The 57,671-nt window shown below is 70.3% G+C and carries 49 protein-coding genes (2 of these 49 running past the window's edge); 25 read left to right on the top strand and 24 right to left on the bottom strand.

Annotation, left to right across the window (positions count from 1 at the left end; all coding sequences use genetic code 11):
* On the bottom strand, positions 1-2,759 hold the 5' portion of the coding sequence (locus AB0H82_RS09020; protein ID WP_362990395.1) for an NACHT domain-containing protein. Its footprint begins 316 nt before the window's first position; only the first 2,759 of its 3,075 coding nucleotides appear in the window; the start codon lies at positions 2,757-2,759; its stop codon lies off the left edge, out of view.
* A 178-nt stretch (positions 2,760-2,937) separates the two neighbouring features.
* Positions 2,938-4,359, bottom strand: coding sequence for a cation:dicarboxylase symporter family transporter (locus AB0H82_RS09015; RefSeq protein WP_362990394.1), 1,422 nt, complete (start codon positions 4,357-4,359; stop codon positions 2,938-2,940).
* A 245-nt stretch (positions 4,360-4,604) separates the two neighbouring features.
* Between AB0H82_RS09015 and AB0H82_RS09010 the strand changes: the two genes are divergently transcribed.
* The 11 genes from AB0H82_RS09010 to AB0H82_RS08960 all read left to right on the top strand — a co-directional run bounded on the left by AB0H82_RS09010 (position 4,605) and on the right by AB0H82_RS08960 (position 19,296).
* On the top strand, positions 4,605-6,494 hold the full coding sequence (locus AB0H82_RS09010; protein ID WP_362990392.1) for a sensor histidine kinase: 1,890 nt from the start codon (positions 4,605-4,607) through the stop codon (positions 6,492-6,494).
* Entirely contained in the window at positions 6,491-7,174 is a 684-nt protein-coding gene (locus AB0H82_RS09005; protein WP_362990390.1) for a response regulator, read from the top strand. Before AB0H82_RS09010 ends, AB0H82_RS09005 begins: the two co-directional genes overlap by 4 nt.
* A 174-nt stretch (positions 7,175-7,348) precedes the next feature.
* Positions 7,349-8,719, top strand: a complete 1,371-nt coding sequence (locus AB0H82_RS09000) for an extracellular solute-binding protein (RefSeq protein WP_362990388.1) — start codon at positions 7,349-7,351, stop codon at positions 8,717-8,719.
* 109 nt (positions 8,720-8,828) lie between these two features.
* A complete protein-coding gene (locus tag AB0H82_RS08995; RefSeq protein ID WP_362990386.1) occupies positions 8,829-9,812 on the top strand; it encodes a sugar ABC transporter permease in 984 nt (327 codons plus the stop codon).
* Positions 9,813-10,667 carry a carbohydrate ABC transporter permease gene (locus AB0H82_RS08990; protein ID WP_362990384.1) on the top strand — a complete coding sequence of 285 codons (855 nt, stop codon included), beginning with the start codon at positions 9,813-9,815 and terminating at the stop codon, positions 10,665-10,667.
* A 163-nt stretch (positions 10,668-10,830) separates the two neighbouring features.
* Complete coding sequence (locus AB0H82_RS08985; protein WP_362990382.1) at positions 10,831-11,487, top strand: hypothetical protein; 657 nt, start codon at positions 10,831-10,833, stop codon at positions 11,485-11,487.
* Positions 11,475-12,512 carry a hypothetical protein gene (locus AB0H82_RS08980; RefSeq protein WP_362990380.1) on the top strand — a complete coding sequence of 346 codons (1,038 nt, stop codon included), beginning with the start codon at positions 11,475-11,477 and terminating at the stop codon, positions 12,510-12,512. Before AB0H82_RS08985 ends, AB0H82_RS08980 begins: the two co-directional genes overlap by 13 nt.
* A 43-nt stretch (positions 12,513-12,555) precedes the next feature.
* Positions 12,556-13,008, top strand: a complete 453-nt coding sequence (locus tag AB0H82_RS08975; protein WP_362990378.1) for a hypothetical protein — start codon at positions 12,556-12,558, stop codon at positions 13,006-13,008.
* A gap of 334 nt (positions 13,009-13,342) precedes the next feature.
* On the top strand, positions 13,343-17,866 hold the full coding sequence (locus AB0H82_RS08970; RefSeq protein ID WP_362990376.1) for a DUF6531 domain-containing protein: 4,524 nt from the start codon (positions 13,343-13,345) through the stop codon (positions 17,864-17,866).
* The gene (locus AB0H82_RS08965; protein WP_362990374.1) at positions 17,838-18,383 is read left to right on the top strand and encodes a hypothetical protein; all 546 of its coding nucleotides are present in this window, start codon (positions 17,838-17,840) and stop codon (positions 18,381-18,383) included. Before AB0H82_RS08970 ends, AB0H82_RS08965 begins: the two co-directional genes overlap by 29 nt.
* 280 nt (positions 18,384-18,663) lie before the next feature.
* Positions 18,664-19,296: a helix-turn-helix transcriptional regulator gene (locus AB0H82_RS08960; protein ID WP_362990441.1), complete on the top strand. Its 633-nt coding sequence runs from the start codon at positions 18,664-18,666 to the stop codon at positions 19,294-19,296.
* A 45-nt stretch (positions 19,297-19,341) separates the two neighbouring features.
* On the opposite strand, the gene AB0H82_RS08955 is transcribed toward AB0H82_RS08960, so the two are convergent.
* Entirely contained in the window at positions 19,342-20,367 is a 1,026-nt protein-coding gene (locus AB0H82_RS08955; RefSeq protein ID WP_362990372.1) for a 6-phosphofructokinase, read from the bottom strand.
* A 320-nt stretch (positions 20,368-20,687) separates the two neighbouring features.
* Here AB0H82_RS08955 and pta point away from each other — a divergent pair, with 320 nt between their 5' ends.
* The 3 genes from pta to pyk all read left to right on the top strand — a co-directional run bounded on the left by pta (position 20,688) and on the right by pyk (position 25,514).
* Positions 20,688-22,769: a phosphate acetyltransferase gene (gene pta / locus AB0H82_RS08950; RefSeq protein WP_362990370.1), complete on the top strand. Its 2,082-nt coding sequence runs from the start codon at positions 20,688-20,690 to the stop codon at positions 22,767-22,769.
* A 23-nt stretch (positions 22,770-22,792) separates the two neighbouring features.
* On the top strand, positions 22,793-24,010 hold the full coding sequence (locus tag AB0H82_RS08945) for an acetate kinase (RefSeq protein ID WP_362990368.1): 1,218 nt from the start codon (positions 22,793-22,795) through the stop codon (positions 24,008-24,010).
* Between the two features lie 73 nt (positions 24,011-24,083).
* Positions 24,084-25,514, top strand: coding sequence for a pyruvate kinase (gene pyk / locus AB0H82_RS08940; RefSeq protein ID WP_362990366.1), 1,431 nt, complete (start codon positions 24,084-24,086; stop codon positions 25,512-25,514).
* Between the two features lie 91 nt (positions 25,515-25,605).
* Here pyk and AB0H82_RS08935 read toward each other — a convergent pair whose 3' ends face one another.
* The 4 genes from AB0H82_RS08935 to AB0H82_RS08920 all read right to left on the bottom strand — a co-directional run bounded on the left by AB0H82_RS08935 (position 25,606) and on the right by AB0H82_RS08920 (position 29,955).
* Complete coding sequence (locus AB0H82_RS08935) at positions 25,606-26,970, bottom strand: hypothetical protein (RefSeq protein ID WP_362990364.1); 1,365 nt, start codon at positions 26,968-26,970, stop codon at positions 25,606-25,608.
* Positions 26,960-27,511, bottom strand: coding sequence for a DUF6114 domain-containing protein (locus AB0H82_RS08930; RefSeq protein WP_362990362.1), 552 nt, complete (start codon positions 27,509-27,511; stop codon positions 26,960-26,962). The genes AB0H82_RS08935 and AB0H82_RS08930 overlap by 11 nt, the downstream gene beginning before the upstream one ends.
* 159 nt (positions 27,512-27,670) lie before the next feature.
* Entirely contained in the window at positions 27,671-28,303 is a 633-nt protein-coding gene (locus tag AB0H82_RS08925) for a DUF6230 family protein (protein WP_362990360.1), read from the bottom strand.
* A 668-nt stretch (positions 28,304-28,971) separates the two neighbouring features.
* Positions 28,972-29,955: a tetratricopeptide repeat protein gene (locus tag AB0H82_RS08920; RefSeq protein ID WP_362990358.1), complete on the bottom strand. Its 984-nt coding sequence runs from the start codon at positions 29,953-29,955 to the stop codon at positions 28,972-28,974.
* Positions 29,956-30,242: 287 nt separating this feature from the next.
* On the opposite strand from AB0H82_RS08920, the gene AB0H82_RS08915 reads away from it, so the two are divergent.
* Positions 30,243-30,881 (top strand): TetR/AcrR family transcriptional regulator, encoded by a 639-nt coding sequence (locus AB0H82_RS08915; protein WP_362990356.1) that lies wholly within the window; start codon positions 30,243-30,245, stop codon positions 30,879-30,881.
* 76 nt (positions 30,882-30,957) lie between these two features.
* On the opposite strand, the gene AB0H82_RS08910 is transcribed toward AB0H82_RS08915, so the two are convergent.
* Positions 30,958-31,956: an SDR family NAD(P)-dependent oxidoreductase gene (locus tag AB0H82_RS08910; protein WP_362990354.1), complete on the bottom strand. Its 999-nt coding sequence runs from the start codon at positions 31,954-31,956 to the stop codon at positions 30,958-30,960.
* Positions 31,953-33,098 (bottom strand): UDP-N-acetylglucosamine--N-acetylmuramyl-(pentapeptide) pyrophosphoryl-undecaprenol N-acetylglucosamine transferase, encoded by a 1,146-nt coding sequence (locus AB0H82_RS08905; RefSeq protein WP_362990352.1) that lies wholly within the window; start codon positions 33,096-33,098, stop codon positions 31,953-31,955. The genes AB0H82_RS08910 and AB0H82_RS08905 overlap by 4 nt, the downstream gene beginning before the upstream one ends.
* A gap of 64 nt (positions 33,099-33,162) precedes the next feature.
* On the opposite strand from AB0H82_RS08905, the gene AB0H82_RS08900 reads away from it, so the two are divergent.
* Both AB0H82_RS08900 and AB0H82_RS08895 read left to right on the top strand, forming a co-directional pair.
* Positions 33,163-33,906, top strand: coding sequence for a response regulator transcription factor (locus AB0H82_RS08900; RefSeq protein WP_362990350.1), 744 nt, complete (start codon positions 33,163-33,165; stop codon positions 33,904-33,906).
* On the top strand, positions 33,903-35,318 hold the full coding sequence (locus AB0H82_RS08895; RefSeq protein ID WP_362990348.1) for a HAMP domain-containing sensor histidine kinase: 1,416 nt from the start codon (positions 33,903-33,905) through the stop codon (positions 35,316-35,318). The genes AB0H82_RS08900 and AB0H82_RS08895 overlap by 4 nt, the downstream gene beginning before the upstream one ends.
* Before the next feature lie 12 nt (positions 35,319-35,330).
* Here AB0H82_RS08895 and AB0H82_RS08890 read toward each other — a convergent pair whose 3' ends face one another.
* The 4 genes from AB0H82_RS08890 to AB0H82_RS08875 all read right to left on the bottom strand — a co-directional run bounded on the left by AB0H82_RS08890 (position 35,331) and on the right by AB0H82_RS08875 (position 39,519).
* Positions 35,331-36,422 (bottom strand): alpha/beta hydrolase, encoded by a 1,092-nt coding sequence (locus AB0H82_RS08890; protein WP_362990346.1) that lies wholly within the window; start codon positions 36,420-36,422, stop codon positions 35,331-35,333.
* Between the two features lie 411 nt (positions 36,423-36,833).
* Positions 36,834-38,534 (bottom strand): methylmalonyl-CoA mutase family protein, encoded by a 1,701-nt coding sequence (locus AB0H82_RS08885; RefSeq protein ID WP_362990344.1) that lies wholly within the window; start codon positions 38,532-38,534, stop codon positions 36,834-36,836.
* A gap of 74 nt (positions 38,535-38,608) precedes the next feature.
* Positions 38,609-38,941: a DUF3817 domain-containing protein gene (locus tag AB0H82_RS08880; protein ID WP_362990342.1), complete on the bottom strand. Its 333-nt coding sequence runs from the start codon at positions 38,939-38,941 to the stop codon at positions 38,609-38,611.
* Positions 38,942-39,009: 68 nt separating this feature from the next.
* On the bottom strand, positions 39,010-39,519 hold the full coding sequence (locus AB0H82_RS08875) for a MarR family transcriptional regulator (protein WP_362990340.1): 510 nt from the start codon (positions 39,517-39,519) through the stop codon (positions 39,010-39,012).
* A 211-nt stretch (positions 39,520-39,730) separates the two neighbouring features.
* On the opposite strand from AB0H82_RS08875, the gene AB0H82_RS08870 reads away from it, so the two are divergent.
* Entirely contained in the window at positions 39,731-40,762 is a 1,032-nt protein-coding gene (locus AB0H82_RS08870) for a glycoside hydrolase family 6 protein (RefSeq protein WP_362990338.1), read from the top strand.
* Here the strand turns inward: AB0H82_RS08870 and AB0H82_RS08865 are convergent, their stop codons facing one another.
* The 7 genes from AB0H82_RS08865 to AB0H82_RS08835 form a co-directional block, all read right to left on the bottom strand.
* Positions 40,763-42,748 carry a kelch motif-containing protein gene (locus AB0H82_RS08865; RefSeq protein WP_362990336.1) on the bottom strand — a complete coding sequence of 662 codons (1,986 nt, stop codon included), beginning with the start codon at positions 42,746-42,748 and terminating at the stop codon, positions 40,763-40,765.
* A 3-nt stretch (positions 42,749-42,751) separates the two neighbouring features.
* Positions 42,752-44,620 carry a cellulose synthase catalytic subunit gene (locus AB0H82_RS08860; RefSeq protein WP_362990334.1) on the bottom strand — a complete coding sequence of 623 codons (1,869 nt, stop codon included), beginning with the start codon at positions 44,618-44,620 and terminating at the stop codon, positions 42,752-42,754.
* 1,045 nt (positions 44,621-45,665) lie between these two features.
* Positions 45,666-46,319: a TetR/AcrR family transcriptional regulator gene (locus AB0H82_RS08855; protein ID WP_362990332.1), complete on the bottom strand. Its 654-nt coding sequence runs from the start codon at positions 46,317-46,319 to the stop codon at positions 45,666-45,668.
* The gene (locus AB0H82_RS08850) at positions 46,316-46,972 is read right to left on the bottom strand and encodes a DUF4166 domain-containing protein (RefSeq protein WP_362990439.1); all 657 of its coding nucleotides are present in this window, start codon (positions 46,970-46,972) and stop codon (positions 46,316-46,318) included. The genes AB0H82_RS08855 and AB0H82_RS08850 overlap by 4 nt, the downstream gene beginning before the upstream one ends.
* 29 nt (positions 46,973-47,001) lie before the next feature.
* Complete coding sequence (locus AB0H82_RS08845; protein WP_362990330.1) at positions 47,002-47,718, bottom strand: hypothetical protein; 717 nt, start codon at positions 47,716-47,718, stop codon at positions 47,002-47,004.
* 137 nt (positions 47,719-47,855) lie between these two features.
* Positions 47,856-48,149, bottom strand: a complete 294-nt coding sequence (locus tag AB0H82_RS08840) for an MTH1187 family thiamine-binding protein (protein ID WP_362990328.1) — start codon at positions 48,147-48,149, stop codon at positions 47,856-47,858.
* Positions 48,146-48,496: a DUF3817 domain-containing protein gene (locus AB0H82_RS08835; protein ID WP_362990326.1), complete on the bottom strand. Its 351-nt coding sequence runs from the start codon at positions 48,494-48,496 to the stop codon at positions 48,146-48,148. Before AB0H82_RS08835 ends, AB0H82_RS08840 begins: the two co-directional genes overlap by 4 nt.
* A 167-nt stretch (positions 48,497-48,663) precedes the next feature.
* Between AB0H82_RS08835 and AB0H82_RS08830 the strand changes: the two genes are divergently transcribed.
* The 4 genes from AB0H82_RS08830 (at position 48,664) to AB0H82_RS08815 (ending at position 51,352) form a co-directional block, all read left to right on the top strand.
* Positions 48,664-49,302, top strand: coding sequence for an AIM24 family protein (locus AB0H82_RS08830; protein ID WP_362990324.1), 639 nt, complete (start codon positions 48,664-48,666; stop codon positions 49,300-49,302).
* Position 49,303: 1 nt separating this feature from the next.
* Positions 49,304-49,954, top strand: coding sequence for an AIM24 family protein (locus tag AB0H82_RS08825; RefSeq protein ID WP_362990322.1), 651 nt, complete (start codon positions 49,304-49,306; stop codon positions 49,952-49,954).
* Entirely contained in the window at positions 49,954-50,757 is an 804-nt protein-coding gene (locus tag AB0H82_RS08820) for an AIM24 family protein (protein WP_362990437.1), read from the top strand. Before AB0H82_RS08825 ends, AB0H82_RS08820 begins: the two co-directional genes overlap by 1 nt.
* A 118-nt stretch (positions 50,758-50,875) precedes the next feature.
* Positions 50,876-51,352 (top strand): MarR family transcriptional regulator, encoded by a 477-nt coding sequence (locus AB0H82_RS08815; RefSeq protein WP_362990320.1) that lies wholly within the window; start codon positions 50,876-50,878, stop codon positions 51,350-51,352.
* Positions 51,353-51,383: 31 nt separating this feature from the next.
* On the opposite strand, the gene AB0H82_RS08810 is transcribed toward AB0H82_RS08815, so the two are convergent.
* Together AB0H82_RS08810 and AB0H82_RS08805 are read right to left on the bottom strand one after the other, a co-directional pair.
* A complete protein-coding gene (locus AB0H82_RS08810) occupies positions 51,384-52,844 on the bottom strand; it encodes a HAMP domain-containing sensor histidine kinase (RefSeq protein ID WP_362990318.1) in 1,461 nt (486 codons plus the stop codon).
* A complete protein-coding gene (locus AB0H82_RS08805) occupies positions 52,841-53,506 on the bottom strand; it encodes a response regulator transcription factor (RefSeq protein WP_362990316.1) in 666 nt (221 codons plus the stop codon). The genes AB0H82_RS08810 and AB0H82_RS08805 overlap by 4 nt, the downstream gene beginning before the upstream one ends.
* A 150-nt stretch (positions 53,507-53,656) precedes the next feature.
* Between AB0H82_RS08805 and AB0H82_RS08800 the strand changes: the two genes are divergently transcribed.
* On the top strand, positions 53,657-54,346 hold the full coding sequence (locus AB0H82_RS08800) for a PepSY domain-containing protein (protein WP_362990314.1): 690 nt from the start codon (positions 53,657-53,659) through the stop codon (positions 54,344-54,346).
* Between the two features lie 65 nt (positions 54,347-54,411).
* On the opposite strand, the gene meaB is transcribed toward AB0H82_RS08800, so the two are convergent.
* Positions 54,412-55,368, bottom strand: a complete 957-nt coding sequence (gene meaB / locus AB0H82_RS08795) for a methylmalonyl Co-A mutase-associated GTPase MeaB (RefSeq protein WP_362990312.1) — start codon at positions 55,366-55,368, stop codon at positions 54,412-54,414.
* 42 nt (positions 55,369-55,410) lie between these two features.
* On the bottom strand, positions 55,411-56,613 hold the full coding sequence (locus tag AB0H82_RS08790; RefSeq protein ID WP_362990310.1) for an acetyl-CoA C-acetyltransferase: 1,203 nt from the start codon (positions 56,611-56,613) through the stop codon (positions 55,411-55,413).
* A 138-nt stretch (positions 56,614-56,751) separates the two neighbouring features.
* Between AB0H82_RS08790 and mce the strand changes: the two genes are divergently transcribed.
* Positions 56,752-57,192, top strand: coding sequence for a methylmalonyl-CoA epimerase (gene mce / locus AB0H82_RS08785; protein WP_362990308.1), 441 nt, complete (start codon positions 56,752-56,754; stop codon positions 57,190-57,192).
* A 208-nt stretch (positions 57,193-57,400) separates the two neighbouring features.
* Positions 57,401-57,671, top strand: the beginning of a protein-coding gene (gene scy / locus AB0H82_RS08780) for a polarized growth protein Scy (protein ID WP_362990306.1). Its footprint extends 3,800 nt past the window's final position; only the first 271 of its 4,071 coding nucleotides appear in the window; the start codon lies at positions 57,401-57,403; its stop codon lies off the right edge, out of view.

Genomic DNA, 57,671 nt, shown 5'->3' with positions numbered 1-57,671 from the left:
TGGTGGTCTTCGTTGACGGTCAGCCAGTGCAGGGAGGTCAGGGCCTCCAGCCCGCACAGCCTCATCTGTGCGGCTTGGCGGAAGAACCCGAGACCGGTGAGCCGGGGCGCGAAGGGGAGCTCGTCCAAGGACTTCTCCACCGGAGCGAAGTCGAACACCAGATGGCGGAGCGTGTGCAGATCTTCCAGGGGGGCCAGCGACAGGGGAGCCGCCGGCTCGTACACATGGAGTCGGCGCAGGGGCAGGCTCGTCAAGGGGCGCAGATCCGTGACGGCCGGGCAGCGGACGAGCCCAAGGGACATCAGGTGCGGCAGCCGACTGAGAGCCGGCAACCCGGCGAGCGAGGGATTGTCCGAGAACTGCAGGAACTTCAAGATCTCGTGTTGCAGCACGATCTCCGGGAGACCGTGATCACCGGAGAGGTTGAGGTAGGCCAGTCCCGGCAGGTGAGGCAGGCACTCAAGCTCTTCGGCACGACTCATCGACACGATGTCGTCAGCCTGCACGGTGCCCTCCAGGACCGTCTCGAAGTACTTCTGGATCTCGAAGGACGACCATGCCCGGGCCAGCTCGAAGCGCACTCTGCGGCGTCGGTCGGAGCGGAAACGGGAGATCACGCTCAGCGCCGCGGGCCCCCCGACCCGCGCGGCCGTGCTCACCACCGCCGCGGCTTCCCGGTCGGACAGCCCCTCGGGGCCCGGCAGCAGTTCCAGCACCAGCTCCCCCGCTCGGGCCAGCGCTTCGGCCTGTGCGTCGGTCCGCGGTGGCATCAGCTGCTCCGTACGGTTCTCCACCTCACGCCGCACCTGCGGATCCAGCTCCGGCGCGTGCTCCAGACTCGCCGCCGCCAGCAGGACCAGTCGCTCTTGGTGGCGACGTGCTTTCTCCGCGCGCCGCAGCAACTGCCTGAGCAGCCGGGTGCGTTCTTCCACCCTCGCGTGCCCCACTGCCATACGCACCACGTCGTCCCACTGGTCGTCATGTGCGTTCCGCACCAGCACACCGAAGTCGCGGGTCTCGACCGCCGCCTTGGCCCCCAGATAGTCCTGGAAGGTGCGGTGCACGAAATCGACGGAGCCGGGGACGGGTTCGCGGAGCAGACCGCTGCGCATGAGCAGGTGAGTGAAGATCTGCTCGGCGTCGCCCTGCGCGCGCACCTGCGGCATCGCCGCGAGCCACTCGTCCAGCATCGCGATGACGTCCCGCCGGTCCACCTCGACCTGCGCGTTGCGGATCATCCAGTACGCCAGCCGTTGCAGCAGAGCGGTCTGCTCGTCGAGCGAGAGGGACACGCCCTCGACCGAAGTGACCTCGCGCTCGGTGTCCCGGCGGATCAGCAGGAGGTCCAGGGCCGCGTCGTAGAGCTCCTTGCGCGCCCGGGGCAGATGCATGCGCCGGTCACGGTTCAGAGCACACAGAAGCGCACACATCAGCGGATTGGTCGCGAGTCGCCCGAGGTCGCGCCGGGTCGTCACCGCTTCGGCCAGACTCGCCTCGTACCGGCCGAGGAGTTCCCGCTCACCGGGCTCCGCGCACTCCAGCCGGGCCGCGTCGTGCCAGTGCGCGAGGAAGGCACGCACCTCGTCCTGTTCCATCGGCAGCAGAGTGAACGCCGTGAAGCCCTGTCCCGTCGGCCAGTCCTCCGGCACCGCGGACGGGCGGGTGGTCACCACGTACCGTGCGCGCGGAAATGCCGCGATCAACGACTTCAGCCAGGCCTCGGTACGGCTGCGGAGCTTGCCCGGCACCTCGTCCACGCCGTCCAGCAGTACCAGCGCCCGCCCGCTGGACAGCAGGTCTTCCACCCAGCCCGCGGGCGCCCGCAGCGGCACACCGGCCGCGGCCAGGAAGCCCTCGGGCAGCGGAAGGCCCGCAGGCAGGTGAACGGATCTGAGCCGTAGGACGAAAGGGACGCAGCGATTCCAGTCGGCCAGCTCCGCACCGAAGCTCTGCCGGGCGGCATTCAGCGCGAGCCACTGTACGAGAGTCGACTTGCCTGCCCCCGCCGCCCCGCGCAGCACCATCCGGTCGCAGCCCGCCAGCGCTCGCTCCACCCGGAACGCCGCCTGCGCCGCGCCACCAGGCATGCCTTCTTCCTCGGCATGCGGACCGTGATTCCGGCCCTCGCTCACGGCGAGGCTCAAGTACGCCGTGTCCAACGACCATTCGGCGCGCGCACGGCCACCCATGGTGACGCCGAACAGCTCCAGGCGACTGTGCGTCTCGGCGACGAAGCGCGCGTACCGCTGCTCGAAATCCGACGGGGTCGCCTCGGGCTGCCGTGCGCGCAGCATCTCACCGGTGCGCCGGGTCTGCTCCACCGCGGCTCGCGCCGTGAAGGACGGGTGAGCCGTCAGCTGCTCGACCAGGTGGGAGCAGCACAGCTCCAACAGCTCGGCGTAGAGCGCCTGAGCCTGCTCGGCCAGGTCCGGTACCGGTCGGCCTATGCCGGCTGCCAAGCGCCGCGGATCCAGGTCCGCCGCGAACAACCGCTCCGCGTCCAGCGTTCCGGTCGCCGCAAAGCTGTCCTGCACGGCGGCCGCCGCCGCGAGCCGCTCGTGCTCGGGCACCCGCGCGTACCTGTCCTCGATCCGCCTGGACAGCACCCGGGCCAGCTTCTCCGGACCCGCGGGCTGCGGCATCGGTCGCACCCGGGCCGTGACCAGGCCGGCCCCGGGCCGCGGTGTCATCACCGCCTTGGCGAGCGTTCCCAAAGCAGTCGCCGCCAGCCGTACAAGCACCGTTTCGAGTCCTTGCATCCCCGCTCCCCGTCGCGTTCTCTTCCCTTGGAACACGCTAGGGCGACGCGGGCGCCTGGGGGTCGACAACAGGAACAAAGCGCCGCCCACGGCGTACGAGGAGGAAGCTCCCGTACGTCGCGGGCGGCGCCCGGCGGCCCCGTCCCGGCGGCCCCCTCGTCAGGCGCGCGGCCGGTGACTACACCTTCACCGGCTGCTTGCCGTCGTCGCGCGGCTCCGGTACGGCGTCCGCGTCGGGGTCCGCGTCCGTGTCGCGGGCGTCCCCGGCGGCGGAAGGACCGTGGCCGTCGTCCACCAACGTACGCTCGTCGAAGGGGAGTTGTCCGGCGAGTACCGCCGTGACCCGCTCCTTGTCGACTTCCTTGGTCCAGGTGCCGATCAGGAGCGTGGCGACCGCGTTGCCCGCGAAGTTGGTGAGGGCGCGGGCCTCGCTCATGAAGCGGTCGACGCCGATGATCAGGCCGACGCCGTCGACGAGCGCGGGCTTGTGCGACTGGAGGCCGCTCGCGAGGACCGCGATGCCCGAACCGGAGACGCCCGCCGCGCCCTTGGACGCGATCATCATGAAGAGCAGCAGCGAGATCTGCTCGCCGATGCCGAGCGGCTGGTCCATGGCGTCGGCGATGAAGAGCGAGGCCATGGTCAGGTAGATCATGGTGCCGTCGAGGTTGAAGGAGTAGCCCGTCGGGACCGTGATGCCGACGACCGGGCGGCTGACCCCCAGGTGCTCCATCTTCGCGATGAGCCGCGGCAGCGCGGACTCGGACGACGAGGTCGAGAGGATGAGCAGGAACTCGCGGCCCAGGTACTTGAGCAGCTTGAAGAGGTTGACTCCGGTCACGAGCCGCATCAGCGTGCCGAGCACGAGCACGATGAACAGCGCGCAGGTGACGTAGAACCCGATCATGATCGTGGCGAGCGCCTTGAGCGCGTCGGCGCCGGTCTCGCCGATGACGGCCGCCATCGCGCCGAACGCGCCGATCGGCGCGGCCCACATGATCATGCCGAGCACCCGGAAGACAAGGCGCTGGATGTGCTCGATGCCGCGCAGCACCGGTTCGCCGGAGCGGCCCATGGCCTGCAGCGCGAAGCCCACGAGCAGCGCGACGAGCAGCGTCTGCAGCACCTCGCCCTGGGTGAAGGCGGAGACCAGCGTCTTCGGGATGATGCCGAGCGCGAAGTCGACGAGGCCCTTGTCGGCCTCGTCGGCCGCGTCGTGGCCCGCGCCCTTCTCGGACTCGGTGATGTCCATGCCCGAGCCCGGGTGCAGGATGTTGCCGACGAGCAGACCGATCGCGAGCGCGACGACGGACATCGCCATGAAGTACGCGAGCGCGAGACCGCCCACCTTGCCGACCTTGGCGGCCTTGCGCACCGAACCGACGCCGAGGACGATCGTGCAGAAGATGATCGGCGAGATCATCATCTTGATCAGGTTCACGAAGCCGGTGCCGACGGGCTTCAGTTCCTTGGCGAAGTCGGGCCAGATGAAGCCGACGGCGATGCCGAGCAGGACGGCACCGATGACGGCGATGTAGAGGTAGTGCGTGCGGTCCCGCTTGGCTGCGGGCTGCGCCTGTGGGTCGGCCGTGCTGGTCACGGGGCCCTCCTTGAACGACGACGTCGGCGTTGCGGTGCCTGCGGTGCGTGCGGCTCACGTCCCGGTGATCGGCTCCCGTCCCGGGCGTTCCGGCTCCCCGTCCCGGGCGATCCCGGTGACTATCTCCCGGTCTGTGAGGGCGGTCACCCTTGCGTTCATTTAGTTCGCACTTATACGACCCCTGGACGAGGACCCCTGGACGAGGAGGCCGACCGACCGCTTGTGCGAAGGGGCAGACTGGCTGCATGTCCCGCACCCGTCCCACCCGCCCGCGCCGGCTGCCGCGCAGCCTCGCGGGCCAGCTCTTCGCGATGCAGATCGTGCTGGTCACCGCGGTGGTCGCCGGATGCGCGCTCTTCACGTACTTCAGCGACAAGCATCAGGCCGAGGAGGGCGCGCGCCACCAGGCGACCGCGGCGGCACGGGCGGTCGCGGACTCCCCTTCGGTACGGGAGGCCATCCGCGGCAGCGACCCGTCGCGGGAGCTCCAGCCGTACGCGGCACGGGTGCAGCGGGACACCGGCGTCGACTTCGTCACGATCATGGACCCGCGCGGCATCCGCTGGACGCACCCCGACGAGCGCCGCATCGGCGAACGCTTCCTCGGCCACCGGGCGGACGCGCTGCGCGGCAGGACGTTCGCGGAGACGTACACGGGAACGCTGGGCCCTTCGGTACGGGTGGTCACGCCGATCTGGAACGGCCCCGAGAACGGGGACGGCCGCATCGTCGGCCTGGTCAGCGCCGGCATCACCATCGAGGAGATCACCGAGAAGGCGCGCGGCCAGCTCCTCGCGCTGCTCGGGGTCGCGGCGGCGGCCCTCGTGCTCGGCGGCATCGGTACGTACGTCATCAACGCCCGCCTGCGCCGCAGCACCCACGGCATGAACGCCGCCGAGCTGAGCCGCATGCACGACTACCACGAGGCGGCGCTGCACGCGGTGCGCGAGGGGCTGCTGATGCTCGACGGGCAGCGGCGCATCGCCCTCATCAACGACGGCGGCCGCGAGCTGCTCGGGGTGACGGACGACCCGGTCATCGGCCGCAACGTCGCCGAGCTCGGGCTCCCCGCCCCGCTGACGGGCGCCCTGCTCGCGGCGGAGCCCCGGGTCGACGAACTGCACCTGACCGCCGACCGCGTCGTGGTCGTCAACACCTCCCCCGTGACGGGCGGCGAGCGGCGCGGCACGGTGGTCACCCTGCGCGATCACACCGAACTCCAGGCTCTCACCGGGGAGTTGGACTCCGAGCGCGGCTTCACGCAGGCGCTTCGCTCGCAGGCCCACGAGGCCGCGAACCGGCTCCACACGGTGGTGTCCCTCATCGAACTCGGCCGCGCCGACGAGGCGGTCGACTTCGCCACCGCCGAACTGGAGCTTGCGCAGGCGCTCACCGACCAGGTGGTGGCCGCCGTCAGCGAACCCGTCCTCGCGGCCCTGCTGCTCGGCAAGGCGGCGCAGGCCAACGAGCACGGGGTGGAGCTGGTCGTCTCGGACGACAGCAGCATCGACGACGGCATGCTCCCGTCGACCTTGCCCGCCCGCGACCTGGTGACCGTCCTCGGCAACCTCATCGACAACGCGGTCGACGCGGCGCAGGGCTCGCCCGCCGCGCGCGTCACCGTGACGGCACGGGCGGACGAGGCGGGCCTCCTCCTGCGCGTCTCGGACACGGGCCCAGGCGTCGACCCCGCGCAACGCGACGCGGTCTTCGAACGCGGCTGGTCGACGAAGGCACCCACGGGCCGCGGCCTCGGCCTGGCCCTGGTCCACCAGACGGTGACGCGAAACGGCGGCACACTGACGGTACGGGAGTCCCCGGAGGGGGGCGCGCAATTCGAGGTGACACTGACGACGACAACGGGGGGCGCCTCGGCTGGGGCCGGTGCTTCTGCTGATGCCGGGGCTTCTGCTGATGCCGGGGCTTCTGCTGGTCCTGCTGGTCCTGCTGCGGGTCAACGCACCGCGGGCGCTCCCGCTGGGGGCAGTAGGGCCACCGCCGCTGTGGGCAAACGTTCCGCATGGCGGAACGGGGGGGCACAGCCCCCGGTGCCGAGGGCCGATAACGGGGGCGCCGGCGACGACGCAATGGGCCCAACCCCGGGTAGCAGAAGCGACCAGGGGGGCGCCCAGTGATCCGCGTACTCGTCGTCGAAGACGACCCCGTCGCCGCCGACGCCCACGTCCTCTACGTCAACCGCGTCCCCGGCTTCGAGGCCATCGCCCGCCCCGCCCACTCCGCCGCCGAGGCCCGCCGCACGCTCGACCGTACGCAGGTCGACCTGATCCTCCTGGACCTGCACCTCCCCGACGGCCACGGCCTCCAACTGGCCCGGTCCTTGCGCGCCGCCGGACACCCCACGGACGTGATCGCGGTGACGTCGGCCCGGGACCTGGCGGTCGTGCGCGAGGGCGTCTCCCTCGGCGTCGTCCAGTACGTCCTGAAGCCCTTCACCTTCGCCACCCTCCGCGACCGCCTCACCCGGTACGCGGAGTTCCGCACCGCCGCGGCGGAGGGCGAGGCCACCGGCCAGGACGAGGTGGACCGCGCGCTCGCCACCCTGCGCGCACCGGGCCCCGTCGCCCTGCCGAAGGGGCTCAGCGCCCCCACCCTCGAACGCGTCATCCGCACCCTGCGGGACGCCCCCGACGGCCTGACCGCCACCGCGGCCGCCCGGTCGGCGGGCCTGTCCCGCATCACCGCACGCCGCTACCTGGAACACCTGGTCGACACGGCACGCGCCGCCCGCAGCCCCCAGTACGGTCACGTCGGCCGCCCGGAGCTGGTCTACCGATGGCTCACGGCGACGGAGTGACGCACCGCCCCCGTAGCCGCGCGGGACGCATCGGCACCGTACGTCCTATAACAACGTTGTCACGTTGATGACAAGCGTCAACGCCCATCCGTGGCACGGGCATTGACCTTGTTCCGAGCACGCCCTTACGTTCACCGGGCAGCCTCGCGCTGCACCCCCGCGCTGTAGGAGGTCGTGCCCGTGCGTCGTCCCACCACCACCCCGCTGCTCCTCACCGCCACCGCCCTGCTGGCCGCCGGTACCCTCACCGCGTGCGGCGGCGGCTCGGGCGACGATCCCGACACCGTCCGGGTCTCCTTCAAGCAGTCCACGGACAACCGGATCAGGGTCATGGACACCTATCTGGCGGGCGTGAAGAAGCAGTTCGAGAAGGCGAATCCCGGCAAGAAGGTCGAGCTGGTGCCGATCAAGGCGCCGGACTCCGAGTACTACACCAAGCTGCAGCAGATGATGCGCTCCCCGAAGACCGCGCCCGACCTGGTCTACGAGGACACGTTCCTCATCAACTCGGACATCACCAGCGGCTATCTGAAACCGCTCGACACCTACCTGAACAAGTGGAAGGACTGGGACCAGTTCATCGGCACGGCCAAGACGGCGGCGAAGGCGGCCGACGGCAAGACGTACGGCGTGCCGGACGGGACGGACACCCGCGGCCTCTGGTTCAGCAAGGCGATCTTCAAAAAGGCCGGCCTGCCCGCGGACTGGCAGCCGAAGACCTGGGACGACGTCCTCGACGCGGCCCGGACCATCAAGAAGAAGGTCCCCGGAGTCACTCCCCTCAACGTCTACACGGGCAAGCCCGCCGGTGAGGCGGCCTCCATGCAGGGCTTCCAGATGCTCGCGTACGGCACGGGCAAGGATCCGCTCTACGACCCGAAGTCGAAGAAGTGGGTCACGGGCAGCAAGGGCTTCAAGGACTCCCTGAAGTTCGTGGAGACCGTGTACGAGGAGAAGCTCGGGCCCGACGTCTCGGACGCGCTCGACCCCAACTTCGCCACGCGCGTCCGCGGTGAGCTGCTGCCCGAGGGCAAGCTGGCGATCGACCTCGACGGTTCGTGGCTGCCGCAGGACTGGGGGAAGGGCGCGGGCCACGAGTGGCCCGACTGGTCGCGGGAGCTGGGCCTCGCCGCCATGCCGACCCAGCACGGCCAGGCACCCGGCAAGGTGAGCATGTCCGGCGGCTGGACCTGGTCGATCCCGGCCAAGGCGAGCAACCCCGACCTGGCCTTCGAGTTCATCGAGACGATGCAGACGGCGGCCAACGCCAAGAAGTGGTACATCGCCAACTCCGGCATCGCGGTCCGCGAGGACGTCGCCGCCGACCCGTCGTACGTGAAGGCGCAGCCCGGCCTCAAGTTCTTCACGGACCTGGTCTCCTCGACGCACTACCGGCCCGCGTATCCCGCGTACCCGAAGGTCTCCACGGCGATCCAGGAGGCGATGGAGTCGGTGACGACGGGCGACGCGTCGGTGGAGGAGGCGGCGAGCGGCTACGACGAGGAGGTCGAGTCGGCGACTGACGGCGAGGTCGTCGAGAAGTAGCAGGACCGGTACGCCCGTACGTCCGCGCCGGTGCCGCCTGTGCCGCCGGCGCCGACGCCGGTAAGCGGTACCGCCTGTGCCGCCGGTACCAGAGAGTGAGTGCCCGTACGTGACCACCGCATCCCCCGCATCCTCCGGCTCCTCCGCATCCCCTTCGGGCCCCGGCGGCGTCACCAAGACGCCCCGCGGCCCGGCCACCGCACCCCCGGGCCCCCGGGCGCAAGTCCGGGCCCGAGTCCGCCGGGGCCTCCTCCGGGCCCTGCCCGTCTCCCCCGCCGTCGTCCTCCTCGCGCTCTTCCTCGCGGGCCCGATCGGCTACTGCGCGTACATCGCCTTCACCGACCTCCAGCTCACCGGTCAGGCCGAGTCGAGCTTCGTGGGCCTGGACAACTTCCGTGAGGCGTTCGGCGACGAGCGGTTCCTGAACGCGGTCTGGCTCACCCTCGTCTTCACGGTCCTGTCCTCGATCATCGGCCAGAACACGCTCGGCCTGGCGCTCGCCACCCTCATGCAGCGCGCGTCCAAGCCGGTCCGCACCGTGACGGGCGCGATCGTCGTGACGGCGTGGGTGCTGCCGGAGGTCGTCGCGGGGTTCCTCCTCTACGCCTTCTTCCGCCGCGAGGGCACCCTCAACGCCGTCCTCGACGCCCTCCATCTCCCCTCCCAAAACTGGCTGTTCACGCTCCCGATCCTGGCGGTGTCGTTCGCGAACGTATGGCGGGGCACGGCGTTCTCGATGCTCGTCTACTCCGCCGCCCTCAACGAGATCCCCAAGGAGATCACCGAGGCGGCGCAGGTCGACGGCGCGAGCGGCTGGCGCCGCATGTGGCACATCACGCTGCCGATGATCCGCCGCTCGATCGGCACGAACCTCATGCTCAACACCCTGCAAACCCTCTCCGTCTTCGGCCTGATCTGGGTGATGACGCGCGGCGGCCCGGGAAACGACAGCCAGACGCTGCCGCTCTTCATGTACGAGCAGGCCTTCCAGAAGAGCATGATCGGCTACGGCACGGCCGTGGCGCTGCTGCTCCTCCTGGTCGGCTCGCTCTTCTCCGTCGTCTACATGCGCCTGCTGCGCACGGAGGCCTGAGTGCCCACCAAGAAACTCTTCAAGGCCCCCGCTTCCCGCCGTACGAAACACCGCCTCGCCGCCGACGCGGGGCTGCTGGTCGTGGCGGCGGCGTTCGTGCTCCCCCTCGCCTGGGTGGTCCTGTCCTCCTTCGACCCGAAGGCGGACCTGAGGGTGCGGCTCCCCGACAGCCTCACCCTGGACAACTACGACCAGGTCCTCACCCCCGAGATCACCTTCACCCCGCTCCTCAACAGCCTGCTGCTCTGCGGCGGCGGCACCCTGCTCACGGTGGTCTGCGCGGCCCTGGCGGCCTACCCGCTCTCCCGCTACAAGTCGCGCCTCAACCGCCCCTTCATGCTGACGATCCTCTTCGCGACGAGCCTGCCGATCACGGCGATCATGGTTCCCGTGTACGCGCTGTTCGTGCAGGTCGACCTGATCGACACGATGCACGGCACGATCTTCTTCTTCGCCGCGTCCCAACTGCCCTTCGCCATCTGGCTGATGAAGAACTTCATGGACGGCGTCCCGAAGGAGCTGGAGGAGGCGGCATGGACGGACGGCGCGTCATCCTTCCAGTCGCTCCTCAGGATCGTCCTGCCCCTGATGGGACCGGGCGTGGCCGTGGTGACCGTCTTCTCCTTCGTCATGATGTGGGGCAACTTCTTCGTCCCCTTCATGCTCCTGCTCACCCCGGAGCAGCTGCCGGCGTCGGTCAGCATCAACGACTTCTTCGGCAACAAGGGGACGGTGGTCTACGGCCAGCTGGCAGCCTTCTCGATCATCTACTCGACACCGGTGATCCTCCTGTACGTCCTGGTCTCACGGAAGCTGGGCGGGGGCTTCGCGCTGGGCGGGGCGGTGAAGGGCTGAGCGGAGCCGCTTCCGGGCCGGACGAACACAGAACTGTGACATGAATTCGAGCCGATACGTCCCGCCCGCCCCATTCATGCCCACACATCTCCCTGGCATCGACCCCGGCACCGCACTAGCGTGCTGAACCCGCGCCATGCCCCCCACCAGCCAGGAGCCGACAGTGACCCGCCCCCTCCGCCTCGCGACGGCCGCGCTCACCGCGTCCGCAGCCCTCCTCCTGACGGCCTGCGGCAGCGACGACAAGCCCGCCGGGAACGACGACAAGATCGCGGGAGCGGAGCAGGGGGGCGAGGAGTCCTCGGCGCCGCCGAGCGAATCCCCCGCGGAGGCCACCGACCGCCCCGAGAGCAAGCTTCCGTCGGACCTCACCATGACCTTCGAGTCACCGCAGACCAGTGACCCGGTGAAGAAGGCCGTGCTCGCCGACAACGCCGAACGCATGCGCGCGGTGAACGCGGCCATTGCGGAGACGGATCCCAAGAGCGAGGGCATTGCTTTCTACAACACCGGAAAGGCCCTGGAAGCCTCGGCGACGTGGGTCGCGAAGTTCAAGGACGCCGGTCTCAGCCTCACCGGAGAGATCCGTTACTACGACCGGCAAGTGACACTCAAGGACAAGAAGACGGCCACGCTCACCTTCTGCGCCGACGAAGGAAAGGGCTACACCAAGAAGAAGTCGACCAAAAAGGTCAACAAGACGCCGGTCACGAAGAACAGCTACGTCGCGTACAACACACAGCTGATCAAGAACTCCGAGGGAACATGGCAGACCTCGCAGATCTTCTCCACGAGGGGGGCGGCTCAGTGCCAGCCATAAGAAGAGGTCCGGCCTTCGTCGCCGTGCTGGCGGGCGCGAGCATGTTGTTCGCCGCGAGCGGTTCACCCGCCTGGGCCGACATCGACCCGGGGGGCGGTGCATCCGAGACGCAGGTGGACGCGGACACCGACCAGCAGACCGTCTCCACCGTCGCGGGCGGCATCGTCTACGACCGTTCGAAGAACGGCAAGGGTGGCAACGCGGGTCCCGTCACACCGGCGACCAACTGGACGCCGCCTGCCTGCTATTACGCTCCCGCGTATTCCCCCGATCAGCTGAAGAAGAAACTGGAACCGATCTGGGCGGTCGATTCCACCGGACCGGAGTGGGACCTCTCCCAACGCAACCGATACGTCAACGGAAAGCCCTACAAGGACTTCAACAAGAAGAAGGCCGGCAAGGGATACTGGTGGGACAGCTTCATCCCGGACGGCCGGGAGAGCGCACCGGGAGCTTTCGACTGCGACAAGCCGTATTTCTGGGTCGACGAGGGTGACCCGCCCCCGGCGGACATACCCGAGGCCGTCACCCCTGAGCTCCTCGCACGCCTCGCCTACGCGGAGATCCGAGTCCCCGACACCGAGGTGGACCTGGCCCCCGAAGAGGCGACAAAGGTAAACCTGCCGACCTGGGCCTGGCTGGACAAGGCGGAGTTCAAGCCGGTCTCGGTGACGGCCTCGGTACCCGTCCTCAAAATCCACGCAACGGCGACCGCCGAACCCGTCTCCCTCAAGATCGACCCAGGCACGCCGGACGCCGAGACGTACCCCGCATCCGGCGTCTGCGAGATCGTCGACGGCAAGATCGGCGTGCCCTACGCCAAGGGCAAGTCCAAGGAAACCCCACCCTGCGGCGTGAAGTACCTCCGCTCCTCGGGCGACGGCTCGTACCCGCTGAAGGCCACGGTCACCTGGAAGATCCACTGGACGGGCACCGGCGTGGACGGCGAACGACAGCTCCCCGACGGCGAGTTCGGCGCGGAGCAGGACGTGGTCGTCCAGGAGATCCAGTCCATCAACCGCTGACCGGGCGGCCGCGCCCACCCCCGCCACCAGCGAGGAGCCGAAAGTGCCCCGCCCCCTCCACCTCGCGACGGCCGCGCTCACCGTGACCGCCGCTCTGCTTCTGGCTGCCTGCGGGAACGGTGACGGCAAGCTCACGGACAACGACGCGCTCGCGGACGCGGGCCAGGAAGGCGAGAACAAGAACTCGGCGCCGCCGACCGATTCCACCAGGACGGTGGCGGGCCGGCCGAAGATCGAGCTGCCGTCGGACCTGACGTACAAGTTCGAGTGGACCAAGCCGGGTGACAAGGTCCGCAGAACGGCGGGCCTGCTCTACTGCGAGGACCAGCGCAAGGCGCACAACAAGAGCCTCGGGACGGGGAAGACCGCGGAGGCGGCTCCCCCGTCCCAGGACGACTTCGTGCTGTACCGCAGCCGACTGCGCCTGAACAAGCAGGGCGTCTGGATCACCGGGAAGACCATGGCCGACCGCGGGAACGCCGCGTGCCGGGCGTGAGGCGCCCGCCATGGGACATCCCGGAACACCTGCTCGCCCGCTCGGTCTTCGGGCCGCTCGGCGGCATCGTGGAGATCGGCGCGGTCGCCGCGACGGGAACCCTCACGAGGTGCGGAACTTATCGCCAAGGCGGTGCGGATCGCGGTGGAGCTGCTCGCCGGAGCACTGGCCGACGCCGACCCGTGAGTACGCGCACACGCTGAAGATGCTCCTCGCCCCGTAGCCCTGGGCACCCTCCCCACGCCCCATATCCGCCTTCACGTACGCGGGTTCATTCGATAACTTCGCTCGTGCGTACGGTTACGGGCGGTGCAGGTGGGGCGGAGGAAGTCGCATGGGGGGCCATCGGCCGACGGACTGGCACGTACTCGACCTGGAGAAGGATCCGACGCCGGGTGATCCGCACCGGGTGCGGTCGCTGGCGAAGAACCTGCACGATTTCGCCGATGACGTGGGCCGTGTGCTGCGGGACATCAAGGGGATGGCGGGCGAGGACGCGATCCTGCAGTGGGCGGGCAAGACCGCGGACGCGTTCACGGAGAAGTTCGAGCACGCCCCGGACAAGCTGAAGAAGCTCAAGAAGTCCTACGAGATGGCGGGCGACGCGCTGTCCGCGTACTGGCCGGAGCTGGAGCGCGCCCAGACCCTGGCGGACAAGGCGCTGGTCAAGGGCCGCGAGGCGCAGGCGGATCTCAGCAGCGCCAAGTCCCGCCTGTCTTCCGCCGAGTCCTGGGTGGAGAAGGCGGGCAAGGAAGCCGACAAGTACCAGGACGACGGCGGCTCCAAGAGCAAGGACGTCCCCAAGCCCGACCCGGACAAGGTCAGGGCCGCCACCCGTAACGCGGCCTCCGCGGAGAAGGCGCAGAAGTCCGCGCAGGGTGATGTGGACTCAGCCAAGAGCGCGCTGGACGCGGCGAAGAAGATGGCCGAGGACGCCCGCAAGATGCGGGAGGAGGCCGCCGGGACGGCGAAGCGGAAGATCGACGAGGCCTCCGACGCGGGCATTCGGAACCGCAAGTGGTGGGAGGAGATCGGTGACTGGGTCACCGACAACTGGGACGCCATCGTCGCCGTCTGCAAGGTCGTCGTCGCCGTGGTCGGTGTCATCGCGATCATCATCGGCGGCCCGATCCTCGCCGCGATCGTCATCGTCGCCGGAGCCATCGTCCTCGCCGACACCCTCAACAAATACGCAAAAGGCCAAGCAGGCCTGATGGATGTGGCCTTCGCCGCCCTGGACTGCATACCCGGCGGCAAGGGTCTGACCACCGTCGGCAGACTGGCCAAGGGCATGAAAGGGCTGGGCAAGGCCGGCCTCAAGGGCATGGCCAAGGGCCTCAAGAACGGCCTGCGGCGCGGCGCGGACGACGTGGCCACCAGCAAGCCCGGAAAGGGCCGCTGCAAGAACGGCGACCCCATCGACATGGTCTCCGGCGAAATGATCATGGAGGAGACCGACGTCGAGCTGCCGGGCCTGCTCCCGGTCGTACTGCGGCGCACGCACTTGTCCACGTACACGTCCGGCCGGTCCTTCGGCCCGTCGTGGGCCTCCACGCTGGACGAGCGCCTCGAACTCGACCACGAGGGCGCGGTGTTCGCCACCGAGGACGGCATGATCCTCACCTATCCGGTGCCCGAACCCGGCACCTCCGTCATGCCCTTGCACGGACCGCGCCTGCCCCTCGACTGGGAGGGCACCCCCGGCGCTCCGATCCGTATCACCGACCCCACCACCGGCCTCACCCGCTGCTTCACGCCCGCCGCCCGAGCCGCCGGGAACGACGAGCCGTTCACCCTGCCGCTCACCGCGATCTCGAACCGCAACGGCCACCGCATCGACTTCGACCGCGCCGCCGATGGCACCCCTGTCGCCGTACGCCACTCCGGCGGCTACCACATCGACGTCGACACCGACCGAGGTCGGGTCACCGCGCTGCGCCTGCGCGATCCCGAGGCGGGATCCGTCGGCACCACGCTGCTGCGTTACCGGTACGACGCCGACGGCAACCTCGGCGAGGTCTTCAACTCCTCCGGTTCGCCCTTCAGGTTCACCTATGACGAACATGCCCGCGTCACCTCATGGACCGACCGAAACGGTTCCTGGTACCGCTTCACGTACGACGACCACGACCGTTGCATACGCGGCGAGGGCATTGACTCCATCCTCAGTTGCACGATCACCTACGACACGGACGAAAGAGAGACTCGATACACCAACTCCCTGGGCCACACCACCAAGTACGTCCACAACGAGCTGCTGCAGCGCACGGCGGTCACCGACCCCCTTGGGCACACGACCCGCAGTTCCTGGGACCGGTACAACCGCCTCCTCTCCTTCACGGATCCGCTGGGCGGCAGCACGACCTTCGACTACGACGAGTCGGGCGATCTCGTCGCGGTCCACCACCCCGACGGGACGGCCGAGAGAGCCGAGTACAACGAGTGGCATCAGCCGGTCACCACCGTCGGCAGGGACGGAGCGGTCTGGCGGCACGCTTATGACGAGCGGGGCAACCGGGTCCGGACGACCGACCCGGCGGGCTTCACCACTTGTTACGCATACGACGACCGCGGCTGCCCCAGCGCGGTAACCGACCAGCTGAACCGCACCAGCCTTTTCGAGTCCGACGCGGCGGGGCTGCTGGTCGGCGCGACGGACCCACTCGGGAACACCGCCCGCGTCGAACGTGACGCCTTCGGGCGGGCCGCGCTGGTCGTCGACGCCTTGGGCCGCCGTACCCGCACGGGGTGGACGCCCGAGGGCAAGCTGGAATGGCGCGAGGAAGCAGACAGCGGTAGTCGTGCACGGTGGGTGTGGGACGGCGAGGGCAACCTCCTCGAACACCGCGACGCGGTGGGGCGCCTCACACGGTTCGACACAGGCGCTTTCGACCTGCCCGCCGGCCGGACAGGGCCGGACGGCAAGAGTTACCGCTTCACCTACGACACCGAGATGCGCCTGGTCCAGGTGGCGGATCCGCAGGGGCTCTGCTGGACCTACGTCTACGACGAAGCCGGGCGCCTCGTCTCCGAGACCGATTTCAACGGGAGAACACTCGCCTACGCCCACGACAGTGCCGGCCGTCTCAGCGCACGCACCAACGCCGGAAGCGAGACCGTCTCGTTCACTCGTGACGCCATGGGCCGCACCATCGCCCAGACCACCGCGGACGGCACCACGACGTACGCATACGACGCCGCTGGGCGCCTGATTCATGCCAACAACGGCGGGGTCGATCTCCGCTTGGAGCACAACCTCCTCGGGCACGTCACAACCGAAGACATCGACGGGCGTCTCACGGCCTACACGTATGACGCACTCGGCCGTCGTACGGCTCGCAGAACCCCCGGCGGGCACGTCTCGGAATGGTCCTTCGACGACGCCGACAGGCCGTGTCTTCTCTCGTCCGCCGGCCGGACCCTGGCCTTCGACCACGACGCCGTGGGCCGCGAGGTCAGCAGACGCCACGGCGACGTCTACACACTCACACAGTTCTGGGACTCTGCCGACCGGCTCATCGGACAGACGGCGACGGCGCACCCGGAGGGCTCCGGAAGGCTCCTTCAAGAGCGCGCGTACACCTATGAACAGGATGGGCGACTCGCCGAGCTCAGAGACCACCTGTCGGGCACGTACCGTTTCATGTCGGGAGCCGACGGCCGCACCACGGCGGTCACCGCGGCGGGCTGGACCGAGCAGTACGCGTACGACACGACCGGCAACCTCACGCACGCAGAGTCTCCCTACGGCCGCACCGCGCAGGGCTCGTCCAGTGCCGGTGCCCGGGAGTTCGTCGGCACGGTGATCCGGCGCGCGGGCCGCACCGTCTACGAGCACGACGCGCAGGGCCGTCTGACCCGCAAGTCCCGTCGGCTGCTGAACGGCCGGACACGCACCTGGACCTACACCTGGAACGCCGAAGACCGACTGGTCGAGACGGCCACTCCCGACGGGCAGCACTGGCGGTACCTCTACGATCCGGTCGGCCGCAGGGTCGCCAAGCGGTGCGTGGGCGCGTCCGGAGACACGCTGCAGGAGATCCGGTTCAGCTGGGACGGCACACGCCTCGCCGAACAGGTGGACAGCGGCGGTTCCGTGACGACCTGGGACTACACGCCGGGAAGCCACAAGCCGGTGGCTCAGACGGTGTACGGCGACGAGACGGACGCCCGCTTCTATTCCATCGTCGCCGACCTCGTGGGAACTCCGAAGGAACTGATCGACGAGACGGGCGAGATCGTCTGGCGGCACAGGGCAACTGCCTGGGGCAGCACGCTCCCCGCCGAGCCGGGGCCGGTCGACTGTCCGTTGCGCTTTCCCGGCCAGTACGCCGACGCCGAGACCGGACACCACTACAACTACCACCGGCATTACGACCCGGAGACGGCCCGGTACATCTCGCCCGACCCGCTCGGCCTCGAACCCGCTCCGAACCACCACGCCTATGTCGCGTCGCCGGACCGGACGTCCGATCCTCTGGGGCTGGCCCCGGAAGAGTGCGTACCGGAAGGAATGGATCCGGAGTTTCCGACCATTCGCCTCGAAAACTACCGAGGAAGGTTCCAGGCGTCGCTCGCCCGCGACGGCCGTCAGCGCCTGCCCAGGGACTGGGACGCCCACCATGCCATACCTCAGGAGTATCGTGGCCACCCCGAGTTCACCGACTTCGACTTTGACCACCCATCGAACATGAGGGGAATTCTGGGCAGCAGGTCAGGGGGGCGGACCACAAATCACCATCAGGACATAACCAACCACTGGGCAGATTTCCGAGCAGCCAACCCAAATGCAACGAGAGCTGAGATCGAGAGTTTCAGCCGGACGATCGATGAGGGATTCCGTGACTATTACTGGTGAGTGGATCGAAGGCTGGGTCAGCCGGATGGAGGGGTACGCCACCTCCTTCACCGAGCAGTTCGAGCGGAAGTTCGGATACCCGCCGGACGAGAACTTCGTGGCGAGGGCTGCCGAACCTTCCCCAGCCCTCGACGAGTTGTCCGCTGCCGAAGGGGTGCCTCAAGACCTCGTCGCCTTCTACCAGAAGGTGGCCGAGGTGAGTCTCCCCGACTTGGAATCGGGATTCTTCATCCACCCGGTGGGTCACACCCTCTCCGGAATGCGGGGCGATCTGCCGACCAGGATCATGGGCAGCCGCGAGGACTCCGTCATTGTTTTCGGCTCGGACGGCGGGGGCTCGCTCTACGCACTGAGCGGCACCGACGGGTCGACCGTCTACCGGCTTCCACCGTCCCGAGTCGAAGGCGGTGTCTATTCAGAGGGCACCGCCCCGTGCGAAATCATGGCATCGACACTCGCTGATCACCTGTCGGCAGTCGAAAGCGAGCTGGAAAGCCACCTCGACCCGACCGCCTGAAGTCGCCCCGTTTCCAGTCGGGTCGGATACAGCTCATCCGGGAGTGCGGGCGGGCGACGGAGGAACTGCTCGGAGCGTGCCGACGTACGGGCCCCTGTGCCGTCGCCCGGCCCCCGTACCTTCCCACCAATCCGCAACCTCGTAGAAACACACCGTAGTCACCACCCCCGGCGGCGCCTACGGTGTGCCCGTGCAATCGAGCCAACCCGGTCAGCCGCCGCACCGGCCCACGCCCCCTTTCAACTTCCCCGCCGCCCGGCGCCTGCGGGAGGCGCTGGGGATGGCCCACGGGCACGTCGCCTACGGGCTGCGGGCCAGTTACGGACTCACGTACATCACCGCCGACACCGTCGCCGCCTGGGAGCGCGGGCTCGCCTCGCCCACGTCCGCCGAGCTCACCGCGCTGGCCGCGACCCTGTGGTGCTCCCCCGGGGAGCTCATGGGCGCCGCGCGGACCCTGCGCGAGCACCGCGTCGCCCGCGGGCTCGCGCCGGAGGACGTCGCCCGTCAGGCCGGCGTGGAGATCCAGGCGTATCTGCGCATGGAGGAGACCGACACCTGGCGCGGGAACGAACGGCAGTCCGAGGCCCTCGCCCGGGTCCTCCAGCTCTCCGTGCCCGACTTCGTCACCGTCACCGGCCGGGCCGAGCCCCTCGCCGAGCTGCTGCGCAGCGCCGTCACCACCCGGTGGCAGGGGTACGTGCGGCCCGTCGGCAAGCTGCTGCCCCTGGAGAAGCGGCACGTCGAGGACGTGCTGCGGCAGCTGCACGAGGACTACCAGTCCCGGATGGCGCGGACGCTGAGCTGGGGCGGCGGGGCCGGTTCGGACGCGTCCGGGGAGGCCGGTCGGGACTTCCTGGAGCGGATCCTGGAGCATTTCTGGGCGCTGGCCCGGGGCGGCGGCCGGACCTGATCATCGCCGGGCCGCCACCGCCCCCGAACCGTCCCCGAAGAAGCGCTAGAAGACCGACTCCGCCTCGTCCATCCGGTCCTTCGGGACCGTCTTCAGCTCCGTGACCGCCTCCGCGAGCGGCACCATCGTGATGTCCGTGCCGCGCAGCGCCGTCATCTTGCCGTACTCGCCGCGGTGCACCGCCTCCACCGCGTGCCAGCCGAAGCGGGTCGCGAGGACGCGGTCGTACGCGGTGGGGGTGCCGCCGCGCTGGACGTGGCCGAGGATGACCGGCTTGGCCTCCTTGCCGAGGCGGGCCTCCAGCTCGTACGCGAGCGCCGTGCCGATGCCCTGGAAGCGCTCGTGGCCGAACTGGTCGATGGCGCCCTTGCCGTAGTTCATGGTGCCGTCCAGCGGGTGCGCGCCCTCGGCGACGCAGATCACCGCGAACTTCTTGCCGCGCGAGAAGCGCTCCTCGACCAGGGCGACCAGGTCGGCGGGGTCGAAGGGGCGCTCGGGCAGGCAGATGCCGTGCGCGCCGCCGGCCATGCCGGACTCCAGGGCGATCCAGCCCGCGTGGCGGCCCATGACCTCCACCACCATCACGCGCTGGTGGGATTCCGCCGTGGTCTTGAGGCGGTCCATCGCCTCCGTGGCCACGCCGACGGCCGTGTCGAAGCCGAAGGTGCGGTCCGTGGAGGAGATGTCGTTGTCGATGGTCTTGGGGACGCCGACGACCGGCACGCCCGCGTCGGCCAGCATGCCCGCCGCCGTGAGGGTGCCCTCGCCGCCGATCGGGATGAGCGCGTCGAAGCCGCTCCTCTCGATCAGGTCCTTGGCGTTGTCGCAGGCCGCGCGGAACCGGCCGCGCTCCAGGCGGGAGGAGCCGAGGATGGTGCCGCCCCGGGCCAGGATGCCGCTGACGGCGTTCAGGTCGAGGGGGCGGTAGCGCCCGTCGAGCAGGCCCGCGTAGCCGTCCTCGAAGCCGATGACCTCGTCGCCGTAGTGCGTCACGGCGCGGTGTACGACCGACCGGATCACTGCGTTGAGGCCGGGGCAGTCGCCGCCCGCGGTGAGAATTCCGATACGCATCGCGCTGTGTCTCCTGCTCGCTACTGGTACTTGTGAGCCGGTCCGATTGTTCCACGGCCGGAAGGGGGTCGCCGCTCACACCTGTCCGACGGATGTCTGTCCGATCCAGGGGCAGGGGTGGGGCAGAGGCTCCGGGGCCCGTCGCGCCAGGGCTTCGTCCGGCGGGCGACTTAGCCAGCCGCAGAGGTATTGTCAAGAGGGCACAGCCGCGATATCAGGTAATTTGTCCAGCTCGATGGGGTACCCCACAAACCCCGGCAAGCAAGCAAGCAAGCGGGCGAGCGAGCGAGCAGGCAAGCAGGAAGAAGGGAAGAGCACGGGTGACGCGCAGCGTGTACGTGACCGGGATCGACCGGGGAGACGGTCGCCAGGTCGTCGAACTGGGAGTCATGGAGCTCCTCACCCGCCAGGTCGACCGGGTCGGTGTCTTCCGGCCGCTCGTCCACGACGGCCCCGACCGCCTCTTCGACCTGCTGCGGGCCCGCTACCGCCTCTCGCAGGACGCCGCGACCGTGTACGGCATGGACTACCACGAGGCGTCCGCGCTCCAGGCCGAGCAGGGCACCGACGAACTGGTCTCGCAGCTCGTGGACCGGTTCCACCGGGTCGCGAGGGATTATGAAGTCGTTCTCGTGCTGGGGACCGACTTCGCCGCCACCCAGCTGCCCGACGAGCTCGCGCTGAACGCCCGCCTCGCCAACGAGTTCGGTGCCTCCGTGCTCCCCGTGGTCGGCGGCAAGAACCAGACCGCCGAGTCGGTGCGCGCCGAGACGCGGAACGCCTATCGCGCGTACGACTCGCTGGGCTGCGACGTCCTCGCGATGATCACGAACCGGGTGGCCCCCGCCGACCGGGACGAGATCCACGAGCGGCTGAGGGCCAGCCTCCCCGTGCCCTGTTACGTGCTGCCGGACGAGGCCGCGCTCTCCGCGCCGACGGTCGCGCAGATCACCCACGCCCTCGGCGGCCGCGTGCTGCTCGGCGACGACTCGGGGCTCGCGCGCGACGCCCTGGACTTCGTCTTCGGCGGCGCCATGCTGCCGAACTTCCTGAACGCCCTGACGCCGGGCTGCCTGGTGGTCACCCCCGGCGACCGCGCCGACCTCGTGGTGGGCTCGCTCGCCGCGCACAGCGCCGGTACGCCGCCCATAGCCGGCGTCCTGCTGACCCTGAACGAGCAGCCGGGCCCCGAGATCCTGACCCTCGCCGACCGCCTCGCCCCCGGCACCCCGGTCGTCGCGGTCTCCGGCGGCTCCTTCCCCACGGCGGCCGAGCTCTTCGCGCTTGAGGGGAAGCTGAACGCGGCGACGCCCCGCAAGGCGGAGACCGCGCTCGGCCTCTTCGAGCGGTACGTCGACACCGCGGACCTCCTGGGCCGCGTCTCGGCGCCCAGCAGCGACCGGGTCACGCCGATGATGTTCGAGCACAAGCTCCTGGAGCGGGCCCGCTCCGACATGCGTCGCGTCGTGCTGCCCGAGGGCACCGAGGAGCGGGTGCTGCGCGCCGCCGACGTGCTGCTGCGCCGCGGCGTCTGCGACCTGACCCTGCTCGGCCCGGTCGAGCAGATCCGCAAGAAGGCCGCCGACCTCGGCGTGGACCTCGCCGACTCCGAGCTCATCGACCCGCAGACCTCCGAGCTGCGGGACCGTTTCGCCGCGAAGTACGCCGAGCTGCGCGCCCACAAGGGCGTCACCGTCGAGCTCGCGTACGACGTGGTGGCCGACGTGAACTACTTCGGCACGCTGATGGTCCAGGAGGGCCTCGCCGACGGCATGGTGTCGGGCTCCGTGCACTCGACGGCGGCGACCATCCGCCCGGCCTTCGAGATCATCAAGACCAAGCCGGACGCCTCGATCGTCTCCTCCGTCTTCTTCATGTGCCTCGCCGACAAGGTGCTCGTGTACGGCGACTGCGCGGTCAACCCGGACCCGAACGCCCCGCAGCTCGCGGACATCGCCGTGCAGTCGGCTTCCACCGCCGAGCAGTTCGGTGTCGAGCCGCGGATCGCGATGCTCTCGTACTCGACGGGCACGTCCGGCTCGGGCGCGGACGTCGACAAGGTGCGCGAGGCCACCGAGCTGGTGCGCGGCCAGCGCCCCGACCTGAAGATCGAGGGGCCGATCCAGTACGACGCCGCCGTGGAGCCGTCGGTCGCGGCCACCAAGCTGCCCGACTCGGACGTCGCGGGCCAGGCCAGCGTACTGATCTTCCCCGACCTGAACACCGGCAACAACACCTACAAGGCCGTGCAGCGCTCGGCCGGCGCGATCGCCGTCGGCCCGGTCCTGCAGGGCCTGCGCAAGCCGGTGAACGACCTGTCCCGGGGCGCGCTCGTCCAGGACATCGTCAACACCGTCGCCATCACGGCGATCCAGTCCCAGGCCCAGCCGCCGAACCAGTAACCCCACAGAAGGTGTCTCGATCAGTGACCGCCACGCGCGTACTCGTCCTCAACTCCGGCTCGTCGTCGGTGAAGTACCAGCTCCTCGACATGCGTGACAGCTCACGTCTCGCCGTCGGCCTGGTCGAGCGGATCGGCGAGGAGACCTCCCGGCTCAAGCACACCCCGCTGACCGGCGGCGGCGCCGAGTCCCGTGAGCGCGAGGAGCCGATAGCGGACCACGAGGCGGCGCTGCGGGCCGTCGCCGACGAGCTGTCCGCCGACGGGCTCGGCCTCGACTCCCCCGAGCTGGCCGCGATCGGCCACCGGGTGGTGCACGGCGGTCTGAAGTTCACGCAGCCGACGGTGATCGACGACGCGGTGCTCAAGGAGATCGAGCGGCTCGTCCCGGTGGCGCCGCTGCACAACCCGGCCAACATCACCGGCATCCGCACGGCCCGGGCACTCCGCCCCGACCTGCCGCAGGTCGCCGTCTTCGACACGGCGTTCCACACGACGATGCCGGAGTCCGCGGCGCGCTACGCGATCGACGTGGCGACGGCCGACGAGCACCGCGTGCGGCGCTACGGCTTCCACGGCACGTCCCACGCGTACGTCTCGCGCGCGACCGCGAAGCTGCTCGGCAAGGCGCCCGAGGACGTGAACGTCATCGTGCTGCACCTGGGCAACGGCGCGTCGGCGAGCGCGGTGCGGGGCGGGCGTTGTGTCGACACGTCGATGGGGCTCACGCCGCTTGAGGGGCTCGTCATGGGTACCCGGTCCGGTGACATGGACCCGGCGGTGATCTTCCATCTCGCCCGGGTCGGCGGAATGTCCATCGACGAGATCGACATTCTGCTCAACAAGAAGAGCGGTCTGATCGGCCTCTGCGGCGACAACGACATGCGGGAGATCAGGCGCCGTATCGACGCCGGTGACGAAGAGGCGGCACTCGCTTTCGACATCTACATCCACCGTTTGAAGAAGTACATCGGCGCGTATTACGCGGTGCTCGGCCGGGTGGACGCCATCGTGTTCACCGCCGGGGTCGGCGAGAACGCCGCTCCGGTGCGGGAGGCCGCGATGGCGGGCCTGGAGGAGCTGGGGCTCGCGGTGGACGGCGCGCTCAATTCCGTACGTTCCGACGAAGCCCGGCTCATTTCGCCGGAGTACGCGCGCGTGGCCGTCGCCGTGGTGCCCACCGACGAAGAACTGGAGATCGCCGATCAGACGTATGCATTGGTCAGCGACCGCAACGCCTGAGCGCACAGCCGCCCATTTGTAGATTCCACCAGACGGAATATTCCGTAGCGAAACAAACCGATAGGATCGCCCCATGCGCCGTTCCAAAATCGTCTGCACGCTGGGCCCCGCCGTCGACTCCGAAGAGCAGCTCGTCTCGCTGATCGAGGCCGGCATGAACGTGGCCCGCTTCAACTTCAGCCACGGCACGCACGCCGAGCACCAGGGGCGGTACGACCGCGTCCGCTCGGCCGCCGCGAAGACCGGCCGTGCCGTCGGCGTCCTCGCCGACCTCCAGGGGCCGAAGATCCGTCTGGAGACCTTCGCCGAGGGACCCGTCGAGCTGGTGCGCGGTGACGAGTTCACCATCACCACCGAGGACGTCCCCGGCGACAAGTCGATCTGCGGCACGACCTACAAGGGTCTGCCGGGCGACGTCTCCAAGGGCGACCAGATCCTGATCAACGACGGCAACGTCGAGCTGCGCGTCGTCGAGGTGGACGGCCCGCGCGTGAAGACGATCGTCGTCGAGGGCGGTGTCATCTCCGACCACAAGGGCATCAACCTGCCCGGCGCGGCCGTGAACGTGCCCGCGCTCTCCGAGAAGGACATCGACGACCTCCGCTTCGCCCTGAAGATGGGCTGCGACATGGTCGCCCTGTCCTTCGTGCGCGACGCCAACGACGTCAAGGACGTCCACAAGGTGATGGACGAGGAGGGCCGCCGGGTCCCCGTCATCGCCAAGGTGGAGAAGCCGCAGGCCGTCGCCAACATGGAGGGCGTCGTCGCGGCGTTCGACGCCGTGATGGTGGCCCGTGGCGACCTCGCCGTCGAGTACCCGCTCGAAAAGGTCCCGATGGTGCAGAAGCGCCTCGTGGAGATGTGCCGCCGCAACGCCAAGCCGGTGATCGTCGCGACCCAGATGATGGAGTCGATGATCACCAACTCGCGCCCCACGCGCGCCGAGGCGTCCGACGTCGCCAACGCCATCCTGGACGGTGCCGACGCGGTCATGCTGTCGGCCGAGTCGAGCGTCGGCGCGTACCCGATCGAGACCGTCAAGACGATGTCGAAGATCGTCACCGCGGCCGAGGAGGAGCTGCTCTCCAAGGGGCTGCAGCCGCTCGTGCCGGGCAAGAAGCCGCGTACGCAGGGCGGTTCGGTGGCCCGTGCCGCCGCCGAGATCGCCGACTTCCTGGGTGGCAAGGCCCTGGTGGCCTTCACCCAGTCCGGCGACACGGCCCGCCGCCTCTCCCGCTACCGCGCGGCCCAGCCGATCCTGGCCTTCACCACGGACGAGGCGACCCGCAACCAGCTGACGCTGAGCTGGGGCGTGGACACCTACGTCGTGCCGCACGTCGACAACACCGACGCTATGGTCGAGCTCGTCGACGCCGAGTTGATCAAGCTCAACCGCTTCAACGACGGCGACACGGTCGTCATCACCGCAGGTTCGCCCCCCGGCGTCCCGGGCACCACCAACATGGTCCGGGTGCACCACCTGGGCGGCGGCGACCGCGACTGACGCCGGTCCGCCCGCACGCGAACGGCGAGGGCGCCCCCTGGTTCAGGGGGCGCCCTCGCCGTATGTGCGCGCGGCCGTCGGGCCTCAGGCGTCAGCGGGTGATCGTCTGCTCCAGGCCCGGCACCTTCAGGGTGCCGCCGAACTGGGCCGCCTGAAGGACCTTCACCTTGGTGAAGTACGCGATGGGGACGTTCAGCGGCGGCGGGTGCTCGGGGTCGAAGACGATCGGGATCAGGCCGAACAGGTTGCCCTGCAGCCGCTCCGTGTACATGATCGTCTGCCCGTCGCGGATCGTGGACGTGGAGCCCTCCTCCGCCCTGATGTGGTACTTCGAGCCGTCGGGGCCCGGGGCGATCTGGTGCAGGTCACCGATGTCCGTGCCGTTGTCCACGGTGAACTTCAGCGCCTGCTTCTTCTTGCCGCCTGCCGTCGTCAGGTTCACGACGCCCTTGTAGTCCAGGCCCTTGAGGAGCAGAGAGCTGGCCTCAAGCTCCCACGGGTCGTCCGGGATCGGGACGGGCGTCTGCTCGGCCTCGCCGTCGACCTTCTTCTCGACCACGCACGGGAACGGCTTCTTGCCGTCCGCGTCCGGGGCCGTCGGGTCCGTGACCTCGTCGCCCTCGGCGTCGTCCTTCGCCTCGTCGCTGTCGGGGTCGGGGTCGGCGTCGGTCTCGTCCTTCGCCTCGTCCTCGGTCTTGTCGACCGTGTCCTTCGCGCCGTCGACGGGCTCGGTGACCTTGTCCTTCGTGTTCTCGACCGTGTCCTTGGCCGTGTCCTCGGGCGACGCGGCCTTCTCCGAGTCGGAGGGCGTCGGCTTCGGGCTCGGGGTCTCCTTGTCCTCGGGGGCGTCGGGGGCGTCGGGCGTGAAGACGTCCTTGAGCGCGTCCCCGACACCCAGCGGGTCCCAAGGGTTCCTGGTCTTGGAGGGCGAGGGGTCGGGCGCCGGCTCCTCGGCCGCGTCCTTGTCCTTCTCGTCCGCGGAGGGCGAGGTGGACCCGGCGTCGCCGTCCGAGCCGGCCTTGTCGTCCGGGTCGGTCCTCGTGCCGTCGGAGGGCGAGGGGGTCGGACCGGGCTCGGTGGTGTCCTTGCCCGGCTCGTCCCGGTCGGCCTTCTCCTCGTCGGCCTTCTTCTTGGCGTCCGCGGTGTCCTTGGCGTCCTTGGCGTCCTTGGCGTCCTTCGCCTCCTCCTCGACGGACTTGGAGGCGTCGTCCGGCGCCGTGACACACGGGCCGTCCCGGAAGGGGTTCTTGGGAACGCCCGGCTTCGCCTGCGCGAGCGTCGGGGTCAGGCCCATGCCCATGAGGACCGCGCTCGGCATGGCCGCGAGGGCTATCGCCTTGCCCGCGGGCATCTGCAGACGGGTGAGCAGCGGCTTCCTGGGGGCCGCGTGACGCGGCCCGGATCTCGCACGGGACTCCCCCGCGGAGTCCTCGTGGTGGACCTCGTCAGCCTGCACGGTGCCTCCCGTTCGTCCCGTCCACCGGGCTCGTTCCTGACAGATCGTCGGCAGCGCTCGCACCGTCCACTCCGTTCGGGCCGCCGGCGACCGCGGGCTCGGGCGCCCTGCCCGGCCGCCCCTTCGCGCCCTTCGCGGGTACGCTCCCGGGCTCGCCCCAGGCGATGCCGAGGGCGCCGCCGATCAGCGCCAGCAGGAAGCCGATGAGGAAGCCGCCGATGTTGGAGACGACCAGGGAGACCAGGGCGAGCAGGATCGCCGCGACGCCCGCGAAGACCCGCGTGTGCACCTGGAACCACATGGTCAGACCGAGCACCATCAGGAGTACGCCGATGATCAGCGAGCCCGCTCCCGCCGTCGTGGCCAGGGCCAGCGTCAGGTTGCCGAGCTTGATGTTGCCGTAGGGCAGGTAGGCGATCGGCACGCCGCCAAGGATGGTGAGGAGGCCTGCCCAGAACGGGCGGGAGCCCCGCCAGGCCCGGAACTTCCCGCGGTAGACCTTGAGGAAGTGTTCGTTCGGCCCCGGTGACTTGGCGCTCATGGGAAAACAGCTCCTTGGAACCGGCGGTACGTGAATTCGGTGTAGCTCTGTGGTGGCGGGCGGGAGAGTCGTTCTCCGCGCCCGCCGGGCCAGTCGCTGTCCCGTGCCCGCCCTGACGGGCCGGCGGGTCAAGGACTCAGCGAGTGCTCAAGCGGGTGCTTAGAAGCACTCCTTCTTGCCCTTGTGCAGCTTCATGTTGAGGCCGCTCAGCTTGAAGGTGCCCGCGCTGGTCGCCCAGGCCGTCTGCTCGATGTCCCGCAGGATGGCGCGGTCGGCCTCCTGGGCGAAACCGTTCGGGTTCGCCTGCTCCTTGCCGCCCTTCATGCCGGGGCCCTTGGTGGAGGACCCGGCCGCGACACCGATGTTGATGTTCCTGAACTCGGCGTCGGCCTTCAGCTGCGCCACGTCGATGTACAGGTTCTTGGCCTTGACGGGCGTCTTGCCGCCGCCCGCCCGCAGCTGGAGCGTGACATCGCCGAGCACCGGGATGTGCGTCACGACGGACTGGCACATGTTGGTGATGTCGGCCTTCTTGAACGCCGAGACCGACACGGGGTGGGCGGCCTTCTTGCCCTCCATGTCGACACCGACGTCAACACCGCCGTACTGGACCATTCCACGGCCGTCGAGCTTGTCGGCCGACACCTTGAACGACTGGCCGGACACGCTGAACGATGCCGCGAGCGCGCCCTGCGAGAGGGCGACACCTATCGCGGCGGTAGCCGCGACGCTCGGCACCATGACTACGGCGAACCGCTTCCATCTGGTCCCGCCACGAGCCACAGATTCCATGACTTTCCTCCTTCTCGGACGTACATCTCCGGCCCTGACTGCTCCCTTTCGGGCGGCTCAGCCGGGCAGGGATGGGAGAAGTGCTACGTCCTCGGGAAGGAGAGCGCCCGCATCGGAGGCGCGCAACCGCACCACGTTCACCGGCGATCACCCCCGAGCGACAACCACTGGTCGCGCCTGACGCATCACGCACAACCTCACGGACAGGCCCTGCCGGGAGCGGCAGAGACCCCCCTGTCCAGACCGGCGACGGCGTCACCGGCCTGCTCGGTGGGGACCCGGAAGGCCCGCTCCCGACTGGCTTTCGGGTTGCGGGTCATCGGACCGAGCGTGGCCGATCGTGGTGCATTCTCGGCCCCCGCACAAGGGGGTTCGTTACTGGCTAGTAACGGCCCGATAACCGAAGCGCGACCGCCCGGTATCGGTCGGGCACGGACGGTGGCTCAAAGAGGCGGCACAGAACGGGGCATCAGCGGGCGTAACAGCCCAGAGGGATACCGATGTCTTACTCCAAGTAACAGTGGCCGCGTTTGCCAAGTTTTGGCAAAGCGCGGCCACTGTGGTGCCTCGGGAACAGACTTTTCACTCCGGCATCACAGCGCCCCGCGTTTAGGGACTGGTCAGCCGACGGGCCGGTGTGCGAACCGGCCGGGGGTGGTGCGGACGGATCAGAAGAGGACCCGGGCGAGCGCGGTGCGTGCCGCCGTCACCCGCGGGTCCTCGCCGCCCACGACCTCGAAAAGTTCGAGGAGCCGCACCCGCGCGGCGTCCCGGTCGTCGCCCGCGGTGCGCCGCACCGTGTCGATGAGCCGCCCGAAGGCGTCCTCGACGTGACCGCCCACCAGATCCAGGTCGGCCGCGGCGATCTGCGCCCGCACGTCCGCCGGATTGTCGGCGGCGTCCTTGCGGACCGCCTGCGGGTCGAGACCCTGGACGCGCTGGAGCAACTCGGCCTGCGCGAGCCCGAGTTTGGCCTCCGTGTTGGCCGGGTCGTCGCTGAGCACGTTCTTGTACGCCTGTACGGCACCGGCGAGATCGCCCGCGTCCAGCGCCTGTACGGCCGCTTCGAGCAGGGCGTCGTAAGGGCCGGCCGGCACCTCGGCGGGCGCGGGGGCCTGCTGCCCCTGCGCGTCGGCGTCGACCACCAGGCCGGTCAGGCCGAAGCGCTCCTCGCCGACCTGGATGAGCTGGTCCAGGGTCTGGCGGATCTGCGCCTCGGGGGCGGCGCCCTGGAAGAGGGGCAGGGCCTGTCCGGCCACCACCGCGAAGACGGCCGGGATCCCCTGGACCCCGAACTGCTGCATCAGCATCTGGTTCGCGTCGACATCGATCTTGGCAAGGAGGAAACGGCCGTTGTACTCCTGCGCGAGGCGCTCCAGGAGGGGGCCCAGCTGCTTGCACGGCTCGCACCACTCGGCCCAGAAGTCGATGACGACCGGAACCTCGGTGGAGCGCTGCAGGACCTGGCTCTCGAAGCCCGCCTCGTCGACATCGATGACGAGGGAGGCCGGGGACACCGCGGCGCCCGCCGCGCCCCCGCCCTGCCGCGCCGCTTCGGCGCGCGCCTGCTCCGCCTTCGCCTTGGCCTCCTGGGCCGCCTTCACCGCGGCGAGGTCGACGACTCCGCTCATGGACATGTTCCGTGGCTGCATGAGTACATCCTCCCCCAACGCGTGCGGGAACCGCGCCCGTCCGGGTACCCCCGCCGGATTGCGGGGCCGCGGGCGGCACGGTTCGAGGCTCCGGTGAAGGCCGGAGGTCCGGTGTGTGGCCCGGGGTCCCCACCCCGTGCCGGTGATCGTGCTGCGTGGTTGTCTCTCGTGGCTTTCGCTACGGGTCGTAGCGTAACTGCCCCGTCGCCGCCTGGGGAAGCGCCCTTCGGTGACCTCGCTCACTCCGCACCCCGGACGGCCGCGTACCGGCCGGTATGGTCGCGGCCATGCAGAGCCGTACGTCCACCACTCCACCCGCCCGCACCGGCGGCCGCCCGCGCAGCGCGACCGCCGACGCCGCGATCCTGGAGGCGACCCGGCAGGGCCTCGTCGAGCTGGGCTGGTCCAAGCTGACGCTCGGCGCCGTCGCCACGCGCGCGGGCGTCGCGAAGACGACCCTGTACCGGCGCTGGGCGGGCAAGAGCGAGCTGGTCGTCGACGCGGTGGCGGAGCTCTTCGACGAGCTGGAACTCCCGGACCGGGGCAGCCTGGCCGCCGACATCGAGGGCGTCGTCCTGCAGTTCGCGGTGCTGCTCGGGCGGCCCGAGACGAAGACCGCGCTGATGGCCGTGGTCGCGGAGTCCACGACGGACGAGCCGCTGCGGGACCGCATCCGCGCGTCCATCGTCGACCGCCAGAAGCGGCTGGTCCTCGCGGGCCGCGAGCGGGCGCAGGCGCGCGGCGAACTCCCTCCCGAGCCCGACCCGCTGACCGCGTCCCACACGGCCGACCTCATCTTCGACGTGATCGCCGGCGCGGTGGTGCACCGCGCCCTGGTCAGCGCGGAACCGGTGGACGAGGAGTGGGCCCGCCGCTTCACGCTACTGCTCCTGGGCGGCTTGGCAGCGGCAGCGGCGCAGGCGTGAAGTCTCCGGTGCCGGGGCGCCCCGTCAGGGGCGCGGGGAACTGCGCGACCAGCCCCCACCGCCCCGCACCCGAAGCTCAGACCTGATACCGCTCAGGCGCAAAGAGGCCCAAGTTCTCGGCGACCCAGGCCGAGGTGTGCTTCAAGCCCTCCGCGAGGGAGACCTCCGGAACCCACCCCGCCCACTCCCGGGCCCGGGAGTTGTCCGACAGCAACCTCTCCACCTCGCTCCCGGAGGGCCGCAGCCGCGCCGGGTCGACGACCACGGACGCCTCCCGCCCCGACGCCGCGATCAGCGCCTCCGCGAGGTCGCCGATGGAGATCTCCCGGCCCACGCCGAGATTGACCGCGTGGCCGAGCGCCCGGTCGGCGACCGCCATCGCCATGAAGCCCCGCGCCGTGTCCGTCACGTACGTGAAGTCCCGCGTGGGGGTCAGCGACCCCAGCTTGATCTCGCGGGCGCCCGCGTGGAGTTGGGCGAGGATCGTGGGGATGACGGCGCGGGCCGACTGCCGCGGACCGTACGTGTTGAAGGGGCGTACCACCGTCACCGGCAGCTCGAAGGCGTGCCAGTGCGAGAGCGCCATCATGTCGGCGCCGATCTTCGACGCGGAGTACGGGGACTGCGGCTGGAGCGGGTGGGCCTCGCTGATCGGCGCCGTCAGCGCGGTCCCGTACACCTCACTCGTGGACGTGTGCACCATGCGCCGCACGGAGTGCCGTCGGCACGCCTCCGCGACGTTCTCCGTGCCGACCACGTTCGTCTGGACGTACGCGCCCGGGGAGTCGTACGAGTACGGGATGCCGATCAGCGCGGCGAGGTGGAAGACGGTGTCGCACCCGGCGACCGCGTCCATCACGCGACCCGGGTCCCGTACGTCCCCCGCGATCATCTCGACCCGCGGGTCCCCGAGGAGGTGGGCGAGGTGCCCCTTCTCGGCGTACGGCTTGTAGTGCACGAAGGCACGGACCTTCGCGCCCGCTGCCAGGAGCAGGTCGACGAGCGTCGAGCCGATGAAGCCTTCGGCGCCGGTGACGAGGACGGTGCGGTCCTGCCAGGAGAAGGGGGTGTTCATGCGTACTCCAAGTGGGGTGTGGTGGGAGCGAGGTGCAGGACCCGCTCGGCGAGCAGGTCGGCCGCGCGGGCGTGCGGCCCGGGGTCGGCGGCGCCGCTCATCGCGGCGAGCCGCACGGGGTCAGCGAGCAGCGGCCCGACGATCCGCACGAGGCGGTCCGCGGTGGTCTCCGCGTCGGGCAGGAGGATCCCCGCGCCGGCGTCGGAGAGGACCCGGGCGTTGTGGGTCTGGTGGTCGCCGGGCGCGTGCGGGTAGGGCACGAGGACGGCGGGGACGCCGGTGGCGGCGAGTTCGGCGACGGTCGCGGAGCCCGCGCGGCAGACGACGAGGTCGGCGGCGGCGTAGGAGAGGTCCATGCGGTCGAGGTAGGGCACGGCGCGGGCGACGGCGTCGCCGCCCTCGGAGGCGAGGCGGGCGCGGGTCTCCTCAAGCGCCGCGGGTCCGGTCTTGATGAGCAGGTGGACGTCGCGGCGGTCCCGCCACCGCTCCGCGAGGCCGACCGCCGCCTCGGTGAGGCGGGCCGCGCCGAGGCTGCCGCCGTTGAAGAGGACCAGCCGGGCGCCGGGCGGCACGCCCAGCTCGTGCCGGGCCCGTCCGCGCAGCGCCGCCCGGTCGAGCGCGGCGAGCGGCGCGGCGATCGGCATCCCCGTGGTGTGCGCGCGCTCGCCGCCCGGCAGGTGGGCGCGGCTGCGGTCGAAGGCGACGGCGATGTTCGGGGTGAGCCGGGCCGCGAACCGGTTGGCGCGTCCCGGTACGGCGTTGGACTCGTGGATGAGGCTGGGCAGCCCCGCCATGCGGGCGCCGACGATGACGGGGGCGCTGGGGTAGCCGCCCATGCCGACGGCGACCTGCGCGCCCTGCTCGCGCAGGATGGCCCGGCACTGGGCGCCGGATTTGAGGAGCGCGGCCGGCAGGAGGTAGCGGCGGGCGCCGAGCGACGGGTCGAAGGGGATCATGTCGACGGTGTGAAGGCGGTATCCGGCGTCCGGGATCAGCCGGGTCTCCAGGCCGCGTTCGGTGCCGACGAAGGAGATCACCGCGTCCGGCACGGCCCGGCGCAGCGCGTCGGCGAGGGCGAGGCCGGGGTAGATGTGCCCGCCGGTGCCGCCCGCGCCGATGACGACGGAGAGAGTGGTTCGCATGGCAGTGGAGCTTCACGCGCCGGTCTAAGAGGGTTTTAAGAGCCGTGTTTGGCACCTTTGGGGCATGAGTTTCGCGAGTGTGACCAGCAAGGGCGGCCCGCCGGGGGCGGGCGGGACGGCACCGCACCGGATCCTCGTCGTCGACGACGACCCCGAGGTCCGGGCCGCCGTCGAGGACGCCCTGACGGTCGAGGGGCATCACGTGCGGGGCGCGGCGGACGGGCACCGGGCGCTCACGGCGGTGGCCCGCTGGCAGCCGGACCTGGTGGTCCTGGACGTCCTGATGCCGGTCATGGACGGTCTCGCGGTCTGCCGTCAGCTGCGCGCCGCGGGCGACCGCACCCCGGTCCTGGTCCTGACCGCGCTCGACTCGGTGAGCGAGCGCGTGGACGGCCTGGACGCGGGCGCCGACGACTATCTGGTCAAGCCGTTCGCCCTGGACGAGCTGGTGGCACGGGTGCGGGCGCTGTTGCGGCGTGCGACGCCGGAGCGGGCCGCGGACGACGGCGACGACCTCGCGTACGGCGATCTCGTCCTCGATCCCGCGACGCGCACCGGCAGCCGCGGCGGGCGCCGGGTCGAGTTCAGCCGTACGGAGGCCGTCCTGCTGGAGCTGCTGCTGCGCAACGCGGGCCAGGTCCTGCCGCGGGACCTGATCCAGCAGGCCGTGTGGGGCCGGGACTTCGGCCCCGACTCCAACTCCCTCGCCGTGTACGTGGGTTATCTGCGCCGCAAGCTGGAGTCGGGCGGCGAGCCGCGCCTGGTCCACACCGTGCACGGCGTCGGCTACCGGCTGGGCTCCCCGTGAGCGCGCGGCGCAGGCTCGGCGCGCGGTGGCGGCGGCGCAGGCCGCTGCGGACCCGCCTCGCGGTGATGGCGGCAGCGGCCGTGGCGGTGGTGGCGATCGGGGTGTGCGCCGCCGCGTTCTTCGTGATCCGCTACAAGCTGTACCAGCAGCTCGACCAGAACCTCGCCCAGTCGGCGACGCTCATCGCGCAGCAGCACCGCGCCGAGGGGCCCGGCGTCATGACGGGCGAGTGCCGGTTCCTGGGCGCGCCGGCCTGCTCGCAGATCGTCCCGGCGGACGCGGCGGACGACCCGGCGAAGCCGTACCTGCTGCCGGTGGACGGGCCGACCCGGGAGGTCGCCGCGGGCCGCCGCACCCCGTACTACTCGAACTTCACGCTGCCGGGCGGCAAGCCGGGGCGCCTGTACACCACCACCTTCGGCAAGGAGGGCGAGGCCGTGCAGGTCGCGCTGCGCGCGGACATCGCGGAGCGCGGCGTGCGGCAGGCCGCGGGGCTGCTGGCCGCGGTGGGCGGCGCGGGCGTGCTGCTGTCCGCCGTCGGCGGTTACTGGGTCTCCCGCACCGGCCTGGCGCCGATCACCCGCCTCACCGCCACGGCCGAGCGCATCGCGGCGACGCGGGACGCCCGGCACCGCATCGAGCTGCCGCCGGGGCCGCCCGGCCGTGAGGGGCACGAGGACGAGGTGACCCGCCTGGCCGCCACCTTCAACACGATGCTCGCCGAGCTGGAGGAGTCCGTGGCGGCGCGCCGCCGGCTGGTCGCCGACGCCTCGCACGAGCTGCGCACCCCGCTGACCGCGCTGCGCACGAACGCCGAGCTGCTCGCGAGGGCGGACCGGTTGACGGACGCCCAGCGCGACCGGGCGTCCGGCGCGCTCGGCCGCCAGCTGCGCGAGGTCACCGGCCTGGTCAACGACCTGATCGAGCTGGCCAGGGACGCGGAGCCGCAGCCGCTGCTCGAAGAGGTACGGCTCGCCCCGCTGGCCGCCCACGCGGTGGACGCGGCCCGCGGCCACTGGCCCGCCGTCCCCTTCACGCTCCAGGTGGCGCCGGAGGCGGCGGAGCTCAGCGTGCCCGGCGTACCGGCGCGACTGTCCCGGCTGCTCACCAACCTGATCGACAACGCGGCCAAGTTCAGCCCGCCGGGCGCCCCGGTGGAGGTCACGCTGACCACCACGGAGCGGACCGCGGCGGAGCTGACCGTCCGCGATCACGGGCCCGGCATCGCGGAGGAGGACCTGCCGTACGTCTTCGACCGCTTCTACCGCGCGGAGAAGGCGCGCGCGCTGCCGGGCTCGGGCCTGGGCCTCGCGATGGCCCGCCAGATCGCGCACGCGCACGGGGCAGAGCTCACGGCGGAACGGGCGCCGGGCGGCGGCGCACTGTTCCGCCTCACCCTGCCCGCGTCCTGAGACCCCGCCGGGCTACTTCTTGTTCCAGGCGCAGCTGCCGAGCGTGGCCTTGCCCTTGCCGACGAGCCGGTCGGCGTCGCCGGCCGTCAGTACGCGCGTGTGGTCGCCCTTGCACACCACGGTGCGGTCGCCGTGCCCGGCCAGGTCGACGAGGATCTGGTCCCAGTGGCGGTACTGCACGTCGTGCCCGGAGTCCGCGTACGAGCGCACCTTCGCCCCGTCCGGCAGCGCCTCCTGCCAGGTCTTCAGGGTGGCGGGCGGCACGGTGGTGTCCTTCTCGCCGCCGTAGAGGTACACGGGGGCGTCGAGCTTCGACAGGTCGGGGCCCGGGCGCTCGCAGTACAGCTTCTGCTCGTGCACCTGGGGCGCCGGGTCGGCCTGCTGGCCGCGCTGGTTGTAGGTGCGCGCGCCTTCTTCGTACGCCGTGTCGGCGAAGCCCGGGATCGACTTCACGGGGCTGTCGTCGGGGAACGCCCACCACTTGCGCGGGTCCTTGATCTGGTCCTTCACGGCGGCGGCGAGCTGGTCGTCGGAGAGGGAGCAGTAGGCGGGCTTCGTGCCGTAGGGCGGCAGGGCGGCCGCGAGGTGCAGCTGGGAGATGCGCTCGGGGGCCCGCTCGGCGAGTTCCGCGGCGTAGGGTCCGCCGCCGGATATCGCGACGACGGACACGTCGTCCACGCCGAGCCGGTCGAGGACTTCGAGTGCGTCCTTCGCGAAGTCGGCGGTGCCCAGCTCCTCGTCGAACGCGGTGTCGCCGAAGCCGTTGCGCTCCACGGAGATCAGTCGCAGGCCCAGGTCCTCGCGGGTCGTCCGGAAGAAGTCGGTCATGTGCGAGGCGCGGGCGCTCGTGCCGGTGCCGCCGATGAAGAGGACGGGCTTGCCGTCCTTGTCCCCCGTGTCCGAGTAATGGGCCGTCCGCCCGTCGGAGAGCTTCGCGGCGCGCACCTCGGGGCCGAGGGAGTCGAAGTCGTCCTGGACCTTGGGCTCGGGCGGCGGGCTCGCACTCACCTCGCCGGAACCACCGATGAGCAGCGCGCCGAGGACGGTGGCGGTGGCGGCTCCGATGGCGATGGCGGCGGTGCGGGCGTGGCCGGTCGAGGTCACGGGGGCTCCTGGGGCGGGGGGTGGTTGACCGCGCTGGCGCCTGCCCTGGCCCCTGGGCCTTAAACCTACGAATTCGCGCCGCCCGGCCGGGGCGGGGGCGTTTCGTCCGGTTCGCCCCCTTCTGCGGGTGAGTGGGGGCTGGCCGCGCAGTTCCCCGCGCCCCTAAAAACACCGCCCCGCACCCGGCAACACACAGGCACCCCTCAAGGGGCGCGGGGAACTGCGCGAGCAACCCCCACCAACCCGCAGGCGACATCCCGGACGGCCCCCATCAGGGGCGCGGGGAACTGCGCGACCAGCCCCCACCACCCCGCAGACAACCACGCAGAGCACCACCCCACCAGGGGCGCGGGGAACTGCGCGAGCAACCGTCGCCGGCCCGGCGGCCCGCAGGCGGCGGCGAGGCCGGGGCTAGAAGCCCGGCGGCTCCACGTAAACGCCCCACTCGTCGCGAAGCACCCCGCAGATCTCGCCGAGGGTCGCCTCGGCCCGCACCGCCTCCAGCATGGGGGCGATCATGTTGGACCCGTCGCGCGCGGCGGAAAGCATCGCGTCGAGCGAGGCCCGGACCCGCGCGTCGTCACGCCGCCCCTTGCGCCCCGCAAGCTCGCGCACCTGCTCGCGCTCGACCTCGTGGCTGACGCGCAGGATCTCCAGGTCGCCGGTGACGGAGCCTTCGAGGCAGTTGACGCCGACGACCCGCTTGTCGCCCTTCTCCAGGGACCGCTGGTACTGGAAGGCGGACTCGGCGATCTCGCCGGTGAACCAGCCGTCCTCGATGCCGCGCAGGATGCCCGAGGTGATCGGGCCGATGGGGTGCTGCCCGTCCGGCCGGGCGCGGCGCCCCCGCTCCTTGATCTGCTCGAAGATCTTCTCGGCGTCGGCCTCGATGCGGTCGGTGAGCTGCTCGATGTACCAGGAGCCGCCGAGCGGGTCCGCGACGTTGGCGACGCCGGTCTCCTCCATCAGCACCTGCTGCGTGCGCAGCGCGATCTCCGCGGCCTGCTCGCTCGGCAGGGCGAGGGTCTCGTCGAGGGCGTTGGTGTGGAGGGAGTTCGTGCCGCCGAGCACCGCGGCCAGGGCCTCGACCGCCGTACGGACCACGTTGTTGTACGGCTGCTGGGCCGTGAGCGAGACACCCGCGGTCTGCGTGTGGAAGCGCAGCCACTGCGCCTTCTCGGTCTTCGCCCCGTACTCGTCGCGCAGCCACCGCGCCCAGATGCGGCGTGCGGCGCGGAACTTGGCGATCTCCTCGAAGAAGTCGACGTGCGCGTCGAAGAAGAAGGAGAGGCCGGGCGCGAAGACGTCCACGTCGAGCCCGCGCGAGAGGCCGAGCTCCACGTACCCGAAGCCGTCCGCGAGGGTGTACGCGAGCTCCTGCGCGGCCGTCGCCCCGGCCTCTCGGATGTGGTAGCCGGAGACCGAGAGCGGCTTGTACGCGGGGATGTCGCGCGCGCAGTGCTCCATCAGGTCGCCGATGAGGCGCAGGTGCGGCTCGGGCTGGAAGAGCCACTCCTTCTGGGCGATGTACTCCTTGAAGATGTCGGTCTGCAGCGTGCCGTTGAGGACGGCCGGGTCGACACCCTGGCGCTCGGCGGCGACGAGGTACATGCAGAAGACGGGCACGGCGGGCCCGCTGATCGTCATGGACGTCGTGACGTCGCCGAGCGGGATGTCCTTGAAGAGGACCTCCATGTCGGCGGCAGAGTCGATGGCGACGCCGCAGTGGCCGACCTCGCCGAGCGAGCGCGGGTCGTCGGAGTCTCGGCCCATGAGGGTCGGCATGTCGAAGGCGACGGAGAGGCCGCCGCCGCCGTTGGCCAGGATCATCTTGTAGCGCTCGTTCGTCTGCTCGGCGTTGCCGAAGCCCGCGAACTGGCGGATGGTCCAGGTGCGGCCGCGGTACCCGGTGGCGTAGAGCCCGCGTGTGAAGGGGTACTCCCCCGGCCAGCCGATCCGCTCGAACCCGTCGTACGTGTCCCCGGGCCGGGGCCCGTAGACGGGGTCGACGGAGTCCCCGGAGAGCGTGGTGAAGTCCGCGTCGCGCTTGCGGGCCTTGTCGTAACGGGCCTGCCAGCGGCGGCGGCCTTCCTCGATCGCGTCAGCGTCCATACCATCGAATTTACTAGGACGTCCTAGTAAAAGTCGATGGGCAACCGCCACGGACCTGTCCGTGGCGGTGGGGGTTACGCCTTCGCGGTGACCGGGGAGCCGTCGGCGATCAGCGGCTCGACGTCACGGGCGACCTTGCGCTCGACGAAGAAGGCGGCGGTCGGGATCGTGCCCGAGACAAGGACCCACAGCAGCTTGCCGAACGGCCACTTCGCCTTGGAGCCCAGGTCGAAGGCGAAGATCAGGTAGATGATGTAGAGCACGCCGTGCACCTGCGACACGACGAGCGTCAGACCCTCGCCCTTGTCGAAGCCGTACTTGGCCACCATGCAGGCGCACAGGACGAGGAGCATGACGGCGGTGACGTAGGCCATCACCCGGTAACGGGTCAGCACGCTGCGTTTCATGGCTACGAGCGTAACGGCCCTTTTCACGCGATCTTCGCCGCCCCCGCCCGGACCGGAACGAGCGGGTCCTACTGCTCCTCGAAATCCCGCGCCGCCACCCGCAGGGGCCGCAGCATCGCGAAGATCTCCCCGCACTCCTCCGCGTCGTACACCCCGAGCCCGAAGTCCATCGCCATCAGCTCGCGGGTGGCCGCCTCGACGACCTCGCGGCCCTTCTCCGTGATGGAGGCGAGCGTGCCGCGCCCGTCGTTGGGGTTCGGGCGCTTGTCGACCAGGCCGGACTTCACCAGGCGGTCCACGGTGTTGGTGACCGAGGTCGGGTGCACCATGAGCCGCTCGCCGATCTTCGACATCGGCAACTCGCCGGCCTGCGAGAAGGTGAGGAGCACCAGCGCCTCGTAGCGCGCGAAGGTCAGTCCGTACGGCTTGACGACCGCGTCGACCTCGGCGAGGAGGATCTGGTGCGCGCGCATGATCGAGGTGATCGCACCCATGGCCGGGACCGATCCCCAGCGCTGCTTCCAGAGCTCGTCGGCGCGGGCGATGGGATCGAAGGGGAGGCTGAGCGGCTTCGGCACGGCATCGACCTTACCCGCCGGTCACATGGTGGTCAGCCCCGTCTCGCAATTCGGTCGTACGCCCCGGGGTGCACGGATGCACACCGCCCGCCGTCGCGCCCGGCACCGGAGGCGGTGTGGCACAAGGCGGCGATTAGTCCTTTATGCAACGATTGCCGGGCTGACTGACCGTCACGTCCCTGTCACCGTCACCGTCGCCCAAGGGGGCTGGATGCACCGGCTGCTCCGCACGTTCACGGCACTCGCGGCCCTCGCCGCCCTCGGGCTCCCGGCAGGCTGCTCCTCCTCGGACCCGGGGTCCGACGGGACGAAGGAGGAGACGGCCGCACGCAAGCCCGCCACCGCGAGCGCCGGGCCCCCCGCGGGCACCTTCTGGGTCGACCCGGACAGTCCCGCCGCCCGCCAGGTCAGGCAGTGGGAGGAGCAGGGCCGCGCCGAGGACGCCGAGACGCTCAGACGCATCTCCGAGCGGGCCATGGCGGTGTGGCCGGCCGGGGACGATCCGGCACCCGACATCGCGAAGGCGACGCGGGGCGCGGTCGAGAAGGACCGCACCGCCGTGCTCGTCGCGTACAACATCCCGCACCGCGACTGCGGTCAGCACTCCGCCGGCGGCGCGGCCGGCTCCGACGCCTACCGGAGCTGGGTGGACACCTTCGCCGACGCGATCGGCGACGCGCCCGCCCTGGTCGTCCTTGAGCCCGACGCGATCCCGCACATCGTGGACGGCTGCACCCCTGCCGAGTACCACGCGGAGCGCTACCAGCTGCTCTCCGAGGCGATCCAGCGCCTCAAGCGGCAGCCGGAGGTGAAGGTCTACCTCGACGCGGGGAACCCCGGCTGGATCACCGAGCCGTACAAGCTCACCGAACCGCTCCAGAAGGCGGGCATCGCCCAGGCCGACGGCTTCTCGCTGAACGTCTCCAACTTCCAGAGCGACGAGACCATCAAGTCGTACGGCCGCACCCTGTCGGCGACCGTCGGCGGCAAGCACTTCGTCATGGACACCAGCCGCAACGGCAAGGGCCCCCTGGCGGGCGACCGCGAGGACGCCTGGTGCAACCCGCCGGGCCGCGGCCTCGGCACCCCGCCGACCGACCGCACGGGCGATCCACTGCTCGACGCCGTCCTGTGGATCAAACGGCCGGGCGACTCGGACGGCCCCTGCCGCGGCGGCCCGGCGGCCGGGCAGTGGTGGCCGGACTACGCGCTGGGGCTCGCGCGGAACGCCAAGAGCGCCTGATCACGGGAGGCGCGGTGCTCGGTCGTCCGTGCCGACGTGGATCCACTTCGCCTCGGACGACGTGCCGTCCTTGTCGGTCACGAACAGCATGTACCAGCCCGGCGGGACGAGCGCCGGGTCCTCCCGCGGCACGTCCACGGTGACCGTGCCCTTGCCCTTGCTGAGGCCGAGCGCGATCGAGCGCTGTTCGACGTCCGTCGTGTGCGTCACCGCGCTCGGGCGCATCAGGCGGGCCGACGCGATGTTCTCGGGGCGGTCGGTGCGGAACGTCGCGCGGCCGTCCGCCGCCAGCTCCTGCGGGCCCTCGCCGAGCACCGGGCGGTTCGCGCCGCCCCGGTGCAGCGCGGGCGGCGTGAAGATCTCCATGCGCTGCTCGAAGTGGCCGAGCTTGGTGTTCTGCTCGTTGTCGTAGAGCGGGTCGGAGCCGAACGTGGCGACCCGGCCGTCGGGCAGCAGCAGCGCCTCCGAGTGGTAGTTGCGGCCCACCTTGGGCGCCGCGGCCTCGCGGAACTCGTTCGCCTTGGGGTCGTAGAACTGCGCCTTGTAGATGTTGCTGGCGCTGCGTCCCCGGTAGTCACTGGAGCCGTTCGTCGTGAACACCGAGTCGTTCGGCATGAGCACGCTGTTCAGATAGCGCGTGCCCTGCGGCAGTTGCGGACCGGTCCTGAAGGACGGGTTGTCCTCCTTGAGGTCGATCACCGCCGTGCGCCGCGTCGCCTTGTCCGACTCACCCACGCCCCCGCCGCCCATGATCATGACCTTCTGGTCCTGGGCGGGCGGCAGCAGCACGGACGCCGACGTCTCGGTCTGGTCGAGGTCCTCCAGGCCTGGGACCTTCTCGAACTTGTTCGTCTCCAGGTCCCACAGGCCCGGCTCGCGCCCCTTGTCCGCGGGCCCGTACCCCGCGTTGGACGCGGGGTAGAAGAGCTTGCCGCCCTTGGTGAGGAAGAGCGCTGGGTACGTCGGGAAGTACCGCTTCGGGCCGTCCGACCACTTCTTCGTCTTCGGGTCGTAGATCTCGTTGTCGCCCGGGTCGACGACGCCCACGTCGTCGAGTCCGGAGACCGCGAGCACCTTGCCGTTCTCCAGGCCGACGAGCGTCGGGTACCAGCGGGCCTTGTCCATGGGTTCCACCGGGACGTACCGCTCGGCCTTGGGGTCGAACTCGTACGCCGCCTTGATCCCCTGGAAGTCCTGCTTCTCCATGTCGATCTTCTCGGCGATGCCGTAGGTGTTGTCGGCCTCCTCGCCGGTCAGTCCCTCGATCTCGTACTGAGCGGACTTCTCGTTGACCGACTGCTCGCCCTCCTGGACCGCCTCGACGAAGACCCGCGCCTCGCTCGCCTTGACCTTCGTCTTCCAGGGCTGCATCACACCGGACTTGGAGTACGTGATCTCGTAGTCCCGCTTCGCCTTCGGCACCTCGACGTCGAACTTGCTGACGTACTCGATGCCGGACGGTGAGCGGAACTTGGTGCCCTTCTTCAGGACCACCGGCTTGTCCGGGTTCTCGTTCTTCACGCGCATGCCGCCGCCGGCCCGCTCCACCTCGCCGTCGAGCAGCTCGTACCGCGCGGTCCCGCCCGCCACCAGGAGCCGCCCGTCGGGGAGCTGGGCGTGCCCCGAGCAGAAGAAGTCCTCGGGCGTGGGGATCTTCTTGAACGTGTCGTTCTTCGGGTCCCACAGGACGGTGTCGAACGACCCCGAGTCGAACTTCTTCTGCTCGTTGCCCGAGCCCGCGACGATCAGCACCTTGCCGGTGTGGAGCAGCGCGGCGTGGATGGCGTTGGTGCGGTACTCCTTGGGGATGGCGACCTGCTTCCAGGAGCCGTACTTCTTCTTGTAGCCGGGCTGCGAGATCTTGTACTCGTAGTACTGCTCCTCGGCGAAGGAGAGCGCGGCAGGAGCGTTCAGTCCGACGAGCAGCGCGCCCGCGCCGACTCCGATGGCGGTCTTTCTCGTGCGCTTCGAGGGCCGGTAGGCCATGGGTCAGTTCCCTCCTGTCGACGTACCGGTGGCGAACGCCGGCTCCGGCTCGCCCTCCGGGCCCTCCGCCCGCAGGCCCGGCTCGCTCTCGGCGCGCGGGCTCGGCTTCTCCGACTCCCGCTGCCGCTGCCGCTGCTGCCGGGCCGCTCTGCGCTCCTTGGCGAGACCGAAGGCCCAGACACTGACCGGCGCCAGCGAGATGACCATCGCCAGCACCGACCAGGTGCGCATCGCCACGTGCGTGTGGTCGAGCACGAAGGAGGCGGCGAGCGACGTGCCGAGCACCACCGCCCAGAAGAGGTGGATGCGGAAGGTCAGGAGCCGGTCCGGGCTCGTGTCGCCGCCCTTGGGGGTGACGACGAAGCGGCTGGGACGGCGCAGGACGGCCGCGCCGAGCGACTTGGCGTAGATGGGTGCGGAGAGCGCCGACATCGCCATGCCGGCGAGGCCGCCGGAGCCCTCGGGCTCGTGCGGGGACACGTTGTGCCTGCGGTTCCAGAGGTAGAGGCCGATCTGGAGGGCGGCCGCGTCGCTGTAGAGCATCAGCCAGACGGACGCGGCGACCTGGGTGCCGCTGGCCCCGAACCACAGGAACAGCACGCAGCTCAGCACACCCAGCAGCCAGTTGACCGCCGTCATCGGGTAGTACACGAGCATCAGGGAGTACGAGAAGAGGCGCCCGGGCGGCATCGTGAACGGCGCCTTCCAGTACTGCTTGAACAGCGTCTCGTACGTGCCGCGCGACCAGCGCATCTGCTGCGTGAAGAAGTCCGTCCAGGAGGCCGGCCCCTCGCCGACGGCCAGCACGTCCGGGGTGTAGACCGAGCGCCAGTGCCTCTTGGTGGCCGGATTGCGGTGGCGGTGCAGCTCGAACCCCGTCGCCATGTCCTCGGTGATCGAGTCGTGCAGGCCGCCGACCTGGGTGAGCGCGCTGATGCGGACGACGTTGTTCGTGCCGACGAACATGGGGGCGCGGTAGCGGTTGCCCGCGCGCTGGATGAGCGCGTGGAAGAGGAACTGCTGGGACTCCGCGGCCTTGGTGACGGGCGTCTCGTAGTTCCCGTAGACCTGCGGCCCCACGACGAAGGCGACGTCCGGGTCGCGGAAGTAGCCCATCATCCGCTCCAGGAAGTTGGGGAGCGGGACGTGGTCCGTGTCGACGGAGGCGAAGAAGTCGTACTCGGCCTGGTGCATCGCCAGCCAGGCGTTGTAGTTGCCGTGCTTGGTGCGGGCCTTGTGGGGCCCCTTCTCGCGATTCCACTCCGGTACGCCCCGGCGGGTGAAGTGGCGCACCCCGAGCTCCTCGCAGAGGGCCTTGGCCTCCGGAGTGTCCCCTTCATCCAGGAGCCATACGTCGAGGGGGCCGGAGTGGTGTATCCGGACGGCACCTTCGAGCGTCGCCCGGACCATCGACAGGGGCTCTTTGCCCGGCACGTACGTGGTGAGGAACGCGACGCGGGTGCCGGCCTCGGGGCGCACGGGTATCGGGTCCCTCGCCACCATCGTGGCGTGGGCGATCGAGACGACGTTCACGAGCATGAAGAGCTCGATCAGCCCGATCGCCACGAGCATCGTGACGTCCAGCCCGATCAGCCAGCTGTCGGCGCCCTCGCGTTCGGTCCAGTGGGTGGGCCAGACGAGGTAGACGAGGAGGAGGCCGGTGAGGAGGGGGGCGAGGGTCATGAGGAGGACGGCGCGTATTCGGTGCGGCTCGCCGGCGAGCAGCGCCCGGTACTGCACCTGATACGCCCCCTCGCCTTCCGTGCCGCCTGCGCCGTCCGGCTCCGTGAGCGGTCCGGCGAGCGTGCTGTGGGTCTCGTAGTCGTAGCCCTCCGGCTGCCGCACAGCGCCCTCCAGGTTCTGGTAATCCAAACGAGCCGATACCCACACAAAAGTGGACTTTCGTCGGCGTGTCGAACGGGGTTCGCCCGTGCGAGCGGTTTTGGGGTGGGGGGTTGCGGTGGGGGGTGGGTTGTGGGGGTGCGTTGCAGGGGGGACGAGTTTGGCGTGCAGTCGACTGGGGCCGGGTGGTAGGGCTACCGAGCGTGGGCGCGGGTCTGCGCTTCTGCCCAACTGTGGGTCTGCGCCTTCTGCCCGCCTTGGGGTCTGCGCCTTCTGCCCGACTGTGGGTCTGCGCCTTCTGCCCGCCTTGGGGTCTGCGCCTTCTGCCTGACTGTGGGCCTGCGCCTTCTGCCCACCTGTGGGGCGCGGCCGCCTGCCCGTCTGTGGGGCTGCGCCTCTGCTTCGCCTATGGGGCGGGGCCGCGGGGGTATGTGCGTACTCGCCATCCCTGCGCCACGCCTCAAGTCCAAAGACGCCACAGTGCGCTCGGTGCTCCGTTCGCACATACCCCCACGTCCCCTCCGGCGCGCTCGCGGCTGCGGCCCGGTGGGGCCTCGCTCCTGCCAACCCGACCACTCCGGGAGAACCCCGCCCCGCACTGCCCCGTCCGGCGGTAGCGGGGACTCATCCTGCCCGGCCCTCACCACCGTTGCGGGAACCGCCCCGCCGGCCCTCACCACCATTGCGGGGAACCGCCCTGCCCAGCCCTCACCGACCGTTGCGGGAGCCCGCCCTGCCCGCCCCTCACCGCCGTTGCGGGGCTCCGCCCACCCTGCCCCCGCTGGGCGGCGCGGGACACCCCCACCCACCCGCCCCTACTCCCGCTGGACGTCGCGGGGCAAACGGGTGGGTGGGTGGGATGCATCCGCCGCGGAGCGGCGGGCTTGGTGCTTCTACGCCGGCGGGGCGGTGCGGGGTGAATGGCCCACCCCGCTCCTACCCGGCAGGGCGGTGCGGGGTGAACGGGTGGGTGGGTGGGAGGTATCCGCCGTGGAGCGGCGGGATTGGGGGTGCTGGCCCGGCGGGATGTCGCGGGGCAGAAGCAGGGGGGCGCACCGGCGCCGGGGGGAGGTCGTTATGGGCGCGATCGGCGGAGGCGGTGGCGTACTGCGCGCTGCGCGAGCGGCCCGAGGTCCTCGACCGCCGTGACGAGAACGGAGAGCTGCTCAAGGGAGTCGAGCGCCCGCTCGGAGCCGACCGCGTCCACCCCTTCGTACAGCTCCATCCCCACGAACGACGCCGCCACCGCCCGCGCGAGCCCGACAGGATCGACGAACTCCCCGAGCGGGGATCCGGCGAGGACCCGCGTCAGGACGTGCTCGATCTCCGCGATCCAGAGAGCGAGGCCCGCCCCCGTGGCGGCCGCGAGCCGCGGCTGGGTCTGCGCCCCGGCGAGCAGCTGCCCGAGAACGGCGACGTGCCCCGCCTCGCGTTCCTCCTCGTGCATCTCCCGCCCGAAGGCGAGGAGTTCGGAGAGGGAGCCGATCCCGGCGAGGCGTTCGCGGTAGCGGGACACCCGCTGCTCGGTGCCGTACCGGCAGGCCTCCGCGAGCAGGTCGTCGACGGAGCCGAAGTGGTAGAAGACGAGCGCCTGGTTGACGCCGGCCGCCGCCGCGATGCTCCGCGCGGACGTCTTGGCGATGCCCTGCTCCGTGAGGGTCCGCAGCGCCCCTTCGAGGAGCTTGGTCCGGGTCTCCTGGGCCTTGGAGGGATCCTTCGCGGCGCTCACGCGCGCACCTCCTCGCGGACCGGGCGAAGCCCGGGCCTGACCCCGCACGTACGGACGTCGGTGTACGTCGCCGCGAAGGACCCCTCGTACCCGAAGAGCGGCCCGAAGTGCCGGTTCGTGACCCTGACCCGGATACGGAAGCGTCCGGACGCGTCGTCGTAGGACTCCCGCACCTCCGCGTCGCCGCCGATCAGCGACGGAACGCGGCAGTCCACCGGGCCCTCCCGGAACCGGTGTTCGCCGGAGCGGATCAGGAGCGAGCCGTCGGGCTCGGCCCGGAAGTGCAGGTCGCTGGCGAGGTGCTGGTGCGTGCCGAGGTAGTCGAGCACGCGGTCACCCCCGGGGCCGAGGACCATCTGGGCGTCGAAGCGGCGGGGGCCGCCGGGCAGGTCGAAGGTGCGCACGAAGGTCACCGTCTCACGGCCGTACGTGTCGGTGTACGGCACGTTCTCGATGACGAAGGGCACGTTCCTGCCCTGGCGTGGGACGAGGATGTTGCGCGTGCCGCCGACCGCGAGGAACGGCTTCACGAAGCCACGGCCGTGCCAGATGCGGTCCATCACGCCCCGCCCCGTGCACGCCTCGCCGCTCGCGAGGCCGACGGAGAAGCGGCGCCGGAGCTGCGGGTGCAGCCGGTCGAAGTCGGCACCCATCGCGGTACGGAAGATCGATGCGGGCTGCTTCACGAGTGCTGCTCCTTGGGCGCGGCGAGCGGGGCGAGTGTGGCGAGGAGCCGTGGGTCACGCGCACGTGCCGGTGGGGTGCGCAGGCAGCGGCGGGCCGCCGGCGTCGTGGGCAGCGGCGGCAGCATCAGCATCAGGGCCGCCGTCGCCAGGGCCGTCATGGGGGCGAGGACGACCGCGGCCACGACCAGGAGGACGCGGGTGACGACATCTGCGACCGCGTTCAAGAGGGCGCGTTCCGGGGTGGTTCCCCGCTCCAGCCAGAGCCTGAGGCGGTCGAAGGACCAGGCCGTCGCCCAGCCCATCAGGGGGCGCAGGACGGCGCGGTCGGCGATCTTCCCGCAGCGGCCCCAGCGCGGTCGGTAGTCGTACCCGGTGAGGAAGCGGATGTCGCCGTCCGGCGTCGGTACGTAACGCCAGTAGCCGCTGCCCTCTTCGAGGAGGGAGAGCGGGTGCGGGCAGGCGAAGCGCAGGGCGGAGGTCCTGGTGCCGTCGGGGCGCCGCTTCTCCCCCGCGGAGACGCCGGTACCGGCGATGGTCAGGAAGGGCAGCACGCGCGTGGCGTACCGGAAGTGCCGCGGCTCGCCCTCCCTGCACGGCAGGTAGTCGATCTCGGTGAAGCGAAGGTCCCACCGCTGGTGCGAGCCGGGCTCCTGGGTGCGTGCCCAGAGGTCGTCCAGATCGGCGCGTATCCGTGCCTCGATGTACAGGCCCACGGCAAACCCCCACGTCAACGTGTTTTTGAGCGACTGCTCAAACAGAAAGTACAGGTATTTGAGCAGTCGCTCAAGCGGAGGCCGGGCACAGAAAAGCCCCCGCCCGAAGGGCGGGGGCTTCTCGGAGTGCGGGAGGGCTATGCGGACAGGTGGCGCTCCACCGTCTCGACCTTGGAGGTGAGGCCGTCCGTCACGCCGGGGCGGATGTCCGCCTTCATGACGACGGAAACGCGCGGCGCGCGCGCCTCGACCGCGGCGACGGCGCGCTTCACGACGTCCATCACCTCGTCCCACTCGCCCTCGACGGACGTGAACATGGCGTCGGTCCGGTGGGGCAGCCCCGACTCGCGGACCACGCGGACCGCGTCGGCGACGTACTCACCGACGTCCTCGCCGACCCCGAGCGGGGTCACGGAGAAGGCGACGATCATGCGTTGACGACGCCTTCCTTGCGGGCGCGCGAGGCGATCACCGCGGCCTCGGCCTCACGCTTCAGCTTGCGCTCGGCCATGAAGCCGCCACCGGGGATGATCGAGAACGCGAAGTAGAGGATGCCCGTCTTGGCGTCCCACTTCGTGCGGTTCCAGGCGTCGAGCCAGAAGAGCACGTACAGGATGAAGAGCACCCCGTGGATCGGGCCGAGCACCGGCGCGACGTTGAACCCCTCCGCGACCGTGTACTTGATGATCGTGCAGACCAACAGCACGATCCAGGAGATGCCCTCGGGCACGGAGACCAGGCGGAGGCGGCGGAGTGCGGAAGCGGTTTTGATGTCCACGGGTCACCTTCGGTGGGACGGACGGCAGGCAGGGGCGGGGGCTCGTCGGCGTCGATCTTGTGAACGGACGCACAAGCGACCCCCATTGTGACATCGGGGTGTTCTCCGGGTTCGCTCAGGGCTCTTCACCCTGTTCTGGGTGGGTACGCGGGGGCTACCGTCGATTCGTGGCTACGTTCCGGCTCCAAGGGAGCAGAGTGCTCGCCGTCGACATGACCGGCGACGCCGTCAAGGCGAAGAACGGCTCGATGGTGGCGTACGAGGGTCGGATGGCCTTCAAGAAGATGACCGGCGGCGGCGAGGGCATCAGGGGCATGGTGACCCGCCGCGTCACCGGCGAGCAGCTGACGGTGATGGAGGTGAAGGGGCACGGCACCTGCTGGTTCGCCGACCGCGCCACGGAGATCAACCTGGTCCGGCTGCAGGGCGAGAAGCTGTACGTCGAAGCGGGCAACCTGCTCTGTACGGACGCCGGCCTGCGCACCGGCACCAGCTTCACGGGCCTGCGCGGCGCGACCCAGGGGAACGGACTGTTCACGACGACAGTCGAGGGCACCGGCCAGGCGGCGATCGTCTCCGACGGCCCCGCGGTGGCCCTGCGCGTCTCCCGGCAGTATCCGCTGACGGTGGACCCGGGGGCGTACATCGCCCACCAGGGAGACGTCCAGCAGAGCTTCCAGTCCGGTGTCACCTTCCGCACTTTCATGGGCGAGGGCGGCGGCGAGGCCTTCCAGATCCGCTTCGAGGGCGAGGGTCTGGTCTATGTCCAGCCCAGTGAGCGCACCACGATCGCCGGGGACGTGTGACATGCCCTTCCGTGAGATCAATTCGAAGATGGTCGAGGCCACCGTGCGGCCGGGCGCCAAGATCTTCAGCCAGCGCGGCGCCATGCTCGCCTACAAGGGAGACGTCTCCTTCACCCCGAACCTCCAGGGCGGCCAGGGAGGTCTGGCCTCCATGATCGGCCGCCGGGTCGCGGGCGAGGCCACCCCGCTGATGACCGTCGAGGGCAGCGGCACGGTCCTCTTCGGGCACGGCGGCCATCACATCCAGGTGATCGCCCTCTCCGGAGACACGCTGTACGTGGAGGCGGACCGCCTCCTCGCCTTCGACGGCACACTCCAGCAGGGCACGATGTTCATGGGCTCACAGGGCGGCGTCATGGGCATGGTGCGCGGCCAGGTCAGCGGCCAGGGCCTGTTCACCACGACCCTGAAGGGCCACGGCTCGGTCGCCGTCATGGCGCACGGCGGCGTCATCGAGGTGCCGATCACCCCCCAGCGCCCCGTCCACGTCGACCCCCAGGCGTACGTCGCACACCACGGCGACGTGCGCAACAAACTCTCCACCGCGCTCGGCTGGCGGGACATGGTGGGCCGCGGCTCCGGCGAGGCCTTCCAGCTGGAGCTGTCGGGGACCGGCGCGGTCTACGTCCAGGCATCGGAGGAAAAGCTGTGATTCCGAACGTCTCGACCGCCGCGGGAGCGCCCGCCGTCTTCGACCCCCTGACACTGCCGAGCGACGACAACGTCAACGCGCACACCTTCTGCGTGGAGCTCACGGGAACCCAGTGGTTCCTGCAGAAGGGCAAGATGATCGCCTACTACGGACGGATCGACTTCAACGGCATCGGGCACGGCCGTCTCGACCGCCTGGTCCGGACCAGTTTCCATTCGCCGCTGCACGCGAGCGACTGGGTCGTGGCGGACGGCCAGGGCAAGATGCTCCTCGCCGACCGGGCCTTCGACGTGAATTCGTATGACTTGGACGAGGGCAACCTGACCATTCGCTCCGGCAACCTCCTCGCTTTTCAGCCAACTCTCGCGCTCAAGCAGTCGATCGTTCCGGGTTTTCTGACGCTCATCGGCACGGGCAAGTTCGTCGCCGCGTCGAACGGCCCGGTGGTGTTCATGGAGCCGCCGATCCGCGTCGATCCGCAGGCGCTCGTGGGCTGGGCGGACTGCCCCTCACCCTGCCATCACTACGACCACGGCTACCTCACCGGCGTGATCGGGGGCGTGCGGGCGCTGACCGGGATCGGCGGCACATCCGGCGAGGAGCACCAGTTCGAGTTCGTGGGGGCCGGCACGGTCCTGCTGCAGTCCACCGAGGCCCTGCTGCCCGAGCAGGCCACGGGCGAGGTGCCGCACCAGGGGGGCGTACCAGGCGGACGGGGCACTCCGGGGCAAGCGGGTCAGCAGCCGGGGGCACCGCGCCTTCCCGGACAACTGGGGGACCTCCAGCGTCGCTTCGGGCTGTGAGCGGTAGTCTGCGGAGTGTGACGGCGAACGCCTGTGCCCCTCCGGGAGCCCGGTGGTGCGAGGCGCGTCACATCCCACCATTCGTTCACCTTTCAACTTCTTAGGTAGAATCGATTCCATGGAGACCGAGACGGCCCCGCAGTGGCTGACCGACGAGGAACAGTGCGCCTGGCGTACCCACGTGGAGGTCAACAGGATGCTGACATATCAGCTCGAAAAGGACCTTCAGCCGTTCAACCTGACCATGAACGACTACGACATTCTCGTTTACCTCTCCGAATCGGAAGAGCTGCGGATGCGCATGAGTGATCTTGCCGCCGCCACCCTGCAGTCCAAGAGTCGCCTGTCCCATCAGATCACCCGCATGGAGAACGCGGGCCTGGTGCGCCGCGAGAACTGCGAGTCCGACCGGCGAGGGCTCTACACCGTCCTCACCGAGGAAGGCATGGAGACCATGCAGAAGGTGGCTCCGCACCATGTCGCCTCCGTCCGGCGGCACTTCGTCGATCTCATCTCCGCCGATGCCCTCGACGAGCTGCGCAAGGCCCTGACCCCGATCGCGGAACATCTGCGCTCCCAGCGCGGAAAGCCCTGACCCGCTCCGCCACGGCCGGCCGCGCCGACCCTCACTCCGCCGACGACTGAGGGCTGGGCAGCCGGAGCTCGAACAGCGCACCACCGGACGGCGCCTCACACACCACGAGCGTGCCGCCGTGCCGCACCGCCACGTCCCGCGCGATGGCGAGGCCCAGACCGGCCCCGCCCTCGTCGCGGGTCCGCGCGTCGTCGAGCCGTACGAACCGCTCGAAGATCCGCTCCCGTTCGCCCTCCGGCACGCCGCTCCCGTCATCGGACACCTCAAGGACCGCCCAGGCGCCATCGCTCCGGGTGGAGACCGTGACGCGGGAGCGCGCGTGCCGCTGGGCGTTGTTCAGGAGGTTGCCGAGCACCCGCGCCAACTGGCCGCGGGAGCCCACGACTTCCACGCTCTTCAGCTCCGTGTGCACGTCGACGCGGTCCCGGGTGCGCTGCGACAGCTCCTCGCGGACGAACGCCGCCAGGTCGACCCGGCCCCCGCCCGGCTTCTCCCCCGCGTCCAGACGGGCCAGGAGCAGCAGGTCCGCGGCGAGCTCCTGAAGCCGCACGGTGTCCTCGACGGCGCCGTCGACATCCAGCAACTCCGGGTGGGCCGCGCCCACTTCGAGCTGGGTACGGAGCGACGCGATGGGGCTGCGCAGCTCGTGCGAGGCGTCCGCCACGAACCGGCGCTGGCGCTCCACCGAGGTCTGCAGGGCGGTGAGCGTCTCGTTCGTGGTGCGGGCGAGCCGGGCGATCTCGTCGTGCGTGTCCGGTTCGGGCACCCGGCGCGCGAGGTCCTCCGACGCGGTGATCGCGGACATCTCCGCGGTGATCGCCGCCACCGGGCGCAGGGCGCGCCGCGTCACCAGCCAGGTGACCCCGGCGACGACCGCGAGCAGCAGCGGAAAGCCGATCAGCATGGAGGTCAGCGCCGTCGACGTGGCGCTCTGTTCGTCGGCGAGCGAACCGCCCGCGTAGACCGTGAAGTCGCCCCTCTTCTCCGTGCCCACCTCGACGGCGGCGAACCGGTAGTCGGCGCTCTCGCCGTCGACGGTGGCGGACCCGGAGCTGTACTCGGTGTCCTCGTCGACCTCTCCGAGCTCGGGCGCCTCACCGGGCTCTGCCGCCTCGCCCTTGTCGTCCCCGTCGTCACCCGCGTCCTCGCCGCCGGAGCGCGCGGCGGCCCCCACGGGCTCGACCGCGCCGGTCCCGGTGCCGCTGATCCGCTCCAGATCGTCGCTGACGGCGACCAGCCTGCCGTTCTCGTCGACGACCTGCACCGGGCTGTCGTCCTCGTCCGGCAGGTCGAGGTCGTCGAACGGCCGGCCCGCCACCAGCTGCGAGGCGACATCGCGGGCCGCCGCGTCGGCTCGGCCGTCCGCCTGGTCGGTGAGGTTGGCCCGCAGCGCGAGCAGTACGGCGGCGCCCGCGGCGACCAGGGCGAGGGCGACGACCAGGCTCGCGCCGAGCGTGGCCCTGGCCCGCACCGATCCGAACAGCCTGCTCATCGCGGGGCCTCCAGGCGGTATCCGGCGCCGCGCACGGTCTTGATGAGGGCCGCGCCGAGCTTGCGCCGCAGCGTGCTCACGTACACCTCGACGATGTTGGGGTCGCCCTCGTACGCGAAGTCCCAGACGTGCTCCAGGATGTCTCCCTTGGAGACCACCTCGCCCGCCCGCAGCACCAGCTGCTCCAGGACCGCGAACTCCTTGGTGGTGAGGGTGATCTCGTCCTCGCCGCGGAAGACGCGGCGCGCGGCCGTGTCGACCTTGAGGTCGCCCAGGACGTGGACCGGGGACGGGCCCGCGCCGCCGCGCCGCCGCAGCAGCGCCTTCACGCGGGCGACAAGCACGACGTACGAGAAGGGCTTGGTGAGGTAGTCGTCCGCGCCCGTGTCGAGGCCCTCCGCCTCGTCGTACTCGCCGTCCTTGGCGGTGAGCATCAGGATCGGCACCTCGTTGCCCGCGGCGCGCAGCGTGGAGCAGACGCGGTAGCCGTTCATGCCGGGCAGCATGATGTCGAGGATCACCAGGTCGTACGTGCCCTCGCTCGCCCGGTGCAGCCCGTCGACGCCGTCGTGGACGACGTCGACGGCGTAGCCCTCGGCGGTCAGGCCCTTGGCGAGCGACAGGGCCAGCCGCTTCTCGTCTTCCACGATCAACAAACGCATGCGCTCAGGGTGGCAGAGCGAAGCTGAAGAGTTCTTCAGGCGGCTTCAGCGTGGGTTCAGGAACGCTCCGCCAGATTGGTCCTCGTCGAAAGCGAACGACAGCGGCCCACCGGCCGCAGCGAACTCGCACACCGTCTCGGAGGAACACCCATGAAGCGCAACATCGTGATCGCCACCGTCGCCGCCGCGGCCCTGATCGGAGGCGGCACCGCCACCGCCTTCGCGGTCGGCGGTGACGACGACAGCGCAGCCAACCGTTCGAGCGTCCAGCTCAAGGACCACGACCGCGGGGACGACGACGGCAAGGACGACGACCGCGACGACGCCGCGGAGAACACCGCCGAGGCGAAGGCCGCCAAGGTGACGGCCGCGGACGCCATCAAGGCCGCCCTCGCCGACACCAAGGGCACCGCGGTCTCCGCCGAGCTCGACGACGAGGACGGCGGCCTGGTCTGGGACGTCGACCTCCTGAACGGCAAGACGTGGCACAGCGTCGAGGTCGACGCGGGCACCGGCAAGGTCCTGGGCTCCTGGACCGAGAAGGATGACGACGGTGACGACGCCGCCGATGCCGCCCGCGTGAACTCCGCGCTGAAGGGCGCGACCGTCGGCGCCGCGGACGCCGCGAAGGCCGGCGCCGACAAGGGCACCGTGACCTCCGTGGACCTGGACGACGACGGCACGGCGACCGCCTGGAACGTGGAGACGACCGGCGCGAAGGGCGCCGAGTCCGAGTACGACGTCGACCTGAAGACCGGCAAGGTCACGGCGGACCACTCGGACGACCACGCCGACCACGACGACCAGGACGACAACGACACCGACGGCTCCGACGACTGACGTACGGAACACCATCGCGGCCCGGACCTCAGGTCCGGGCCGTTCCCGTGCGCGCCGGTCGTGCGCTAGCTCTCCGTGAGCCCCTCGACCAGCTCGTCCGCGGCCGTGTACGGGTCCAGCTCCCCCGCCACGATGCGCTCCGCGAGCGCGGAGAGCCTGAGGTCGCCGTGCAGGGACCCGATCCGCTGCCGCAGCGTCGTGACGGCGATCGTCTCGACCTCCCGGGAGGCGCGGGCGACCCGCCGCTCGGCGAGGACGCCGCGCTCCTCCATCCAGGCCCGGTGCTTCTCCAGCGCCTCCACGACCTCGTCGACGCCTTCGCCGCGCGCCGCGACCGTCTTCACGATGGGCGGCCGCCAGTCGCCGGGGCCGCGGGACTCGCCGAGGCCCAGCATGTGGTTCAGCTCGCGGGCGGTCGCGTCGGCGCCGTCGCGGTCCGCCTTGTTGACGACGTACACGTCGCCGATCTCCAGGATGCCGGCCTTGGCCGCCTGGATGCCGTCGCCCATGCCGGGCGCGAGGAGCACCACCGACGTGTCCGCCTGGGAGGCGATCTCCACCTCGGACTGGCCGACGCCGACGGTCTCGACGAGGATCACGTCGCAGCCCGCCGCGTCCAGGACGCGGATGGCCTGCGGCGCGGCCCACGCGAGCCCGCCGAGGTGACCGCGCGTGGCCATGGAGCGGATGTAGACGCCGGGGTCGGACGCGTGGTCCGACATCCGGACCCGGTCGCCGAGGAGGGCGCCGCCGGAGAAGGGCGACGACGGGTCCACGGCGAGGACGCCGACCCGCTTCCCGGCCCGCCGGTAGGAGCTCACGAGCGCGGACGTCGATGTCGACTTGCCGACACCGGGCGATCCGGTGAGACCGACCACGTAGGCGTGGCCCGCGAGCGGGGCCAGCGCCGCCATCACTTCGCGCAGCTGCGGTGACGCCCCCTCGACCAGTGAGATCAGCCGGGCCACGGCCCGCGGCCTGCCCTCGCGGGCCTGCGCCACCAGGGAGGGGACGTCCTGCATCACAGCTCCGTTCAGTACGTACGGGAGAGGACCGACGTGCGGTCAGGCCTTGGCGACCTTCACGATCAGGGCGTCGCCCTGCCCGCCGCCGCCGCACAGCGCGGCCGCGCCCACGCCGCCGCCCCGCCGCTTCAGCTCCAGGGCGAGGTGCAGCACGAGGCGTGCGCCCGACATACCGATCGGGTGCCCAAGGGCGATGGCTCCGCCGTTGACGTTCACCTTTTCCGACGAAACTCCGAGGTCGTTCATTGACTGCACCGCGACGGCGGCGAAGGCTTCGTTGATCTCGATCAGGTCGAGGTCGGAGACCGTCAGGCCCTCCTTCTTCAGCGCGTGCTGGATGGCGTTGGACGGCTGGGACTGGAGCGAGTTGTCGGGTCCCGCCACATTGCCGTGCGCCCCGATCTCGGCGAGCCAGTCGAGGCCCAGCTCCTCGGCCTTGGCCTTGGACATGACGACGACCGCGGCGGCGCCGTCGGAGATCTGCGAGGCGGAGCCCGCCGTGATCGTGCCGTCCTTGGAGAAGGCGGGGCGCAGCTTGCCGAGGGACTCGGCGGTGGTCTCCGGGCGGATGCCCTCGTCCTTGGCGAAGAGCACCGGGTCGCCCTTGCGCTGCGGGATCTCGACCGGGGTGATCTCGGCCTCGAACAGGCCGTTCTTCTCCGCGGCGGCGGCGCGCCGGTGGGAGAGGGCGGCCACCTCGTCCTGCTCGGGACGGCGGATGCCGAGCCGGGTGTTGTGCTTCTCCGTGGACTCGCCCATGGCGACGCCGTCGAAGGAGTCGGTCAGGCCGTCGTGCGCCATGGAGTCGAGCATCTCGATCGCGCCGTACTTGTGGCCCTCGCGGGACTTGGGGAGCAGGTGCGGGGCGTTGGTCATGGACTCCTGACCGCCGGCCACCACGATGTCGAACTCGCCCGCGCGGATCAGCTGGTCGGCGAGCGCGATGGCGTCGAGGCCCGAGAGGCAGACCTTGTTGACGGTCAGCGCGGGGACGTTCATGGGGATGCCCGCCTTGACGGCGGCCTGGCGTGCCGGGATCTGCCCTGCCCCGGCCTGGAGCACCTGGCCCATGATCACGTACTGGACCTGGTCGCCGCCGATTCCCGCGCGTTCCAGCGCGGCCTTGATCGCGAAGCCCCCCAGGTCCGCACCCGAGAAGGACTTCAGCGAGCCGAGGAGACGGCCCATGGGCGTGCGTGCGCCCGCGACGATCACTGAGGTGGTGCCGGTCGTTCCTGCCATGTGCGACGACCCCTTGGGAGGAGAGGAGTTAACGAGGGTTTATCTGAATGTACTGAGCAGTACCCCTGCCGTCATCGGGCGGCGACTGTGATCGCGCGCACGTTGCGTAATCACTGGGTCAAGCGCTGCACTTGAACCATGCTGACGCGAATCGATCACATCGGGATCGCCTGTTTCGACCTCGACAAGACCGTCGAGTTCTACCGCGCGACGTACGGATTCGAGGTGTTCCACACCGAGGTCAACGAAGAGCAGGGCGTGCGCGAGGCCATGCTCAAAATCAACGAGACGAGTGACGGAGGTGCCTCCTACCTCCAGCTCCTGGAACCGACCCGCGACGACTCCGCGGTCGGCAAGTGGCTGGCCAAGAACGGCGAGGGCGTGCACCACATCGCCTTCGGCACCGCGGACGTGGACGGCGACGCCGCGGCCATCAAGGACAAGGGCGTACGCGTCCTCTACGAAGAGCCCCGAATCGGCTCCATGGGGTCACGCATCACGTTCCTGCACCCGAAGGACTGCCACGGCGTCCTTACGGAACTTGTCACTTCGGCACCCTCCGAGGCACCGGAGCACTGACCTCCGTATATCTGGGCCGGTAGGGTTAGTGGCGGCCGTCCGAACTTTGGGCGGCCACGTACCGGGGTCCGGGTTTCGGGGGACGAGCGTCGGGGCAGCAGCTCATGCCCCGCTGTTGATCTGACACCATTCCCCCGGGGGCCCCGTTCGGCGGATGGACGGGGCTCGTTGGAGAGACTTGCGACCAGGGGACGGATGGGACCGCGCAGTGCGGGGCTACGAACGCCAAGAGAACTCGCGGGCTGAGACCGACAGTCTGTCGCGGTTCGAGGCCGAGATGGACCGGCTGAAGACCGAGCGGGAGAAAGCCGTCCAGCACGCCGAGGACCTCGGCTACCAGGTCGAGGTGTTGCGCGCCAAGCTGCACGAGGCGCGCCGCAACCTCGCGTCCCGGCCTGCCTACGACAGCGCGGACATCGGGTATCAGGCCGAGCAGTTGCTCCGCAACGCCCAGATCCAGGCCGAGCAGCTGCGCGCCG

The sequence above is a fragment of the Streptomyces sp. NPDC050732 genome (genome assembly GCF_040654255.1).
Lineage (GTDB): Bacteria > Actinomycetota > Actinomycetes > Streptomycetales > Streptomycetaceae > Streptomyces.
Note: the sequence above shows the minus strand (reverse complement) of the source record. Positions and strands in the feature narration are given on the sequence as shown.

What these genes read in the sequence shown, in the direction of transcription:
- AB0H82_RS09010 (WP_362990392.1), top strand. Translation starts at nt 4,605, where the DNA reads ATGTCCCGCACCCGTCCCACCCGCCCGCGCCGGCTGCCGCGCAGCCTC.
- AB0H82_RS08970 (WP_362990376.1), top strand. Translation starts at nt 13,343, where the DNA reads ATGGGGGGCCATCGGCCGACGGACTGGCACGTACTCGACCTGGAGAAG.
- AB0H82_RS08965 (WP_362990374.1), top strand. Translation starts at nt 17,838, where the DNA reads ATGAGGGATTCCGTGACTATTACTGGTGAGTGGATCGAAGGCTGGGTC.
- AB0H82_RS08960 (WP_362990441.1), top strand. Translation starts at nt 18,664, where the DNA reads ATGGCCCACGGGCACGTCGCCTACGGGCTGCGGGCCAGTTACGGACTC.
- AB0H82_RS08955 (WP_362990372.1), bottom strand. Translation starts at nt 20,367, where the DNA reads ATGCGTATCGGAATTCTCACCGCGGGCGGCGACTGCCCCGGCCTCAAC.
- pyk (WP_362990366.1), top strand. Translation starts at nt 24,084, where the DNA reads ATGCGCCGTTCCAAAATCGTCTGCACGCTGGGCCCCGCCGTCGACTCC.
- AB0H82_RS08930 (WP_362990362.1), bottom strand. Translation starts at nt 27,511, where the DNA reads ATGAGCGCCAAGTCACCGGGGCCGAACGAACACTTCCTCAAGGTCTAC.
- AB0H82_RS08925 (WP_362990360.1), bottom strand. Translation starts at nt 28,303, where the DNA reads ATGGAATCTGTGGCTCGTGGCGGGACCAGATGGAAGCGGTTCGCCGTA.
- AB0H82_RS08920 (WP_362990358.1), bottom strand. Translation starts at nt 29,955, where the DNA reads ATGCAGCCACGGAACATGTCCATGAGCGGAGTCGTCGACCTCGCCGCG.
- AB0H82_RS08915 (WP_362990356.1), top strand. Translation starts at nt 30,243, where the DNA reads ATGCAGAGCCGTACGTCCACCACTCCACCCGCCCGCACCGGCGGCCGC.
- AB0H82_RS08910 (WP_362990354.1), bottom strand. Translation starts at nt 31,956, where the DNA reads ATGAACACCCCCTTCTCCTGGCAGGACCGCACCGTCCTCGTCACCGGC.
- AB0H82_RS08905 (WP_362990352.1), bottom strand. Translation starts at nt 33,098, where the DNA reads ATGCGAACCACTCTCTCCGTCGTCATCGGCGCGGGCGGCACCGGCGGG.
- AB0H82_RS08900 (WP_362990350.1), top strand. Translation starts at nt 33,163, where the DNA reads ATGAGTTTCGCGAGTGTGACCAGCAAGGGCGGCCCGCCGGGGGCGGGC.
- AB0H82_RS08885 (WP_362990344.1), bottom strand. Translation starts at nt 38,534, where the DNA reads ATGGACGCTGACGCGATCGAGGAAGGCCGCCGCCGCTGGCAGGCCCGT.
- AB0H82_RS08880 (WP_362990342.1), bottom strand. Translation starts at nt 38,941, where the DNA reads ATGAAACGCAGCGTGCTGACCCGTTACCGGGTGATGGCCTACGTCACC.
- AB0H82_RS08870 (WP_362990338.1), top strand. Translation starts at nt 39,731, where the DNA reads ATGCACCGGCTGCTCCGCACGTTCACGGCACTCGCGGCCCTCGCCGCC.
- AB0H82_RS08865 (WP_362990336.1), bottom strand. Translation starts at nt 42,748, where the DNA reads ATGGCCTACCGGCCCTCGAAGCGCACGAGAAAGACCGCCATCGGAGTC.
- AB0H82_RS08850 (WP_362990439.1), bottom strand. Translation starts at nt 46,972, where the DNA reads ATGGGTGCCGACTTCGACCGGCTGCACCCGCAGCTCCGGCGCCGCTTC.
- AB0H82_RS08840 (WP_362990328.1), bottom strand. Translation starts at nt 48,149, where the DNA reads ATGATCGTCGCCTTCTCCGTGACCCCGCTCGGGGTCGGCGAGGACGTC.
- AB0H82_RS08825 (WP_362990322.1), top strand. Translation starts at nt 49,304, where the DNA reads ATGCCCTTCCGTGAGATCAATTCGAAGATGGTCGAGGCCACCGTGCGG.
- AB0H82_RS08815 (WP_362990320.1), top strand. Translation starts at nt 50,876, where the DNA reads ATGGAGACCGAGACGGCCCCGCAGTGGCTGACCGACGAGGAACAGTGC.
- AB0H82_RS08810 (WP_362990318.1), bottom strand. Translation starts at nt 52,844, where the DNA reads ATGAGCAGGCTGTTCGGATCGGTGCGGGCCAGGGCCACGCTCGGCGCG.
- AB0H82_RS08805 (WP_362990316.1), bottom strand. Translation starts at nt 53,506, where the DNA reads ATGCGTTTGTTGATCGTGGAAGACGAGAAGCGGCTGGCCCTGTCGCTC.
- AB0H82_RS08800 (WP_362990314.1), top strand. Translation starts at nt 53,657, where the DNA reads ATGAAGCGCAACATCGTGATCGCCACCGTCGCCGCCGCGGCCCTGATC.
- meaB (WP_362990312.1), bottom strand. Translation starts at nt 55,368, where the DNA reads ATGCAGGACGTCCCCTCCCTGGTGGCGCAGGCCCGCGAGGGCAGGCCG.
- AB0H82_RS08790 (WP_362990310.1), bottom strand. Translation starts at nt 56,613, where the DNA reads ATGGCAGGAACGACCGGCACCACCTCAGTGATCGTCGCGGGCGCACGC.
- mce (WP_362990308.1), top strand. Translation starts at nt 56,752, where the DNA reads ATGCTGACGCGAATCGATCACATCGGGATCGCCTGTTTCGACCTCGAC.